General features: G+C 69.6%; 53 protein-coding genes and 8 tRNA genes (2 of these 61 cut by a window edge). 27 read left to right on the plus strand and 34 right to left on the minus strand.

The window, feature by feature from the left end:
* From ABZX12_RS19795 to ABZX12_RS19815, 5 genes are all read right to left on the minus strand, one after another.
* Positions 1-402: the beginning of a 2Fe-2S iron-sulfur cluster-binding protein gene (locus ABZX12_RS19795; RefSeq protein ID WP_355694970.1), read on the minus strand. The gene continues 1,437 nt to the left of window position 1, outside the view; 402 of the gene's 1,839 nt are visible here — the first part of the coding sequence; it begins with the start codon at positions 400-402; its stop codon lies beyond the left edge, outside the window.
* The gene (locus ABZX12_RS19800) at positions 399-554 is read right to left on the minus strand and encodes a hypothetical protein (RefSeq protein ID WP_355694972.1); all 156 of its coding nucleotides are present in this window, start codon (positions 552-554) and stop codon (positions 399-401) included. The genes ABZX12_RS19795 and ABZX12_RS19800 overlap by 4 nt, the downstream gene beginning before the upstream one ends.
* The gene (locus tag ABZX12_RS19805; protein ID WP_355694974.1) at positions 551-1,711 is read right to left on the minus strand and encodes an FAD-dependent oxidoreductase; all 1,161 of its coding nucleotides are present in this window, start codon (positions 1,709-1,711) and stop codon (positions 551-553) included. The genes ABZX12_RS19800 and ABZX12_RS19805 overlap by 4 nt, the downstream gene beginning before the upstream one ends.
* Positions 1,712-1,833: 122 nt before the next feature.
* Complete coding sequence (locus tag ABZX12_RS19810; RefSeq protein ID WP_355694975.1) at positions 1,834-2,439, minus strand: XRE family transcriptional regulator; 606 nt, start codon at positions 2,437-2,439, stop codon at positions 1,834-1,836.
* Positions 2,440-2,500: 61 nt separating this feature from the next.
* Positions 2,501-3,553: an SDR family oxidoreductase gene (locus tag ABZX12_RS19815; RefSeq protein ID WP_355694977.1), complete on the minus strand. Its 1,053-nt coding sequence runs from the start codon at positions 3,551-3,553 to the stop codon at positions 2,501-2,503.
* Positions 3,554-3,624: 71 nt separating this feature from the next.
* Between ABZX12_RS19815 and ABZX12_RS19820 the strand changes: the two genes are divergently transcribed.
* Together ABZX12_RS19820 and ABZX12_RS19825 are read left to right on the plus strand one after the other, a co-directional pair.
* Positions 3,625-4,518, plus strand: coding sequence for a LysR family transcriptional regulator (locus ABZX12_RS19820; protein WP_355694979.1), 894 nt, complete (start codon positions 3,625-3,627; stop codon positions 4,516-4,518).
* Positions 4,511-5,443 (plus strand): cation diffusion facilitator family transporter, encoded by a 933-nt coding sequence (locus ABZX12_RS19825; RefSeq protein ID WP_355694981.1) that lies wholly within the window; start codon positions 4,511-4,513, stop codon positions 5,441-5,443. The genes ABZX12_RS19820 and ABZX12_RS19825 overlap by 8 nt, the downstream gene beginning before the upstream one ends.
* On the opposite strand, the gene ABZX12_RS19830 is transcribed toward ABZX12_RS19825, so the two are convergent.
* Both ABZX12_RS19830 and ABZX12_RS19835 read right to left on the minus strand, forming a co-directional pair.
* Positions 5,428-5,616, minus strand: a complete 189-nt coding sequence (locus ABZX12_RS19830; RefSeq protein WP_355694982.1) for a DUF3099 domain-containing protein — start codon at positions 5,614-5,616, stop codon at positions 5,428-5,430. The genes ABZX12_RS19825 and ABZX12_RS19830 overlap by 16 nt on opposite strands.
* Before the next feature lies 1 nt (position 5,617).
* A complete protein-coding gene (locus ABZX12_RS19835; protein ID WP_355694984.1) occupies positions 5,618-6,067 on the minus strand; it encodes a MarR family transcriptional regulator in 450 nt (149 codons plus the stop codon).
* 125 nt (positions 6,068-6,192) lie between these two features.
* Here ABZX12_RS19835 and ABZX12_RS19840 point away from each other — a divergent pair, with 125 nt between their 5' ends.
* Positions 6,193-7,368 (plus strand): MFS transporter, encoded by a 1,176-nt coding sequence (locus ABZX12_RS19840; protein ID WP_355694986.1) that lies wholly within the window; start codon positions 6,193-6,195, stop codon positions 7,366-7,368.
* Positions 7,368-8,186 (plus strand): aldo/keto reductase, encoded by an 819-nt coding sequence (locus ABZX12_RS19845; RefSeq protein WP_355694988.1) that lies wholly within the window; start codon positions 7,368-7,370, stop codon positions 8,184-8,186. Before ABZX12_RS19840 ends, ABZX12_RS19845 begins: the two co-directional genes overlap by 1 nt.
* A gap of 12 nt (positions 8,187-8,198) precedes the next feature.
* On the opposite strand, the gene ABZX12_RS19850 is transcribed toward ABZX12_RS19845, so the two are convergent.
* On the minus strand, positions 8,199-8,609 hold the full coding sequence (locus ABZX12_RS19850; protein ID WP_355694989.1) for a class F sortase: 411 nt from the start codon (positions 8,607-8,609) through the stop codon (positions 8,199-8,201).
* A 37-nt stretch (positions 8,610-8,646) separates the two neighbouring features.
* On the opposite strand from ABZX12_RS19850, the gene ABZX12_RS19855 reads away from it, so the two are divergent.
* Positions 8,647-8,841 (plus strand): hypothetical protein, encoded by a 195-nt coding sequence (locus ABZX12_RS19855; RefSeq protein WP_355694991.1) that lies wholly within the window; start codon positions 8,647-8,649, stop codon positions 8,839-8,841.
* A gap of 96 nt (positions 8,842-8,937) precedes the next feature.
* Here the strand turns inward: ABZX12_RS19855 and ABZX12_RS19860 are convergent, their stop codons facing one another.
* Complete coding sequence (locus tag ABZX12_RS19860; RefSeq protein ID WP_355694993.1) at positions 8,938-9,930, minus strand: hypothetical protein; 993 nt, start codon at positions 9,928-9,930, stop codon at positions 8,938-8,940.
* A gap of 339 nt (positions 9,931-10,269) precedes the next feature.
* Here ABZX12_RS19860 and ABZX12_RS19865 point away from each other — a divergent pair, with 339 nt between their 5' ends.
* Entirely contained in the window at positions 10,270-10,977 is a 708-nt protein-coding gene (locus ABZX12_RS19865) for a TetR/AcrR family transcriptional regulator C-terminal domain-containing protein (protein WP_355694994.1), read from the plus strand.
* Here ABZX12_RS19865 and ABZX12_RS19870 read toward each other — a convergent pair.
* From ABZX12_RS19870 to ABZX12_RS19880, 3 genes are read right to left on the minus strand one after another with little or no spacing between them, the layout of a single operon-like run.
* Positions 10,974-12,269 (minus strand): dihydrolipoamide acetyltransferase family protein, encoded by a 1,296-nt coding sequence (locus ABZX12_RS19870; protein WP_355694996.1) that lies wholly within the window; start codon positions 12,267-12,269, stop codon positions 10,974-10,976. The two genes, ABZX12_RS19865 and ABZX12_RS19870, sit on opposite strands and share 4 nt — an antisense overlap.
* On the minus strand, positions 12,266-13,252 hold the full coding sequence (locus tag ABZX12_RS19875) for an alpha-ketoacid dehydrogenase subunit beta (protein ID WP_355694998.1): 987 nt from the start codon (positions 13,250-13,252) through the stop codon (positions 12,266-12,268). Before ABZX12_RS19875 ends, ABZX12_RS19870 begins: the two co-directional genes overlap by 4 nt.
* Positions 13,252-14,340: a thiamine pyrophosphate-dependent dehydrogenase E1 component subunit alpha gene (locus ABZX12_RS19880; protein ID WP_355695000.1), complete on the minus strand. Its 1,089-nt coding sequence runs from the start codon at positions 14,338-14,340 to the stop codon at positions 13,252-13,254. The genes ABZX12_RS19875 and ABZX12_RS19880 overlap by 1 nt, the downstream gene beginning before the upstream one ends.
* 118 nt (positions 14,341-14,458) lie before the next feature.
* On the opposite strand from ABZX12_RS19880, the gene ABZX12_RS19885 reads away from it, so the two are divergent.
* On the plus strand, positions 14,459-14,947 hold the full coding sequence (locus ABZX12_RS19885) for an Lrp/AsnC family transcriptional regulator (RefSeq protein WP_130387870.1): 489 nt from the start codon (positions 14,459-14,461) through the stop codon (positions 14,945-14,947).
* On the opposite strand, the gene ABZX12_RS19890 is transcribed toward ABZX12_RS19885, so the two are convergent.
* Positions 14,944-15,903 (minus strand): LacI family DNA-binding transcriptional regulator, encoded by a 960-nt coding sequence (locus ABZX12_RS19890; protein WP_355695002.1) that lies wholly within the window; start codon positions 15,901-15,903, stop codon positions 14,944-14,946. The two genes, ABZX12_RS19885 and ABZX12_RS19890, sit on opposite strands and share 4 nt — an antisense overlap.
* Before the next feature lie 78 nt (positions 15,904-15,981).
* On the opposite strand from ABZX12_RS19890, the gene ABZX12_RS19895 reads away from it, so the two are divergent.
* Complete coding sequence (locus ABZX12_RS19895; protein WP_355695004.1) at positions 15,982-17,298, plus strand: Gfo/Idh/MocA family oxidoreductase; 1,317 nt, start codon at positions 15,982-15,984, stop codon at positions 17,296-17,298.
* A gap of 28 nt (positions 17,299-17,326) precedes the next feature.
* Here the strand turns inward: ABZX12_RS19895 and ABZX12_RS19900 are convergent, their stop codons facing one another.
* Together ABZX12_RS19900 and ABZX12_RS19905 are read right to left on the minus strand one after the other, a co-directional pair.
* A complete protein-coding gene (locus ABZX12_RS19900) occupies positions 17,327-17,767 on the minus strand; it encodes a nuclear transport factor 2 family protein (RefSeq protein WP_355695005.1) in 441 nt (146 codons plus the stop codon).
* Positions 17,768-17,870: 103 nt separating this feature from the next.
* Entirely contained in the window at positions 17,871-18,875 is a 1,005-nt protein-coding gene (locus ABZX12_RS19905) for a magnesium and cobalt transport protein CorA (protein WP_355695007.1), read from the minus strand.
* Positions 18,876-19,005: 130 nt separating this feature from the next.
* On the opposite strand from ABZX12_RS19905, the gene ABZX12_RS19910 reads away from it, so the two are divergent.
* Both ABZX12_RS19910 and ABZX12_RS19915 read left to right on the plus strand, forming a co-directional pair.
* Positions 19,006-19,962, plus strand: coding sequence for a 2-hydroxyacid dehydrogenase (locus tag ABZX12_RS19910; RefSeq protein WP_355695009.1), 957 nt, complete (start codon positions 19,006-19,008; stop codon positions 19,960-19,962).
* 101 nt (positions 19,963-20,063) lie between these two features.
* A complete protein-coding gene (locus ABZX12_RS19915) occupies positions 20,064-21,488 on the plus strand; it encodes a serine hydrolase domain-containing protein (protein ID WP_355695010.1) in 1,425 nt (474 codons plus the stop codon).
* On the opposite strand, the gene ABZX12_RS19920 is transcribed toward ABZX12_RS19915, so the two are convergent.
* Positions 21,485-22,369, minus strand: coding sequence for an RNA polymerase sigma-70 factor (locus tag ABZX12_RS19920; protein WP_355695011.1), 885 nt, complete (start codon positions 22,367-22,369; stop codon positions 21,485-21,487). The two genes, ABZX12_RS19915 and ABZX12_RS19920, sit on opposite strands and share 4 nt — an antisense overlap.
* Positions 22,370-22,538: 169 nt before the next feature.
* Between ABZX12_RS19920 and ABZX12_RS19925 the strand changes: the two genes are divergently transcribed.
* Entirely contained in the window at positions 22,539-23,027 is a 489-nt protein-coding gene (locus ABZX12_RS19925; protein WP_355695013.1) for a carboxymuconolactone decarboxylase family protein, read from the plus strand.
* A gap of 3 nt (positions 23,028-23,030) precedes the next feature.
* On the opposite strand, the gene ABZX12_RS19930 is transcribed toward ABZX12_RS19925, so the two are convergent.
* Positions 23,031-23,546 carry a DinB family protein gene (locus ABZX12_RS19930; RefSeq protein WP_355695015.1) on the minus strand — a complete coding sequence of 172 codons (516 nt, stop codon included), beginning with the start codon at positions 23,544-23,546 and terminating at the stop codon, positions 23,031-23,033.
* A 63-nt stretch (positions 23,547-23,609) separates the two neighbouring features.
* Entirely contained in the window at positions 23,610-24,023 is a 414-nt protein-coding gene (locus ABZX12_RS19935) for a VOC family protein (RefSeq protein ID WP_355695016.1), read from the minus strand.
* 122 nt (positions 24,024-24,145) lie between these two features.
* Between ABZX12_RS19935 and ABZX12_RS19940 the strand changes: the two genes are divergently transcribed.
* Positions 24,146-24,520: a VOC family protein gene (locus ABZX12_RS19940; protein WP_355695018.1), complete on the plus strand. Its 375-nt coding sequence runs from the start codon at positions 24,146-24,148 to the stop codon at positions 24,518-24,520.
* Here ABZX12_RS19940 and ABZX12_RS19945 read toward each other — a convergent pair whose 3' ends face one another.
* Positions 24,521-24,952: a hypothetical protein gene (locus ABZX12_RS19945; RefSeq protein ID WP_355695020.1), complete on the minus strand. Its 432-nt coding sequence runs from the start codon at positions 24,950-24,952 to the stop codon at positions 24,521-24,523.
* Complete coding sequence (locus ABZX12_RS19950; protein ID WP_355695022.1) at positions 24,952-25,326, minus strand: nuclear transport factor 2 family protein; 375 nt, start codon at positions 25,324-25,326, stop codon at positions 24,952-24,954. The genes ABZX12_RS19945 and ABZX12_RS19950 overlap by 1 nt, the downstream gene beginning before the upstream one ends.
* Positions 25,327-25,485: 159 nt before the next feature.
* Here ABZX12_RS19950 and ABZX12_RS19955 point away from each other — a divergent pair, with 159 nt between their 5' ends.
* The 3 genes from ABZX12_RS19955 (at position 25,486) to ABZX12_RS19965 (ending at position 29,296) form a co-directional block, all read left to right on the plus strand.
* Positions 25,486-26,310, plus strand: a complete 825-nt coding sequence (locus tag ABZX12_RS19955) for a GDSL-type esterase/lipase family protein (protein ID WP_355695024.1) — start codon at positions 25,486-25,488, stop codon at positions 26,308-26,310.
* A gap of 44 nt (positions 26,311-26,354) precedes the next feature.
* Complete coding sequence (locus tag ABZX12_RS19960) at positions 26,355-27,110, plus strand: hypothetical protein (RefSeq protein ID WP_355695025.1); 756 nt, start codon at positions 26,355-26,357, stop codon at positions 27,108-27,110.
* 293 nt (positions 27,111-27,403) lie between these two features.
* On the plus strand, positions 27,404-29,296 hold the full coding sequence (locus tag ABZX12_RS19965) for a heparinase II/III family protein (RefSeq protein WP_355695026.1): 1,893 nt from the start codon (positions 27,404-27,406) through the stop codon (positions 29,294-29,296).
* Positions 29,297-29,394: 98 nt separating this feature from the next.
* On the opposite strand, the gene ABZX12_RS19970 is transcribed toward ABZX12_RS19965, so the two are convergent.
* The 3 genes from ABZX12_RS19970 to ABZX12_RS19980 are packed head-to-tail and all read right to left on the minus strand — an operon-like array spanning position 29,395 to position 31,146.
* Entirely contained in the window at positions 29,395-29,979 is a 585-nt protein-coding gene (locus tag ABZX12_RS19970) for a DUF664 domain-containing protein (RefSeq protein WP_355695028.1), read from the minus strand.
* A 58-nt stretch (positions 29,980-30,037) separates the two neighbouring features.
* Positions 30,038-30,589 (minus strand): GNAT family N-acetyltransferase, encoded by a 552-nt coding sequence (locus tag ABZX12_RS19975; RefSeq protein ID WP_355695030.1) that lies wholly within the window; start codon positions 30,587-30,589, stop codon positions 30,038-30,040.
* An 8-nt stretch (positions 30,590-30,597) separates the two neighbouring features.
* Positions 30,598-31,146, minus strand: coding sequence for a DinB family protein (locus ABZX12_RS19980; RefSeq protein WP_355695032.1), 549 nt, complete (start codon positions 31,144-31,146; stop codon positions 30,598-30,600).
* Between the two features lie 286 nt (positions 31,147-31,432).
* Here ABZX12_RS19980 and ABZX12_RS19985 point away from each other — a divergent pair, with 286 nt between their 5' ends.
* A complete protein-coding gene (locus ABZX12_RS19985; protein WP_355695034.1) occupies positions 31,433-34,276 on the plus strand; it encodes a glycosyltransferase in 2,844 nt (947 codons plus the stop codon).
* Here ABZX12_RS19985 and ABZX12_RS19990 read toward each other — a convergent pair.
* Together ABZX12_RS19990 and ABZX12_RS19995 are read right to left on the minus strand one after the other, a co-directional pair.
* Positions 34,273-34,680, minus strand: coding sequence for a hypothetical protein (locus tag ABZX12_RS19990; protein WP_355695036.1), 408 nt, complete (start codon positions 34,678-34,680; stop codon positions 34,273-34,275). The two genes, ABZX12_RS19985 and ABZX12_RS19990, sit on opposite strands and share 4 nt — an antisense overlap.
* Positions 34,681-34,777: 97 nt before the next feature.
* Positions 34,778-36,511: an alkyl sulfatase dimerization domain-containing protein gene (locus tag ABZX12_RS19995; protein WP_355695038.1), complete on the minus strand. Its 1,734-nt coding sequence runs from the start codon at positions 36,509-36,511 to the stop codon at positions 34,778-34,780.
* A gap of 671 nt (positions 36,512-37,182) precedes the next feature.
* Here ABZX12_RS19995 and ABZX12_RS20000 point away from each other — a divergent pair.
* Entirely contained in the window at positions 37,183-38,892 is a 1,710-nt protein-coding gene (locus ABZX12_RS20000; protein ID WP_355695040.1) for a SulP family inorganic anion transporter, read from the plus strand.
* 788 nt (positions 38,893-39,680) lie between these two features.
* Here ABZX12_RS20000 and ABZX12_RS20005 read toward each other — a convergent pair.
* Positions 39,681-39,756, minus strand: a tRNA-Thr gene (locus ABZX12_RS20005).
* Between the two features lie 1,030 nt (positions 39,757-40,786).
* On the opposite strand from ABZX12_RS20005, the gene ABZX12_RS20010 reads away from it, so the two are divergent.
* The 10 genes from ABZX12_RS20010 to ABZX12_RS20055 all read left to right on the plus strand — a co-directional run bounded on the left by ABZX12_RS20010 (position 40,787) and on the right by ABZX12_RS20055 (position 44,489).
* Positions 40,787-40,862: transfer RNA gene (locus ABZX12_RS20010), tRNA-Pro, on the plus strand.
* A 93-nt stretch (positions 40,863-40,955) separates the two neighbouring features.
* Positions 40,956-41,029: transfer RNA gene (locus ABZX12_RS20015), tRNA-Arg, on the plus strand.
* Positions 41,030-41,031: 2 nt separating this feature from the next.
* A tRNA-His gene (locus ABZX12_RS20020) sits at positions 41,032-41,105 on the plus strand.
* Positions 41,106-41,163: 58 nt separating this feature from the next.
* Positions 41,164-41,237 (plus strand) — tRNA-Leu (locus ABZX12_RS20025).
* A gap of 72 nt (positions 41,238-41,309) precedes the next feature.
* Positions 41,310-41,756 carry an HNH endonuclease gene (locus ABZX12_RS20030; protein WP_355695042.1) on the plus strand — a complete coding sequence of 149 codons (447 nt, stop codon included), beginning with the start codon at positions 41,310-41,312 and terminating at the stop codon, positions 41,754-41,756.
* Positions 41,757-41,887: 131 nt separating this feature from the next.
* A tRNA-Ser gene (locus ABZX12_RS20035) sits at positions 41,888-41,980 on the plus strand.
* Between the two features lie 79 nt (positions 41,981-42,059).
* Positions 42,060-43,205, plus strand: a complete 1,146-nt coding sequence (locus ABZX12_RS20040) for an RtcB family protein (RefSeq protein WP_355695451.1) — start codon at positions 42,060-42,062, stop codon at positions 43,203-43,205.
* A 137-nt stretch (positions 43,206-43,342) separates the two neighbouring features.
* Positions 43,343-43,433: transfer RNA gene (locus tag ABZX12_RS20045), tRNA-Ser, on the plus strand.
* A gap of 121 nt (positions 43,434-43,554) precedes the next feature.
* Entirely contained in the window at positions 43,555-44,382 is an 828-nt protein-coding gene (locus ABZX12_RS20050) for an alpha/beta hydrolase (protein ID WP_355695044.1), read from the plus strand.
* A 23-nt stretch (positions 44,383-44,405) separates the two neighbouring features.
* A tRNA-Tyr gene (locus ABZX12_RS20055) sits at positions 44,406-44,489 on the plus strand.
* Between the two features lie 396 nt (positions 44,490-44,885).
* Here ABZX12_RS20055 and ABZX12_RS20060 read toward each other — a convergent pair.
* The 8 genes in view from ABZX12_RS20060 to ABZX12_RS20095 are tightly spaced (at most 59 nt apart) and all read right to left on the minus strand, a layout consistent with a single transcriptional unit that may run on beyond the window.
* On the minus strand, positions 44,886-46,157 hold the full coding sequence (locus tag ABZX12_RS20060; RefSeq protein WP_355695046.1) for an alpha-L-fucosidase: 1,272 nt from the start codon (positions 46,155-46,157) through the stop codon (positions 44,886-44,888).
* On the minus strand, positions 46,154-47,521 hold the full coding sequence (locus tag ABZX12_RS20065; RefSeq protein WP_355695048.1) for an FAD-linked oxidase C-terminal domain-containing protein: 1,368 nt from the start codon (positions 47,519-47,521) through the stop codon (positions 46,154-46,156). Before ABZX12_RS20065 ends, ABZX12_RS20060 begins: the two co-directional genes overlap by 4 nt.
* Positions 47,511-48,377, minus strand: coding sequence for a U32 family peptidase (locus ABZX12_RS20070; protein WP_355695050.1), 867 nt, complete (start codon positions 48,375-48,377; stop codon positions 47,511-47,513). Before ABZX12_RS20070 ends, ABZX12_RS20065 begins: the two co-directional genes overlap by 11 nt.
* Positions 48,374-49,618 (minus strand): DUF2088 domain-containing protein, encoded by a 1,245-nt coding sequence (locus ABZX12_RS20075; protein WP_355695052.1) that lies wholly within the window; start codon positions 49,616-49,618, stop codon positions 48,374-48,376. The genes ABZX12_RS20070 and ABZX12_RS20075 overlap by 4 nt, the downstream gene beginning before the upstream one ends.
* 59 nt (positions 49,619-49,677) lie before the next feature.
* Complete coding sequence (locus ABZX12_RS20080; protein WP_355695054.1) at positions 49,678-51,498, minus strand: IlvD/Edd family dehydratase; 1,821 nt, start codon at positions 51,496-51,498, stop codon at positions 49,678-49,680.
* Complete coding sequence (locus ABZX12_RS20085) at positions 51,495-52,946, minus strand: aldehyde dehydrogenase (NADP(+)) (RefSeq protein ID WP_355695055.1); 1,452 nt, start codon at positions 52,944-52,946, stop codon at positions 51,495-51,497. Before ABZX12_RS20085 ends, ABZX12_RS20080 begins: the two co-directional genes overlap by 4 nt.
* Entirely contained in the window at positions 52,943-53,836 is an 894-nt protein-coding gene (locus tag ABZX12_RS20090; protein ID WP_355695056.1) for a fumarylacetoacetate hydrolase family protein, read from the minus strand. Before ABZX12_RS20090 ends, ABZX12_RS20085 begins: the two co-directional genes overlap by 4 nt.
* Before the next feature lie 27 nt (positions 53,837-53,863).
* On the minus strand, positions 53,864-55,351 hold the 3' portion of the coding sequence (locus ABZX12_RS20095; RefSeq protein ID WP_355695058.1) for a UxaA family hydrolase. 1,227 nt of this gene lie beyond the right edge of the window; only the last 1,488 of its 2,715 coding nucleotides appear in the window; the start codon falls outside the window, past its right edge; it ends in the stop codon at positions 53,864-53,866.

Here is a 55,351-nt window from a genome sequence, read left to right on the forward strand (position 1 = left end):
AACCTCAGCCAACCGGCCCCCGCCTCCACCAGAACCGACCACCCCCGAAGGCGCGGTGCCCGAAGGCGACGCACCCAAAGGTGTCGTGGCGGGAAGCGCTGCGCCTTGTTGGGTGGTGATGCTGTCGCCGGGGGCGACTGTGCGTTGGCAGGCCCGGATGTCGGGGAGGCCATTGATGGTGATCAAGCAGTCTTGGCAGGCACCGATTCCACAGAAGATTCCGCGGGGGCGGTCGTGGATGCGGGTGGTCCGCCAGGTGTCCTGGCCGTTGGCGAGGAGCACGGCGGCGACTGTCTGGCCGGCGCGCGCCTCGACCGGCTTGCCGTCGATGGTGACGTCCACCGTCGGCGGCGTGCCGACCTCGGCCGGGTCGCCGGATTGTGGGCACAGGTAGGCGGTCATGACGCACCGACGCGACGGAGTGAGGTGAGCTTGCGGTCGGCACCGGGCGGGATGCCGTGGAGCTGCGGTGGAGCGGATGAAGGCGTGACGGTGCCGCGCGCACCGTCGTACCGCGCACCGGCATACCGCGGGCTCGACGTGATCATGGTCATGCGGCGATCACCGCCGGACGGTCGACGCGGAACGGGGACGGGTCGAGGTGGGGGGCCAGGCCGAGGAACTGTTCGGTGAGGAGGCGGCCGGTGGCGGGGGCGAGGCCGATGCCGGCGCCCTCGTGGCCGGTCGCGTGCCACAGGCCGTGGAGGCGGGGGTCGGGGCCGATGACCGGCAGGTGATCCGGAGCATACGGCCGGAAGCCGCCGTACGTCCGCATCACCGGGACGTCGCCGAGGAACGGGAACAGGCCCACCGCCTTGCGGGCGAGCTCGCGCAGCACCAGCACCCGGATCGTGTCGTCGAATCCGATCCGCTCGCGGCTCGACCCGATCAGCACCGTGCCGGCTCGCGTCGACTCGACCACGGTGGAGGTCTGCAGCTCGGCGTCGCCGCTGCCGACCGCGCCGACGTAATCCGCGTCGTACACCTTGTGTCGCACGCACTCCGGGAGCGGTGCCGTCACGAGGATCATCCCGCGCCGCGGCAGCACCTCGATCGGCGCACCGGCCGCCGCGGCGAACGCACCGGCCCACGGACCGCACGCGTTGAGCACCGCACCGCAAGCGATGTCGCCGTCGGACGTGTCGACGCCGACGACCCGGCCCCGGGACTGCCGGATCCCGAGCGCGGCGACCCCCGATCTGACCTCGCCGCCGCGCTCGCGAACCGTTGCCAGCAACGCCGTCGCCGCCAGCACCGGCTGCACCTGGGCGTCGTCCGGATAGTGCACACCGACGGTGACCCGCGGCGTGATCAGCGGCTCGAGCTCGAAGACCTCCGCGGGCGTGATCACCTGCGCGGCGACCCCGGCCTCACGCTGCTTCGCCGCGAACGCGGTCAGCGGCTCCGGGTCCCCGGTCGCCACCACGACGCCGCCCTTCGCCTCCCACTCCACGTCGGCGACCCGCTCGGGCAGCCGTCCGCGGACCACGTCCCACTCGGCGCGTGACGCGACGGCGAGCTCCAGCTCCGGCCCCGGCTCCTTGTCCGACACCAGCACGTTGCCCTCACCGGAGGCCGTCGTCCCGGCCGCGGGGCCGTCGCGGTCGATGACCAGGACCCGCACCCCGGCCGCCGACAACGCCTCCGCGCACGCCGCCCCGACCATGCCCGCGCCGACCACCACCACATCGGGTGTCGCGGACCGGTGCATGACGGACCTCCTCGGCAGGCGTTCGCTAAAATGAACGATACCGAGACTACGCGCGCCTCCTCCGACCGGTCAATGCACCCAACCGGACCTCTCCCGGACCTTTCCCGGAACCCGGCCCGTGGCTAGGCCGGCAGATGCGGCCCGCCGGCCGCCGTCGGGTACACGTCCGGCGGGTATTCGAGCAGTAGTACCGACCGCACCGGCCCGTCCACCGCCTCGTACGAATGCGGCCGCGCGGCCCGGAAGGCCAGATAGTCGCCCGGCCCGAGTTCCTCGGTCTGCCCATGAGCGTTGATACGTAGGCACCCCGCCAGGACAATGTGATGCTCGGTCCCCGGATGCCCGTCGGAGTGCTGGACCGCGTCCGGCCGGATCTCCTGGTTGTAGATCTCGAACAGCCCGCCGGGGTGCTCCAGCCGCCGCAGCATCCGCAGGTCGATCGCGTCGCCGGACAGGACGTCGACGTCCGCCGACCGCACGAGCACGACGTCGGAGGCCGGCGAGTCGGCCAGCAGGGCCGAGACCGGCACACCCAGAGCGTTCGACAAACTGAACACTGTCTCGATCGTCGGGTTGCCCGCGCCGGACTCCAGTTGCGACAACGTACCTTTCGCGATCCCGGACCGCCGGGCGAGTTCGGACAGCGAGATGCCTTGCTCGTCGCGCCGCGCCCGCAGGTTCGTCCCGAGCAGCTTTCCCGCACCCATCGCCGTCACAGCCCGGAGCATGCCACATCCGGCGGCAACCGCGGCCCGGTCACCCGGCCGGGAGCCGCCACCCGGGGAACCGTCACGGAATGATCCGGCGCCGCCGCAGGTCCGCGAAGATGCCGTAGAACATCTGCTCGGTGTCCACGTACTCGTGGAATCCGGCCCGCCGCGACTTCGACGCGTCCGCGAAGAAGTCGTAGTCCCAGCCGAAGACGAAGTCGGCGAACGGCCAGGACGACACCTCGGCGAACGACGTGGCCTCCAGTCCGTGGGCGGCCTGCAGTTGTTTCCAGGCCGGCTCCTTGTCCGCCATCACGTCCTGCAGGGACAGTTGCAGGGGCGGCGCGACCTCGAGCCCGAACCACGCGCCGAGCTTGGGCCACAGCTCGCTCCAGCGGAACAGGTCGCCGTTCGTGATGTTGAACGCCTGATTCGCCGCGGCCGGGGCGGTCGCCGCCCAAACCGTTGCCTTGGCCAACAATCCGGCGTCGGTCAGCTCCAGCAGCGAGTGGTACGCGCCGGGCTTGCCCGGGAACCGCAGCGGTACGCCGAGTTCCTTGGACAGCGACGCGTACACGGCGATCGCGACCGCGAGGTTCATCGGATTGCCGAGCGCGGAACCGCCCACCACGGACGGGCGCAGCGCCGACCAGGTCCACGCCTTGCCCTGCTGACGTTCCTCGAGGAACCGCTGCTGGTCGACGTTGAACTCCGGCGGCAGGTGCGGCGGGTCGTCCTCCCGCGCCGGCGTCTTGAACGGCCCGAGATGCGCGCCGTACACCTTGTAGCCCTGCATCAGGCTGACGTGCCGCAACTGACGGGCGACCGGTTCGATCGCGTCGACGACGTTCACCAGCATCGCGAGGTTCGGCGCCACGAGCTCCGCCCAGGTCGGACGGTCCTGGTACGCGACGTAGAAGACGTGCGTCACGTCGGTCAGCCCGGACAGCTTGTCCCGGGTGTCGTCCGGGTCCAGCAGGTCGACGGCCACGTGCCGCACCCGGCCAGGTACGTCGGTGCCGCCGCGGCGCGACAGCCCGATCACCCGCCACTCGGGCAGCGACGCCAGATGCTCGACCAGATTCGTCCCGATGACTCCTCGGGCACCCACCACCAACGCGACGTTCTCCATACCGAACAGCCTTGCTGACCTGCGCGGATAAAACCAAGGCATAGTTTTCACCGATCCCATAAGCTGAAGACATGGCAACGCTCCGGCAGCTCGAATACCTCGTCACCGTGGTCGATCAGGGCTCGTTCACCAAGGCCGCCGAGCTGCTGCACGTCACCCAGCCAGCGCTCTCCCACCAGATCCGCACCCTCGAGCGCTCCGCCGGCGGACCGTTGCTGGAGCGGCTCCCCCGCAGCGTCCGCCTGACCCCGACCGGCCGCGCGATGCTTCCGCATGCCCGGGCGACCCTGGCCGACGCGGAGCGGGCGCGCTGCGCCGCGCGGCAGGCCGCCGGACTCGAGGTCGGCGAGCTGCAGATCGCGACGCTGTACTCGATCACGCTCGGCGTGCTGCCGGCCGCGCTCCGAGCCTGGCGGCAGACCCGTCCGAACGTCGGCATCCGCCTGTTCGAGCACCGCCACACCGACGAGCTCGTCGACGCCATGCACTCCGGCCAGGCCGACCTCGCCGTCGGCCCGGAACCGGCGGACTGGCCAGGTGTCATCCGCGTCCTCGGCACGGACGAACTCGTCGTCGTGGTGGCCGCCGACGATCCCGTCGCGACCAGCGACACCGTCAAGCTGCAGGACCTGGCCGACCGCGCCTGGGTCCACTACGCACCGGGTCACGGCCTCGCGGACGTGCTCGACACCGTCTGCGCACAAGCCGGTTTCGAGCCGCGCATCGCCGTACGCACCGAGCAGACCGCCGCCGCACCCGCACTGGCAGCAGCCGGTCTGGGTCCCGCGCTGGTGCCCGACAACATCCTCCCGAAGGACTTCGACGGTCGCGTGCTGCACACGGAGCCCGCCGTACGCCGGACGCTCACGGCGTACACCCGCGGCGAACCGGACCCGCTCGCGGCCGCGTTCGTCGACGTGCTGTTTCGATCGGCCGGGCTGCGGGCACGCGAAGGTGATGCCTGACGAAGAGTCGGACGCGACAGTCCTCCTGGCCGGTACGGCGAATCTCGCGATCGCGATCGCGAAGATCGTCGCCGGCCTGCTTTCGGGTTCCACCGCATTGCTCGCCGAGGCGGCGCACTCCGTCGCCGACACGCTGAACCAGGCCTTCCTGCTGACCGCGCTGCACCGCAGCCGCAAGCCCGCCGACGCGCGCCATCCCTTCGGCTACGGGATGGAGCGGTACTTCTGGGCGCTCCTCGCCGCCGTCGGCATCCTGGTGCTCGGCGCCGGCTTCTCGATCACCGAGGGGCTGCGGTCGATCCTCGCCCCCGAGCCGATCGCCGCGCTCGCGGTCATCTATCCGGTGCTCGGGATCTCGTTCGTGTTCGAGGGTGCGTCCTGGCTGCGCGCGATGCGCCAGCTCCGGCAGGAGGCGCGGGCGGCCGGCGTCCCGCTGCTGCATCAGCTCCGTGCTGCCGAGCCCGCGGTCAAGACCGTGGCGCTCGAGGACTCCGCCGCGCTGGTCGGCCTGCTGATCGCCGCGGTCGGTGTGACGCTGGCGGTCGTCACCGGCGAGCATCTCTGGGACGGCGCCGCGTCGATCGCGATCGGGCTGCTGCTGATCGTCGTCGCGTTCGTCCTCGGTCGCGACAACAAGGCGATGCTGATCGGGCGTGCGCTGCCGAGCGGCACCCAGCGCGAGATCCGCGCGATCATCGCGGGCGAGCCCGGGATCGACGAGGTGCCCGAGCTGCTCAGCCTGCGGCTGGCGCCGGAGCAGGTGCTGGTGGTCGCGACCGTCGACCTGGACAATTCCGAGACCACCGGGGCCGCCGTCGAGCAGCTCGCGGAACGGATCGACAAGAAGGTCCGCGCCGCGTTCCCGATGGTGCGGCACCTCTACCTCGACCCGACCCCGGCGGATACCCGTCAGCGTTTGTCGTGACCCCAGTTCGCCAGGATCGCGGCGGTCGGGGGCAGGACGGCGGCGACCGCGCTCATCCCGATCGCCACCGGGATCGAGAACAGCCGCACCACGAACCAGGCCAGGATGATCAGCGTCAGGCAGCTGCCCATCAGCAGGACGTAGAGCTTGCGGTTGTCGTAGCGGCGAGCCATGTCACACCGTCAGCGGGAGTTTCCCCAGCGCCTCGACCAGCGGGGAGAGCTCGGGCAGCTCGGAGGCCTGCTGCAGCGCGGACGTCAGGACGGCGTCATGGGTGGGCTGGGCCTGGTCCAGCAGGTCGCGGCCGGCCTCGGTGACCTCGGTGTAGATGCCACGGCGGTCGGTCGGGCACAGGTAGCGCTGCAGGAGCTTGCGGTCCTCCAACCGGTTCACCAGCCGGGTTGTGGCGGACTGACTCAGGACCACGGCGTTCGACAGCTGGTTCATGCGCAGGTGGTAGTCGTCCTGCCGCGCCAGCACGTCCAGCACGCTGTACTCACTCACGGACAGCCCGTGCTGCTTCTGCAGCGCGCGCTCCAGCTCGTCCTCGATCCGGGCGTGCAGCGCCGCCAGGGTCCGCCACCCCTGCGCCCGCGCCTCCGCGGCGTCATCCGGTAGTCCCATGACAACCTCCACTTGAACTTCGTTCTTGCATGCGCAATCATAGCGCTTGTGCAATAGCCCGCGTGTGCAACTATCGCGCACGCCGGTAACAGTCATAAGACTACATTCGAGGGAGAGAACAACCCATGCCCGCGGCCTTGCTCGCGCTCGCCATCGGCGCCTTCGGGATCGGGACGACCGAGTTCGTCATCATGGGGCTGCTGCCCGAGGTCGCCACCGACTTCGGCGTCAGCATCCCGTCCGCCGGACTGCTCATCTCCGGCTACGCGCTGGGCGTCGTGGTCGGCGCCCCGCTGCTCACCGCGATCGGCTCCAAGGTCTCCCGCAAGACCGTGCTGATCGCGCTGATGGGCGTCTTCATCGCCGGAAACCTGTTGTCCGCGCTCGCCCCGTCGTACGGCGTCCTGATGACTGGCCGGATCGTGGCGGCGCTTTCGCACGGCGCGTTCTTCGGCGTCGGCTCCGTGGTCGCGGCGTCTTTGGTCCCGAAGGCGAAGCAGGCCAGCGCGATCGCCCTGATGTTCACCGGGCTGACAGTGGCCAACGTGCTCGGCGTGCCGGGCGGGACCGCGCTGGGTCAGCAGTTCGGGTGGCGGTCGACGTTCTGGGCCGTGACCGCGCTCGGGGTGATCGGGCTGCTGGGCATCGTGTTCCTGGTGCCGCGGCAGGACACAGCAGAAGGTCCCGGGCTGCGTAGCGAGCTGGCCGTGTTCAAGAGCTTGCAGGTGTGGCTCGCACTGGCCATGACCGCACTGGGCTTCGCCGGGGTGTTCGCGTCGTTCACCTACATCGCACCGATGATGACCGAGGTCGCGGGCTTCTCTGCTGGTGCTGTGACCTGGCTGCTGGTGCTGTTCGGCGGAGGGCTCGTCGTCGGCAACCTGCTGGGAGGTAAGGCCGCGGACCGGTCGCTGATGCCGAGTCTGTACCTCATCCTGACGCTACTGGCCGCCGTACTGGTCGTCTTCGTCTTCACCGCGCACGCCAAGCTCCCGTCTGCCGTGACCATCGCGCTCTTCGGCGCTGCGGGCTTCGCCACGGTCGCACCACTGCAGAAGCGCGTGATGGACAAGGCGACAGGTGCTCCGGCGCTGGCATCCGCGGCCAACATCGCTGCGTTCAACCTCGGCAACGCCGCCGGCGCTTACCTCGGCGGCCTCACCATCGAGCACGGCCTCGGCTACACGGCGCCCAACTGGGTCGGCGCCGCGCTGGCCGTCACCGGTCTGCTCGTCGCACTCATCTCAGGCCTGCTCGACCGCACCCGGGTCTCCGCGCTAGCCCTTGAAGGAAGCCACTGATGATCCCCACCGTGAAGCTCAACAACGGCGTCGAGATGCCCCAGCTCGGGTACGGCGTCTTCCAGGTCCCGAACGACGAAACGGCAACCGCCGTGACGAACGCGCTCGAGGCCGGGTACCGCAGCATCGACACCGCGGCGGCGTACCAGAACGAGGCGGGCGTCGGTCAGGCGGTCGCGGCATCCGGGATCGACCGCGGCGACCTGTTCATCACCACCAAGCTGTGGAACGCGGACCAGGGCTACGACTCGACGCTGAAGGCGTTCGACCAGAGCCTGTCGCTCCTCGGCCTGGAGTACCTGGACCTGTACCTCATCCACTGGCCCACGCCGGCCCGGGACCTGTACGCCGACACCTGGCGCGCACTGGAGAAGCTGTACGCCGACGGCCGCGTCCGCGCGATCGGCGTCTCCAACTTCCAGCCTGACCACCTGGACCGGCTGTCCGGCATCACCCCGGCAGTGAACCAGGTCGAGTTGCACCCGTACCTGCAGCAGACCGACGTACGCGCCTACGGCCGGGACTTCGGCATCCGCACCGAGGCCTGGAGTCCGCTGGCCAAGGGCGGCAGGCTGCTGTCGGAGCCACTGATCGAAACGCTGGCCGAGCAGTACGAGCGCACACCCGCGCAGATCGTCCTTCGCTGGCACCTGCAGCTCGGCAACATCGTCATCCCGAAGTCGGTCACCCCGTCCCGCATCCGCGAGAACCTGAACGTCTTCGACTTCGCGCTCGCCGACGAGGATCTGGCCGTCATCGGCACGCTGGACCGTAGCGAACGCACGGGGCCCGACCCCGACACCTTCAACGTGGCCTGACGACAGTCCGGGTCAGGTCTTGGGGACGGCGACCACCACAGCGTTGCTGAGGTACGACGTACCGTCCCAGTCCTCGCAGGTGACCAGGACGAGGCGGCCGGGGACCGATTGGTCGAAGACCCTGGATGCCGCCTTCGCAAGCGCTCGCTTGCGATAGACCGTGACCGTCGTGACCACATAGCTGATCGCTCCGCGTCGGGTCGTCACCGAGACCGTGTCACCGGCCGTCAGCCGGTCGAGGTCGTCGAACGCGCCACCGCCGGTGTGCACGGTGTGCCCGGTGATGATCGCCGAGCCCCTGGTGGCGCCCGGTCTGGCTCCGTCGGACCACCATCCGACGAGCAGCGGATTCGACGGCGGTACGAGCGTGCCGCCGCGGGCCCGGATGCTCAGCACCCGGGCCGAGACTCCCAGCCGTGGCACGGAGACCCTGATCGGGTCGCCGGGCTGAGGACGCGCCGTGCTGCGGACCTCCGGGGGCGGCGCACTCTGCCGCGGAGCCTTCGACGGCGCGCCCGTCGGCAAGGATCCGGTGCTCTGCGTAGGCGCGGTCGCGCTTCCGCTCGACGACGTGCCGCCCGGGCCGCTGACCGCGGACGTGCCGGTGCCGGCCTGTGGACGGCTCGTGTCGTCCTTCGGCCTGAACTGGAGGTAAGCGCCGGTCACGAGAAGTGCGACGCCGGCCGTCCAGGCCGCGATCGCCCACCATGATGGGCGTGCGCGGCCTGGACGGCGACGTTTCGGCATGGCGTCAGGCAGAGTGCTGACCCCGGCGCTGCAGCGTCTTCGCCGCACCGGCGATCAGGAGCACACCGCCGAGGCACAGCAGGGCGATACCCCAGGTGCCCTGGGTGCTCGAGAGCGCCGACGTGTTCTTCGCGCCACCCGACAGACCGGCGTCGATCGCGGTCGGCACACCGGCCGGCGTGCTCGAGCTGCTGGTCGCCGACGGGATCTCCGACGGAGATGTGCTCGGCGTGCCCGAAGGAGTCTCGCTCGGGGTCTCCGACGGAGTTTCGCTCGGGGTTTCTGACGGCGTCTCGGAAGGTGTCTCGCTCGGCGTTTCCGACGGAGTTTCGCTCGGGGTTTCCGACGGCGTCTCGGACGGAGTCTCGCTCGGGGTCTCCGACGGCGTCTCGGACGGAGTCTCGCTGGGCGTCTCCGACGGAGTTTCGCTCGGGGTCTCCGACGGCGTCTCGGACGGGGTCTCGGACGGCGTCTCGGACGGGGTCGTGGTCGGGGTGTCCGTCGGGGTCGGCGTCGGCGTGGTGCCCTGTCCGACGCAGAAGCTCAGGTGGCTGAGCCCGTAGTACTTGCCGTTCTTGTCGTTAACCGGCGTGTGCAGACCGGTATCCGCGGTGGTCCCACCGGGACGGTAGTCGTAGAAGGTCGCGTTCGGCCCGCCCTTGACGATGGCGCCGAGCACGGTGCCGCCGGTGGCGGTGAAGTCGATCAGGTCGCCGGTCTGGGTCCAGGTCACTGTGACGCCGGCGCCCTCCTTCGACCCGGGCACGGGCGGGTTGCCCTTGTCATCTCCGTCGAACTTGATCTCCGTCGAGCCCGGAATCAGGGTCTTGCACTTCGGGTTGCCAGGGATCGTGGTCACCGTCTCCGCGGACGCCGACGGCGCCGTTGCGAGGGTGACACCTCCCACGGCGAGTGCCAGCGCGCCCGCGCTGCCGAGTAGCGCGATGACGCGTGAGTTCTTGAAGCGCCCCCGCGCATTCACCGATGTGTCGTTCACAGTCTTCCCTAGGTCTGGGCCGGTCTCTCGACCGGCAGATCGTCGGTGGCCCCGACGGCTTGCGCCGGAATCGGCCAGGCGGTGAAAGCCATCTACCCAGAGCTACGAGCCCCCGGTAGGTCGAACTCCGCTCCGGTGGACACCGGCCCGCCCCCACGGGAGGTCGACCTTCGCGATTGTGGCGACACCGCTCGCACGGCGCAAGTTTCCGCGGCGCGACTCGCCGCGCTCCTTACGTTTCGGAACACAGTGTCCCCGGCCCGGACCGAGAGTAGTTGCTGTTTGCTACTAATACGCTGTTTTAGGTCCTGAGACGCTGTATTGGCTATGCTCCGGCGGGTGGCGCGCGAAGCGGATCGGAAGACGGTGCTCGGATCGGTCTGGCTGCGGGAGGAGCCATCGCCGACCAAGGCGCCGCTGAGCCGGGAGGACATCGTCCTGACCGCGATCAAGCTGCTCGACCGCGAAGGCCTGGACGCGTTCTCGATGCGGATGATGGCGGCCGAGCTCGGCACCGCCGCGACCTCGGCGTTGTACTGGCGGATCGCCACCAAGAACGACCTGCTCGAGCTTGTGGTCGACGAGGTCTTCGCGCCCGCGCTCGAAGCGCGGGACGAGGGCGACTGGCGGGACCAGGTGACGAGCGTGGTCCGAGCGGCTTATCAGGCATTGTCGGAACACCCTTGGGCGTGCGAGTTGCTGGCCTCGCACGCCGGGCTCGGGCCGAACTATCAAGGGCTGACCGAGCGCCTGCACACGATCCTCAGGTCGGCGGGCTTCCGCGGCCCGCACCTGGTCGCGGCGGTCTCGGCCGTCTTCCAGTACCTGATCGGCTCGGCCGTCACCGACGCCGCCTGGCTCTCGGTGGTACGGCGCAGCGGGCTGAACGGATCGCGCTGGGCGTCCGAATCGGCCGGCCGGATGGGGGTCGACACGGAACACCTGACGGCGTACCTGGACCGCGAGAGCCACGCCGGCCCGGAGGCGCGGTTCGCCTCCGGGCTGCGGGTGATCCTGGTCGGACTGCGGCCGCGGCAGATTTCCTAAAGATCGGCGAAGGCCGAAGCGGGGTTCTCGAAGGCGTCGGCGACGAAGCGCAGGAACGCGGCCGCCGTCCCGCCGTCGCAGACGCGATGGTCGAACACGAGCGACAACTGCGTGAGCTTGCGGATCGCGAGCTCGCCGTCGACCACCCACGGCCGGTCGATGATCCGGCCGACGCCGAGGATCGCGACCTGCGGGTGGTTGATGATCGCGGCGCTGCCGTCGACCCCGAAGCTGCCGTAGTTGTTCAGCGTGAACGTCCCGCAGGTCAGCTCCTGCTGGGTCAGCCGCCCGTCCCGCGCCGACTCGGTCAGGCGGCGGATCTCCGCATCCAGACCGCGCGTCGTCAGTGCGTGCGCGCCCGCGACGGCCGGGACGACGAGCCCGCGGTCCGTCTGTGCGGCGAGGCCGAGGTTCACCCCGTCGTACTGCACGAGTTCCTCGCGCTCGGTGTCGACGAACCCGTTCAGCTCCGGGTACTTCAGCAGGCCGGCTACCACGAAGCGGGCCATCAGCGCGAGCAGCCCGGGTCCGGGGTCCGTTGCCGACCGCAACGACTCGCGGAGCTCGACCAGCGCGGTCGCGTCCACGTCGACCCAGGTGGTCGCCTCGGGAATCTCCGCCCGGCTCCGGCTCAGCGTCGCGACGACCGCCTTGCGGAAACCGCTCATCGGAACCCGCCGCAGCTCCGGCAGCCCGGTCCGCGCGACCACCGGCTCCGACACGCGGGGCCGCGGTACGGCGACCGGCTCCTGGGTTGCCGCGAGCCGCGTGGCGATCGCCTGCTCGACATCGCGCCGGACGATCAGACCGCCCTCGCCGGACCCGGTCAGCTCGCGAAGATCCACCTCCGCGTCCCGCGCCAACCGGCGTACGAGCGGGGAAATGACCAACGGAACCTTGTTTTCCGGAACGTTTTCCGCAACCGGCGACGGTTTCTTTCCGGAAACCACCGAACGCGGCTTCCGCCGCCGGACCGAGGACGTGCCGGCGTCCGTGCCGTAGCCGACCAGGACGTTGCCGGATCCGGCGCGCTCCTCCTGCCGGTACGCCGCGCCGTCCGGATCGCCCACCGTGATGAGCGGCTTCCCGACCGGGACCGTGGTGCCGGGTTCGCCGTGCAGCTCCTCGATCACCCCGGCGTACGGCGACGGCAGCTCGACGATCGACTTGGCCGTCTCGACCTCCGCGATCGGGGTGTCGACGGCGACCACGTCACCGACCTTCACCAGCCAGCGCACGATCTCCGCCTCGGTCAGGCCCTCGCCGAGGTCGGGGAGCAGGAACGTGTTCACGCATCCTCCCACTGCAGGTCGTCGACCGCGTCGAGGATCCGGTCCACGCTGGGGAGCTGGTGCTTCTCCAGCTTCGGTGGCGGGAACGGGATGTCGAACGCGGTCACCCGCCGCACCGGCGCGGCCAGCGAGTGGAAGCACTTCTCGGTGACCCGGGCAACGATCTCCGACGACATACTCGCGAAGCCGCTCGCCTCGGCCACCACGACCGCCCGTCCGGTACGCCGGACCGCCGCGCACACCGTCTCGTCGTCGAACGGCGCGAGCGACCGCACATCGACCACGGTCAGCTGCCGCCCCTCGGTCGCGGCGACCTCGGCGGCCTCCAGCGCGACCGGCACCGCAGGACCGTACGCGATCAGCGTCGCGTCCGCGCCCTCCCGCCGGACGACGGCCTTGCCGATCCCCGGCTGTGACTCGGTGAGGTCAACCTCCTCCTTGGCCCAGTAGAGCTTCTTCGGCTCCATGAACACGACCGGGTCCGGGAACTCGATTGCCTTACGCAACAGCGCGTACGCGTCCGCGACCGTCGCCGGGGTCACGACGGTCAGCCCGGGGGTGTGCGCGAAGTAGCTCTCCGACGAGTCGCTGTGGTGCTCGACCCCGCCGATGCCGCCGCCGTACGGGATCCGGATCACCATCGGCAGCGTGACCCGCCCGCGGGTCCGGTTCCGCATCTTGGCGACGTGCGACACGATCTGCTCGAAGGCCGGGTACCCGAACGCGTCGAACTGCATCTCGACGACCGGGCGCAGGCCGTTCATCGCCATCCCGACCGCCATCCCGACGATGCCGGCCTCGGCCAGCGGGGTGTCGAAGCACCGCTGCTCGCCGAACTCCGCGGTCAGCCCGTCGGTGATCCGGAAGACACCGCCGAGCGCGCCGACGTCCTCACCGAACATCACCACGGTCTCGTCGGCGGTCATCGCGTCGCGCAGGGCCTGGTTGAGCGCCTGCGCCATCGAGATCTTCGTGTGCGTCATCAGGCCTCCTCACGGGCGAGTTCGTCACGGAGGAACGCCGCCTGCTCGCGCAACTGCTGCGTCTCCTCGGCGTACAGGTGGGCGAACAGATCGGCGGGATCGACCGACGGCTCCGGCATCAATCCGTCGCGCAACTGCGCGGCCACCTCGACCGCACCGGCCTCGGCACGCTGCAACACGTCGTCGTCCAGCCAGCCCTGCTGCTCGAGGTACGTCGTCAGCCGCTCGATCGGGTCGCGCTGCAGCCACGGGGCGACCTCCGCGTCCTCGCGGTAGCGGGTCGCGTCATCGGCGTTGGTGTGCGCCTGTACCCGGTAGGTGTGCGCCTCGATGAGCTGCGGCCCCTCGCCGGCGCGGGCCTTCTCCACGGCCTGCCCGAGGACGGCCAGCAGCCCGGCGAGATCGTTGCCGTCGGCCCGTTCGCCCGGGATGCCGTACCCGATGCCCTTGTGCGCGAGCGACGGTGCGGCGCTCTGCCGTGCGAGCGGGACGGAGATCGCGTACTCGTTGTTCTGGATGAAGAACACCACCGGCGCCCGGAACACCGCCGCGAAGTTCAGCGCCTCGTGGAAGTCGCCCTCACTCGTGCCGCCGTCGCCGACGAGCGCCATCACGACCGTGTCCTCGCCCTTCAGCCGGGCCGCGTGCGCGACCCCGACCGCGTGCGGGAGCTGGGTCGCGAGCGGCGTCGCCTGCGGCGCGACCTTGTGCTCGTACGGGTCGTAGCCCGAGTGCCAGTCGCCGCGGAGCAGCGTCAGCGTCTCGATCGGGTCGACACCGCGGCTCATGATCGACACCGAATCGCGGTACGTCGGGAACAGCCAGTCGCCCTCGCGCAGCACCATCGTGGCGGCGAGCTGACAAGCCTCCTGGCCGAACGACGACGGGTAGACCGCGAGCCGGCCCTGACGGACGAGCGCACTGGCCTGGTCGTTGAACCGGCGGCCCTTGATCAACTGTGTGTAGCCGTCCAGCAGCGCCTCTTTGGAGGGCAGCCGGTACGACGGGTGGTCGTGCGGTACGCCGTGCTGATCGATCAGACAGACGGGTTCCGCGGAGGGGAGCAACTGCTCCTCGACGGTAGTCATGGACCCTCCAGCGCAGGAGACGGACGGTAGCCACATCGTCGTCCCTCCTGGCCAAGTTGAGCCATAGCTGGGAGAATCGCGAGACGTTTGGTGCGCGAAAGCAGATTGGGGCCACAGAATGTCCGACGAGGTGATGGTCCACCGGGCCGGTCCTGGACAGATTGTCGTCGCCCCGGCGCTCGACGAGATCGACCGGCAGATCATCGAGGCCCTCGGCCGCGACGGACGGCTCTCGATCCGGGCTCTCGCCGACGAGGTGCACATCTCCCGCGCGAACGCGTACGCCCGCGTCGAGCGGCTCACGAACACCGGCGTGATCACCGGTTTCACGGTCACCGTCGACCCGCTCAGACTCGGCCTCGCCACGTCGGCGTACGTCACGCTGAGTCTCCGTCAGAGCTCCTGGCGGACGCTGCGCAAACAGCTCCAGGCGATCCCGGAGATCAAGCACATGGCCCTGGTCGGCGGCGACTTCGACGCGATCCTGCTGGTCCGCGCGGCCGACAACGAAGGCCTCCGCCGCCTGGTCCTCGAGAAACTCCAGGCGATCCCCGAGGTCCTCGCCACCCGCACGGCACTGATCTTCGAGGATGTCGGAACGCTCTAGCAGCCGCAGGATCTCCGGAGGATCAGCTCTGTCGGGACGGTGAGGGCGTCCACCGATTCCTCGCCCTCGATCAGCCGGCGGACGGCCTCGCGGGCGAGTTGTTCGACGGGCTGGCGGACGACGGTGAGCGGCGGCCAGGCGTACTCGGTCTCGGGGGTCCCGTCGAACGCCGCCACCGCAACGTCGCCAGGCACGTCGACGCCTGCCTCGTGGAGCGCCCGCAGTACGCCGATGGCCTGCAGGTCGGAGCTGGCGAAGATCGCCGTGGGCTGCGATTCCAGCAGCGTCTGCGCGGCCCGGTAACCACCCTCGCGGGAGAACGTGGCGCGGGCGATCGGTCCCTCGGCGAGCCCGGCGGCTTCGAGCGCGTCGCGCCAGCCCAGCTCGCGCTCGGGGTGGCCGGCGCCGCCGATCACCAGGCCGATCCTGCGATGACCGTGGGAGATCAGGTGCTCGACACCGAGCCGCGCGCCCTCGCGGTAGGCCGGGCGCACCGAACTGACCGTCGGCAGCACCCGGTTGATCGCGATCACCGGGACCTCGACGCCGGCCAGCGACGGATCCGCGGTCGGCGCGACCAGCAGCAACCCGCTGACCTGGCGGGTCAGCAGTTCCGCGATCTTCGCCCGCTCGGTCAGGGGATCGCCGTCGGCGCTGGTCTGCAGGACGACGTACCCGCGCGCCGCCGCCTCCCGGTCGATGGCCTTCGCGAGCTCGGCGAACAACGGATTGCCGCCGTCCGGCGTGATCAGGCCGAACGTCCGCGTCGTCCCCATCCGCAGCGCCCGGGCGGTCGCGTTCGGCCGGTACCCGAGCGCGCGGATCGCGTCGAGCACCCGCTCACGGGTCTGCGGCGCGACCTTCCGCGGGCCCTCGTTCACGACGTAGCTGACGACGGCTGTGCTGACCCCGGCGTACTCCGCCACGTCGTTGCGAGTCACCGGGTCCTTGGGCATGAAGCGATGGTACGACGGTTGACCGCCGTGGAAAGCGGTTGCTAGCGTCGGTGTCTACACGAGTAGAAGGAGTCCACCGTGGCCAGACGGTATGCAGTCGCCGGGACCGGTTCGCGCGCGCAGTCGTACATCCGCGCGATCCTGCAGGACCACCCCGAGGAGGCGGAGCTGGTCGCCCTGCTCGACCCGAACCCGGGCCGGCTGGCATTCCACCAGCGTTTCGTCGCGGAACTCGGCGGCCGCGAGCTCCCGCAGTACGGCGCCGACGACCTCGAGCAGATGGTCAAGGAGCAGTCCGTCGACCGCGTGGTGGTGACGAGTCCCGACTACACGCACGCCGCGGTCGTGTCGCGGCTGCTGCGCGCCGGCGCCGACGTCATCGTGGAGAAGCCGCTGACCATCGACGCCGACGGCACCCGGCAGATCGTCGACGCGATGAACGAGTCCGGCAAGTCCGTGGTCGTCACGTTCAACTACCGGTACTCGCCGCGGAACAGCGCGCTGCGGCAGCTGATCCAGGACGGCGAGATCGGCGAGGTGACGAGCGTCGAGTTCCAGTGGGTGCTCGACACCCGGCACGGCGCGGACTACTTCCGGCGCTGGCACCGCGAGAAGAAGAACTCCGGCGGCCTGCTGATCCACAAGGCGTCCCACCACTTCGACCTGGTGAACTGGTGGATCGCCTCGTCGCCGAAGCGCGTGTTCGCATCGGGAGGGCTGGCCTTCTACGGCTCCGACAACGCGGCGGCCCGCGGCCTCGGCGAGCGTCCGGAGCGCGGCACGATCGATGGCTCGACCAACGACCCGTGGCTGCTCGACCTGCGCACCGACGACACCAACCGGCAGTTGTACTACGAGGCCGAGAAGTACGACGGGTATCTGCGCGACCAGGACGTGTTCGGTCCGGGGATCACGATCGAGGACAACATGTCGGTGATCGCGGAGTACGCGAACGGCGCGCGGCTGAGCTACTCGCTGAACGCGCACTCGCCGTGGGAGGGGTATCGGGTGTCGGTCAACGGCACGCTCGGGCGCGCGGAGCTGGAGGTCGTCGAGCGGGCCGCGGTCGTCGACGACCAGATCGACCCGAGCTACCCGTCCGGTCGCGTGATCGCCGGTGACGTGCGGACGAACGGTGAGCGGCTGGTGCTGCAGAAGCACTGGGCCACCGCGGTCGAGGTCGAGATCCCGCGAGGTGAAGGCGGCCACGGCGGCGGCGACAAGCTGATCTACAACGACCTCTTCGTTGGCCCCGGCAACGATCCGCTGGGGCGCGCGGCCGACGTCCACGACGGCGTCCGCGCGGTCGCGGTCGGGATCGCCGCCAACCAGTCGCTGACCTCCGGCCAGCCGATCGTCGTCGCCGACCTGAACCTCGGCGGCTGGTCCTCCTAGCCCGGTGTCTTCGAGGATCTGCCAGAGGTCACGGGCGTAGGTGTTTGCTGACGTCGCCGACGAGGCGGATGTTCACCTTGCGTTCGGTCCAGTGCCAACGGTCGTCGCGATGCTCGAAGTGGTCGTGGTAGCGCCCGGCGGCGATGATGTGGGGTACGTCGCCGGGCAGCGCCTGCAGCACCGTCACGTACGAGCGGGCAAAGGCCTCGTTGTCGTCGCGCTCGACCGCGAGGTTGGTCGTGACGTGCTGCGTGCGCGGCGTACCGTCCGGATAGACGATCAGGGTGTCGCGGAACCACTGCTCGATCTCCGCGCGGCCCTGGAGCGGTTCGCCACTCCCTTGGTACGTCGTGTCCGCCAGCAGCTCGCCGACCCCGGCGAAGTCACCGTCGTCGACCAGCTCGGCGTACCGCGCGATCAGGTTCTCGATCTCCCGGCCGCCGGCGGGGTCAATAGGTACACGCGCCATGCCCCGCGACTGTACTACCGGCCGGGACGGTGTTGCCGGGCCCGAGCACCTGCCGGCCCTTGGCCGCCGGTGTCTGCAACGTGTGCAGCGGCATGCCGACCGGTCAGGCAGCTTGCCGTCGGGCTGCCCGTTGACGGCGGAACCAGATCGCCAGCGCGACGCACGGGACGAGCAGCCCGCCGATCCCCAGCACCAGGAAGTCCCACTCGGCGCCGATGCGGTCGACCAGCCAGCCGAAGTTCTGGCCGAAGAAGCCGGTGACGAAGGTCAGCGGCAGGAACACCGTGGCCAGGATGGTCAGCTGCTCGATCGTCGCGTTCTGCCGGACGCTGACCTTGGTCTGCTCGACGCCGATCACCGCCATGTTCGCCTCCAGGACCGTCGCCAGCAGGTCACGCTGGGCGGCGACCTCCTCGTTCACCAGCACCAGGTGGTCGTGCACGTCCCGGAAATACGGCAGGAGCGGGGTGGAACGGGCGTCGCGCTCCAGCGTGGCGAGCACCGCGATCAGCGGATGCACGGCGCGGTAGAAGTCGGTCACCTCGCGGCGCAGGAAGTAGATCCGCTCCGTCGGCGCGACCGAACCCGCGAACACCGTCCGCTCGACCTCCTCGATGTCGCGCTCCAGCTCCGCGACCACCGGACCGTACCCGTCGACGACCTGGTCGAGGATCGCCCAGAGCACCGAACTGGTGCCGCACTCCAGCAGTTCGGGACGTTGCTCGAGCCGGATCCGCGCGCCGTGCAGGTCGCTGGCCACGCCCTGTCGGACCGTGATCACGAACGACGGCCCGACGAACACGCTGACCTCGCCGAAGTCGACCTCCTCACGCTCGTCGTCGTACCGGGCGGTGCGCAGGATGACGAGCCGGATGTCGCCCTCGTACGGCTCGACCTTGGGGCGGAGATGGAACGTTTGCGCATCCTCGACGGCCAGCTCGTGCAGGCCGAAACTGTCCCGGACCTCGGTCAGTTCCTCGGTGGTGGGCTCGTGCATGCCCAGCCAGACGAAGCCGCCGGCCCGGCAGGCCGCGGCGGCGTCCGCGACCGACATCGCCTCGACGTGCTGGCGGCGTCCGTCCCGGTAGTAAGCGCAGTCGATGATCATGATGACCTCCTGTCCCGATGGTCGCCGCTCGGGACGCCGGGGCAACAGAGTCCGGGCCCGAACTTCGGGTTCGGTTCAGATGCTGGTCGGGTTCCTGGCACCGGTCGCGGCCGTCGACAAGGATGAGGCCATGGGACTACCAGTCGTGCTGATGCCAGGACCGATGAACGACGCCGTCGCCGCCGGCTTGGAGGGTCACTGCGAGCTGATCCGGCTGTGGGAGGAGAGCGACCCGGACGCCGTCCTCGCGGCCCGCCGGGACGAGATCGTCGCCGTCGCCACCGGCGGTACGGCGATCGACGGGCCGTGGCTCGACCGGCTGCCCGCCGTACGCCTGGTGGCGAGCTTCGGCGTCGGGTACGACCGGATCGACGCCGTGGCGGCTGCCGAGCGCGGCGTCGTCGTCACGAACACGCCGGGCGTCCTGGACGACGAGGTCGCCGACACCGCCCTCGGGCTGCTGCTGATGACGGTGCGCGAGCTCGGGCAGGCCGAGCGGTACCTGCGCGACGGCCGGTGGGCCGACGGCCGCCCGTACCCGTTGACCCGCGCAACGATGCACGGCCGCCGGATGGGCATCCTCGGCCTCGGCCGGATCGGGCAGGCGATCGCCGACCGCGTCCAGCCGTTCGGCATCACCGTTGCCTACCACAACCGCAACGCCAAGGACGTCCCGTACGAGTACTACCCGTCGCTCGTCGACATGGCCGCCGCCGTCGACATCTTGATGATCGTCATCCCCGGCGGCGACAGCACCCGCCACCTGGTGAATGCCGACGTACTCGAGGCGCTGGGGCCCGAAGGCATCGTGATCAACGTCGCCCGCGGCACCGTGGTCGACGAGCAGGCTCTCGTCGACGCCCTCCGCACCAACACCATCCACGCCGCCGGCCTGGACGTCTTCGAACACGAACCCAAGGTCCACCCCGACCTCCTCACGCTCCCGAACGCTGTCCTCCTCCCCCACGTAGGCTCCGCGACCGTCCCCACGCGAAACGCGATGGCCGACCTGGTCGTGCAAAACCTCCTCACCTACTTCTCCAAGGGCACCCCGCTGACCCCCGTCCCCGAATCCGCCCACCTGTGAATCGGGATCGGGACCGTCCTCATCACCCTGCTCCGCAACAGTTGTAGGGGCAGCAAGAAAGTCACGCGCCAACCGTGGCCCGTCCGGCTTAGGGTGCCTGGGTGTCTGCTCAGGGTCAGCTGTTGCCGCGCTCGTCGCCGCGCGATGCGGGGATGTCGGCTCGCGCGGTCGGTCTGCTGCTGGATCGGCTCGAGGAGCGCGCCGTCGAGTGCCACTCGATCATGGTCGTGCACCGCGGGCACGTCGTCGCCGAGGGCTGGTGGGCGCCGTACTCCGCCGAGCGCCCGCATCTGCTCTACTCGCTGACCAAGTCGTTCACGTCCATCGCCGTGGGACTCGCGATCAGCGACGGACTGCTGTCGCTGGACGATCGGGTGGTCGACGTACTGCCCGACCGTGTTCCGGACGGTATCTCGGAGCGGGCACGCCGCCTCACGGTCCACCATCTGCTGTCGATGACGGTCGGGAACCGTGAGGACAGCCTGACCGAGGCGTGGCAGCTGGAGCCGGACGACCTGGTGAAGGGGTTCCTCCGGACGCCGTTCCCGGACCCCGAGGGCACCCGGCACGTGTACGACAACTCGACCACGTATGTCCTCGCCCGAATGGTGGAGAAGGTCACGGGCCGCGACCTCCGGGGGTTGCTCGACGAGCGGCTGTTCACGCCGATGGGGATCGACCACGCCGAGTGGGACCGGGTGGCGAGCGGCGCCGCGTTCGGGTTCCACGGCCTGCACCTCACGACCGAGGCGGTCGCGGCGTTCGGCGAACTGCTGTTACGCGGCGGCCGTTGGGGCGACCGGCAACTCGTCCCGCGTGAGTGGGTGGAACTCGCGACGAGCCGGCACGTCGACACCCTTCCGCTCCCGAACTGGTCGCGGAACCCAGATTTCGAGTCCGGATACGGCTACCAGTTCTGGATCTCGCGGCACGGGTACCACGGTCACGGTTCGTTCGGCCAGTCCTGCGTGGTTGTCCCGGAGCACGAGCTCGTGATCGTCGTGACGGGCTGCGTCGATCCGACGGACGCGCTGCCGGGTCTGTTCTGGGACTGTCTGTTTCCCGGTCTGGACGACCCGGGCAGTGCCGAGGACGACGAGGTTCTCGCCGAGCGGCTACGCCGGTTGTCACTGACGCAGGTGTTGGGCTCGGCCGGTCCTGAGCGATCCGTGGAGGCGAAGGCCGACGGCTCCGCCACGGAGTCCCCTGTGCCCGACGGAACCCGGGTGGTCCTCACTCCAGCGGACGGCGGTTGGCTACTGAGACTCGGATCGGACCTGGAGATCGAGGTCGGGTACGGCGAGTGGCGCGAGTGCTCACCGCTCGGTCGCCCGATCGTGGCGGCCGGCGCCTGGCAGGGCGAAACGTTCGTCGCCGATCTCTACGTCGTCACCACCCCGCACCGGGTTCGCCTGGCGATCGACGGCGGAACGGCCACCGCGAAGTGGAACGCCGTACCACTGACCACGCCCGACCTGAAGCTGCATCTGCGGGCACCGCTGATGACCCGCCCCGACGTCAGTTAGCGGGTCAAGAACGTCTCGTCGGTGAGGTGGGACAGCTTGGCCGGGTTGCGGACGGCGTAGAGGCCGGCGATCTTGCCGTCCTCTACGTGCAGGACGGTGACGGTGTCGACCTCGTCGGTGAAGCGCAGGATGAGGGCCGGCTGCCCGTTGATCTGGGTCGTCTCCAGCGAGCCTTCGGCCAGGCGTTCCACGGCCAGGGCCAGCAGGCGGGCCACCTTCTCGGCGCCGACGACCGGGCGCGGGAGCGCCTGGACGACGCCGCCGCCGTCGCCGAGGAAGACGACGTCGGGCGCCAGGATGTCGACCAGCCCCTGCAGGTCGCCGGTGTTCACGGCGCGCTGGAACGCGTCGATGGCATCGCGGGTCTGGTCGGCGGACACGACGCCGCGCGGGCGGCGGGCGGCGACATGCGAGCGAGCCCGGTGCGCGATCTGGCGGACGGCGTCAGGGGTCTTGTCGACGGCTTTCGCGATCTCGTCGTAGTCGAGGCCGAACACCTCACGGAGGACGAAGACCGCCCGCTCGGTCGGTTTGAGGGTCTCCAGAACCAGCATCATCGCCATCGAGACGCTGTCGGCGAGCTCGACGTCCTCGGCGACGTCGGGCGCGGTGAGCAGCGGCTCCGGCAGCCACGGTCCGACGTACGACTCCTTGCGGCGGCCGAGCGTGCGCAGGCGTTGCAGGGCCTGGCGGCTGGCGATCCGGACCAGGTACGCGCGCTGGTCCAGCACCGTGTCGAGGTCCACACCGACCCACCGCAGCCACGTCTCCTGCAGCACGTCCTCGGCGTCCGCGGCAGAACCGAGGAGCTCGTAGGCGACGGTGAACAGCAGGTTGCGATGAGCAACGAAGGCCTCGGTGGCCCGGTCGGTACCGGTCATGGGCTGGACTCCCTCGTACGCACGGATGACACCCACCAGATGCCGCCCGGCCGGATCCTGTGACAGCTGCGTCCGTATGGCGCTCGTCACGTCGGCGGACCGTCACGGGGGCCGCGCCCGCGGCATCTCGTGGTCATCCAGTAGATCCCATGAGTGAGGACGACGAACGATGGAACCCCGTATCGACCTGATGCAGAACGAACTCGGCGGCAAACTGGCGAAGCGGCTGTTCGCCGTCCACACCCTGCTGCAGCAGGCCGGCCTGTCGCACACCACCCAGAATCTGGTGATGCTCCGGGCCAGTCAGATCAACGGCTGTGGAAACTGCATCGACATCCACGCCAAGGAGGCCGCGGCCGAAGGCGAGACCGCGACCCGGCTGAACCTCGTCGCGGGCTGGCGGCACTCGACCGTCTTCACCGAGGAGGAGCAGGCCGCTTTGGCGCTCACCGAGGAGGCGACGCGACTGTCCGAACTCCCCGGAGGCGTCTCGGACGAGACGTGGGCCCGGGCGGGCAAGTACTACGACGAGGACCAGCTGATCGCGCTCGTCACGCTGATCGCGATGATCAACGCGACCAACCGGCTCGCCGTGACGCTCAACCAGCTCGGCGGCTCCTACGAGCCGGGCCTGATGTCGGCGGTCGCGGCCGGCTAGGGCCTAGACCGGCGTCTCGTCCAGGTCCCAGATCCGCCGGCTGGTCCAGGCGTACTCCCAGGCCTGGATGTCCGGCGGCTCGATGCCGAGCCCGGTGAGGATGGCGCAGACCTGCTCGCGGTGGTGGTTGGCGTGGTTGATCGCCTGTGCGACGAAGATGCCGGCCCGTGTGCCGCGGGTGTTGTCGTCGACGATGATCACGCGTTCGACGTCGAACGGCTGGGTCAGGAAGTACTCCCAGAGATCGCCGGCCTCGGCGTTCCAGCGGGCGAGCGTCTCCAGGTCGGCCGCCGGTTCGCTGTCGACGAAGTCTAGCGGCCGGTCCGCGATCCGGCGCACGTAGCTGCCGTCGCAGCGCACGATGTGGTCGAGCGTCGCGAGAATGCCGCCGTACGTGCCGACGCCGGTGATCTGGAGCTGATCGGCGGTCAGGTTCTGCGCACGGCAGAAGTCGATCAGACTGGCGGTCGCCCAGTTGTTGTGCCGGATGGGGTCGTAGAGCACGTCATTGAGTCCCATACCGGATCAAGGTAGCCGCGAGGTCTCCCCGGGGACACCGGATTTCCCCGGGGAGGCCGAGCCTCAGCCCGCCGCGGCGATGTTCACCATCCAGTTGATGCCGAACCGGTCGGTGACCATGCCGAACTCGTCGCCCCACATCTGCTTCTCGAGCGGAACCGTCACCTTGGCGTCACCGGCGGAGAGCTTCTCCCAGTACCCACGCAGCTCGTCGCCCTCGCCGCTGAGGCTGATCGCGATGTTCTGGCCGGGGTTGTACGGCATGCCTTGCGGCGTGTCGGACGCCATCAGCGTGAATCCGCTCGGGGTCTCGAGCTGGCTGTGCATCAGCTTCTCGTCGTCCTGCGGACCGTGACCGGTGCCGAACTCCTTGAAGGTGTTCGCGGACAGGTCACCGCCGAAGACGCTCTGGTAGAACTCCATCGCGGCGCGTGCGTCGCCGTCGAACTGGATGTACGGATTGAGCCGGGATGCCATCGGTTTGTCCTTCCCCCATCTCGGCCGGCCCTTCTGGCCCGGCCCCCATGCTCCGCACAGTAGACCCGGCCGCGGACAGTTCGCGACCCCTTCGAAACCCGCAGTGCGGTTAAGGTCTGGCCATGATGTTGCGACATGTCACGATCGATGCCGGGAACCCGTACGAGCTCGCGAAGTTCTGGAGTGCCGTGACCGGCTGGCCGGTGGCGGACGGGGACGAGCCGGGCGACACCGAGGTGCTGCTGCAGGCGCCGGCACCGGTGCCCGGGCTGCTGTTCATCGCGGTCCCGGAGGGGAAGACGGTGAAGAACCGGGTGCACTTCGACTGGGCCCCGACCGAGCGGACGCGGGACGAGGAGGTCGAGCGGATCCTGTCCCTCGGCGGCACCGTCCACGAGGACCACCGGGTCCCTGACGGCCGCGGCTGGGTCACGATGAAGGACCTCGAAGGCAACGAGTTCTGCGTCGAGCGCAGCGAGGCGGAGCGAGCCGGCTGATCAGCCCGGCGGGCGAGACGGGAAGCGGTCCAGGTACGCGCGGGCCCGGGGCCGGGGATCCTCGTGGTACAGCTCCGGCGGCCGGTGGTAGTTCTGCGCACAGAAGGTGGCGAGATCGGACGTGACCGGGACGAGGTCCCAGGCCGCGTCCGGCTCGTACGCCGCGGTCGCCGCGAGCAGCTCGTCCAGCAACGTCCACCCGTCGTGATCGAACGCCCACGTCCCGTCGGTCGCGATCACGTGGGACGGGTTCTCCTCCCCCGCCTTCCAGACCGCGCACACGCCGTACGACGGGTTCCGCGCGACGAACTCCCACGCGAGGACGTGACACGCGCCCGCGGCGAAGAACGCCTGGTCCGTCCGCCGCCAGGACAGCTCCTGGTCGGCCCGCTCCTCCGGCGTCCGCCGGAACATTCCCGCCGGCCGGTACATCAGGTCAGCGCCGTCGCCTGGGACCAGCGGATCTGCCAGCCGTCCGTCGTACGCCGGTAGCAGTCGAGGTGCCAGGCGTTGAGCGGACCGGGTTCCCGGCCGTTGACGCCGATCTCGATCGCCGACCGGTAGCGCAGGACCGCGACCGCGCCGTCGACCATCACGTCGATGTCGGTGATCGGCTCGAACCGGCGATAAAGGATCTCGCCGGTCTCGATACCGCCCAGGTACTCCGCCTTGGTCCAGGCGTGGCCGCTCGGCGTGACGATGACGAAGTCCGGCGCGTGGATCGCGTCGGCCTCCGGGATCCGGCGGGCGACCAGGTGTGCCAGGCGGGTGCGTTCGAGATCGCGGAGGAGATCGGCTTCCGGCATGACCGAGAACCTACCCACGATCCGGCTCGTCGGGGATGCTGGTCTGGGGAACCGGGGGGTTCGCTCCGAACACATGGGGGTAGGAGCATGCAGCGAATGTGGGGTTCGCCGCGTCATGTCAGTGTGCGGAGACGACGGAGGCTGGGGGGCGTCGCGGTGGTGCACGACCTACGACAGCAGCCGCGGCACGAGCGGGTGTCCGTGCTGCGGAAGTTCCTGGGATCGGTCGCCGCGATCGGTGTGACGCTGCTGGTGCTGGCCCTGCTCGGCGCGGTGTTCGTCGTCCTCGAGCCGCCCTCGATGACCGCCGGCAGTACGGTCGGCGGTTCGTACAGCGCGCCGTCCAAGGGCCCCGGGCGCTGGGGGTCGGGGACGCTCGGTCCGTGGGACGGCCTGGCCCGCCGGATCTCCCCCGAGGACGAGATCCGCGACGTGCTCGCGTTCGACGGGATCGTCATGTTCGGCGACAGCATCGCCGTCCAGGACAGCGCCGCGCTCGAGCGGCTGCTGACGGATCGCACCGGCGAGTCGATCGCGATCCACGACTGGTCCGGGCAGCCGGCGTCGGCGGCCGTCGACGCGCTCGAGGAGTGGTCGCGCGACTACGGTCTGCCGCGGCGGATCGTGATGGCGGTCGGGACGAACGACATCTTCGACCCGCCCGCGTTCGCCGCCCAGGTCGAGCGCGCGCTCCGGATCGCCGGGCCGGACCGGACCGTGTACTGGGTGGACGTGTACGTGGCCCGCACCAAGCAGCCCGACGCCATCCGCGATGCCGACCTCGCCAACAGCACGTGGATCAACCAGCAGCTGCAGGACGCGGCGCTCCGGCACCCGAACCTGCGGATCATCGACTGGTCGGGCTTCCTGATGTCCCAGCCGGACCGCCCGGCCGAGTACCTGCGCGACGGCGTGCACACCAGCCAGCCGGCTGGCGGCGCGGCTCGCAACGAACTGATCGCGGACGCGCTGCACAGCCGGTAAACCTCGCGGCCCGGCTCCGCGTGAAGGATTGCGAGGAGGTGGGCATGTCCGTCAAGCGCTGGTCGGTCTCGGCCTTTCTGATCGTGGTCCTGACCGCGTTCCTCCTGACCCTGCTGCATCTCGAGGCGCCGGCCGCACACGCGAAGGCGGCGGCACCGGCCGTCGACCCCGGAAACTACGGATCCGGCACGCTCGGGCCCTGGCAGGCAGACAACCGCGTCATCTCGGGCAGTGCGGCGGTCCGCGAGACGGTCAAGAACAACGGCGTGGTGCTCTTCGGCGACAGCATCGCCGTCCAGGACGGCGAGGCTCTCGGCCGGCTCCTCGGACAGCAGCTGCACACGTCGTTCGCGGAGTACAGCTGGGCCGGCCAGCCGACCTCCGCCGCCGTCGACGCGATGGCGGTCTGGGCCCGTGAGTACGGTCTGCCGCGGCGGATCGTGATGGCGGTCGGGTCCAACGACATCTTCGACCCGCCGGCCTTCGCGGCCCAGGTCGAGCGCGCACTCCGGATCGCCGGGCCGGACCGGACGGTGTACTGGGTCGACGTCCAGGTCTCCCGGACCGACGTGCCCGCCGCGGTCCAGGTCGCCGACCAGCGCAACAGCGGTTGGATCGACCTGCAACTCGAACAGGCGGCACTGCGGCACCCGAATCTGCGGATCGTGCACTGGGCCGAATTCCTCGCGGCACATCCCGAGCGGCTGCACGCGGATCTGCGCGACGGCCGGCACACCACCGTCCCGGCCGGGCAGAACGCGCGGAACGCCCTGATCCTGCAGGCGATCCGGAACAGCTGACGCTGCCCGTGCGGGCAACCGGAACCGAAGTCGGCGATCCGAAGCAACTTTTCCGGGCGCTCGCGACATCTATGAGGTAGAGGAACCATTCCGACCTCGGGGGGAACCGATGGCGACGTACCTGACAGGAGCCGGCCGGCCGCATTGTTGATGCCGGGCGCAACCTTCGACGAGCTGCCGCACGTTTCCGAGGTACCACGCACACCACCTGACCTTGTCCCGGGGATCGCCCCACCCGAATTCAGGTCTATGCCAGAATAGGCATGCCTTCGGGCATGCGGGGAGGACCCACGATGCCCGCGAGACATCTGCGCACGAACGGTGCGACCCTGCGACTCACGATCACGCTGCTCGTGAGCGCTGCCGTGCTGGGCGCCGTCCTGGTGATCCCGTGGGGCGGTTCCGAGCCCGAGGCAGCGCCCGACCCGACCGTGAGCCACACCCCGGAGCCGCCGACACCGCCGCCGGCGCCGGCGCGGCAGAACATCTACACCTGCCCGGCGTACAGCGGGATCGACTCCGCGAACCCGGTCGCCAACCTCGCCAAGGACACCTTCACCTGGGGTACGACGCCGCCCACCAAGGTCGGCGACGGCAAGGGGAACGTCGACTGGCGGATGAACCCGGACAAGAACCCCAGCTGGTACATGTGGCTGCACTCGCTGCGGTGGCTCGGGCAAGGGATCAACGCGGCCGCGAAGGGCGACAAGGCCGCGCTGCAGCGGGTCAGCGCGATCGCGCGCGACTGGGTCGACGACAACCCGTACTCGTGGAAGTCGGACGTCGGTGCGTACGAGTCGACGATGCACCGCACCAACGTGCTGATCTGCCTGCGGCAGGCGGTGCTGTCGGGCCTGCGCGTGAGCAAGCTGCCGGCGACGTACGCCTGGCTGGACAAGGCGCTGCTGCAGCACGCGTGGTTCCTGCAGAAGAACTACAGCGGCGACTGGAACCACGGCACCGACGAGAGCCTGGCGCTGTTCGGCGTCGGCTGCACACTGAAGCGGGACGATCTGAAGAAGGTCGCGACGGACCGGCTGACCAGCGCGATCAAGACCTCGATCGACACGCAGGGGTCGACGAACGAGCAGTCGACGGCGTATGCGCAGTTCAACTACGCGCTCTGGGGACGGGCCATCGACGTACTGCGCAAGTGCGGGGCCGACCCCGGTACGACGATCACGGCGCGTCGGCGGGAGCTCGCGAAGTGGCTCGCGCTCGCGACCAACTCGCTCGGGAACCTGCCGCAGATCGGCGACTCCGAGGTGGTCCGCACGGTGCCCGTCACCGGGACGGTCCTGGAGTACGCCGGGACGCTCGGCGCGCGCGGGATCAGGCCGACGCAGCGGATCGGGATCTTCGACGCCGGGTACATCTTCGGGCGGACCGGCTGGGGCGAGAAGCGGCCGTTCACGCAGGAGTCGACGTACAGCATCCGATTCGGGCCGGCACGGAAGCTGCACGGGCACGAGGACCACACGTCGATCACCTACACGTCGCGCGGGCGGGACATCCTGATCGACGGCGGACACTCCGGGTACAAGTGGGACGACTGGCGGAGCTGGGCGAAGAGCCAGTTCGCGCACAACGAGCTGACCGTCGCGTCGACGGCCGCCGACCACCCGGACACCAAGCTGGTGCGCTCGTCGATCAAGGACACGTCGGAGTTCTACGAGCTGAAGGACAAGCTCGGAGCGGTTGACCGGACGCGGGGCGTGCTGGTGCTGAAGGACCCCGATCTGATGGTGGTGCTGGACCGCGGGACATCGGGTTCGGACCAGCAGTACTCGACGCTGTGGCACCTGCCCTCGGACCAGAAGGTGGTTGTCAGCGGCAATGATCGGGCGGTGGCGGCGCGGCCGGGCGACCGGGTGAAGACCACGCTGCTGCAGATCCCGTTCCAGCAGGAGACCACGCCGATCGAGGTCACGACCGGGCAGCAGACTCCCGTCCAGGGGTGGCACTACCTGACGATCGACAAGCGGGTGCCGGCGCCGGTGGTGAAGTTCAACAGGTCCGGGCAGAACGCGAACATCCTGTCCGTGATCGCGCCGAGCCGCGCCAACGCGACGGTGTCGTACACGACGTCGTGGCAGGGGTCGCAGATGATCCTGAACCTGACCGTCGACGGCGTCAAAACGGTGGTCGGGGTGTCCGAGGACGGGACGCTGCAGCGGATCAAGTAGCGGTGGCGGATCTCCAGCACTCATCAATCGCCGGTTTCGGTCCGCGCTGAGCGTGGACAGCGCCGAAGAAGGCGAGTTGTGTAGTGCTGGAGATCCGCTCAGGCCTTCTTGGCGCCGACCGGTTGCCAGTCGCGCGGCGGGTCCTCGCCGACACGGCCGTCGACGGCCTCGCGGATCAGGTCGGCGTGGCCGGTGTGGCGGCCGTACTCCTCGATCAGGTCGCAGACGAGCCGGCGCAGACTGGGGTGCCGGCCGTCCGGCCAGCTGATGTGCGCCGGCTGGCCGAGCCCGCCGTCCGCGATCGCCGCCGTCAACGTCTCCCGCGAGCGCGCGACCGCGCCGTCCCAGAGCGCGTACAACTCCTCCGGCGTGTTGTCGACGGCGGAGTTGAACTCCCAGTCGTTGTCGTCCCGCCAGCCGTTGTCCAGCCACGGCCCGCCCATCGGCTTGCCACGGAACTTCACGTCGAACATGTAGTCCTCGTTCGCCGCGAGATGCTTCAGCAACCCGCCGAGCGTGATCGACGACGCCCCGATCCGCGTGTTCAGCCCATCCGCGTCGAGCGCGTCCACCTTGTACCGAAACGTCGTCCGCAACCGGTCCAGCGCCCCGACCAGATGCTCCGCCTCACTCCCCGCCAGCGGCGGCTCCCACCACGGCGAAACCCACTCATCCTCAGCCATACCTGCACCGTAAACCCCATTCCGGACGGTCCCCTTCCGGAAAGTTCGTGGTCGGCGTTCATAGCGTGCGGCGGACGACGATGTTGCGCCTGGCTGTGGTGCGGTTCTCGGCGTACGGCGTGAAGCCGGCGCCGAGGAAGGTGCTGAGTACGCCGCGGCCCGGGTCGCCGGGCATCGCCTTCACCGGGTAGGCCTCGACGATCCGGGCGTCCGAGGTTCGCGCGTACTCGACGGCCGCGTCGATCATCGGTGCGGTCAGGCCGCGTCCGCGGTAGCCGCGCTTCACGAACAGGCAGTTGATCGCCCAGATCGTCTCGTCGCCGGGGTCGTCGATCGGCAGCGTGCGCGAGTGCATGATCGCGTAGTACGCCGTCCGCGGCGCGACCGCGCACCAGACCGCGGGCCGCGCGTCGACGTACCCGATCAGCCCGACCGGACTGCCCGCCTCGACGAAGCTCTGCAGCGCGGCGCGGTTCTCGGCGTTTCCGTTCGCGGCAACTTGTGCGGACGGCAACCGACGCGCCATGCACCAGCAGCCGCGCGTCCCGCCGCTCGGCCCGAACAACTCGAGCAGGTCGCCCCACCGCTCCTGATCAACTACCCGAGCCACCAACTCCATCACGCACGCCGCAGGTAGAGGTCGCGGAGCAGGCAGATCTCGGCGCCGTGGTGGATGAGTTCGACGTTCGAGTAGAGGATGACGCGCGCGATCGGCTTGTCGGCGAACGCGGGCGGGGCGGTGGGACCCTGCGGCAGGGCGAGGCCGTCGTCACCGAGGCGCCGTACGCCGTCCAGCCACCGCGCGTACACGTCGTCGAGTTGCCGCAGCGCTCCATCGGCGGTCCCCGCGAACTCGAATGTCGCGAGATCGGCCGGCGGACCGCCGAACCGCTTCGCGTTCGACTCCGCGAATCCCTCGATCAGATGCCCGAGCCGCCAGGCGATCGTGGTGACCGGCTCGGGCTCCACGGTCTCGCCGTAGTCCCAGGTGAACTCCCCCGCGCCGAATGACAGCTGCGCACGGCTCGCGCCCCGACGGCTGAGCGTCCAGCAGCCGTCGACCGGCTCCCAGAAGTACTCGTCGTCGGTCAGCCCGTCGAGCCTCGGCCGCAGCCGGGCCTGCCAGTGCGCGTCGATCTGGTCAATGACCTCGGCATTCCAGTCCACACCGGATGGTATTCGCGGCTAGTGTCCGGCTAGTGTCCGCAGCCATGAAAACCGAGCTCGGCTTCACCGAGGTGGAGCGCTACGAGGCCTGGGGCGCCGGCCAATGGCTGGGCGCTGGTCTCCTCCTGCTTGAGCCAGGCGCCTGAACCACCGGCGATCAATGTCAAAAGCTGCAATTTGCCGCGGATTTGCAACCATCTCCCGCCTTCACGACATCTAATCAGGTGTAAGAGGTCTAGTCCTGATCTCCTGCAGGGGAGCAGGAGCGCGTGGGGGGAATACCGCAGTGGATCGCAACACGAACAAGGGTCGGGCTGAGCAGGCGGCGCCGCCGGGCGGGGCGGCGTCGCCACGGGACGGGATCCCGGCGCTGGACGGGATGCCGGCGCGGCTCGACGCGCCTGTCCGGCTGCTCGTCGGGCCGGCCAACTTCGCGGGGCAGGGCACCCGCTGGGCTCGCGCGCTCGAAAACCGGGCGGCCAACACGAAAGCGACGTCGTTCGCCTTCTTCAAAGGCGTCCTCGACTACCCGGTCGACTACGGCGTACCGGCCCGTACGTACCGGCGTAATCCCAGGTGGCGGCTGAACTTCTACAACCACGTCGTACGCAACTACACGCACGTGCTGCTCGAAGCCGCCCGCCCGGTCTTCGGCCCGTTGCACGGCCCGGACGGGTCCTTCGAGATCCCGCACCTGCTCACCAAGGGCCTGCACGTGGCGCTCATCGCGCACGGTTCCGACGTCCGGATTCCCAGCCGGCACGTCGAGACCGAGCCCTGGTCGCCGTTCCCGGACCTCGAGGACGAGACCGTCGAACTGCTCGAGCGCAACGCCACCCGCGCCGCGGAGCTGTTCACGTCGTACCCGGGCCAGGTGTACGTCTCCACGCCCGACCTCCTCGACTACGTCCCCGACGCGGCGTGGTGCCCGGTGATCGTCGACGTCGACGCCTGGCGCAGCGACGCCCCGGTGCTCGAACACGAGAAGCCGGTCGTGGCGCACGCGCCGAGCAAGTCGGCCATGAAGGGCTCGGAGCTGATCGACCCGATCATGGAGCGCCTGGCCGAGCGCGGCCTCATCACGTACCGGCGAGTCGAGGGGATCGACCCGGCGGACATGCCGGCCGTCTACCGGGACGCCGACATCGTGCTCGACCAGTTCCGCATCGGCAGCTACGGCGTCGCCGCCTGCGAGGCGATGGCCGCGGGCCGGGTCGTGGTCGGCCACATCGCGCAGCACGTACGCGACCGCGTAGCCGCCGACACGGGGCTCGACCTCCCGATCGTCGACGCGACACCCGACACCATCGAGCAGGTCGTCCTCGACCTCATCGCAGACCCGGGGCGCGCCCGCGCGGTCGCCGCGCGCGGCCCGGCGTTCGTCGAGAAGGTGCACGACGGCCGCTGGTCGGCCGAGGCGCTGGCGTCGTTCGTCGAGCAGCCGGCTGCGGTGCCCGTCGACTGGAAGCCGTCGTGGATCCGGCCCAAGGTCGTCATGATGGCCGGCAACGACATCGTGTCCGACGCCCGCGTGCTCAAGTACGCGCAGACGGTGGCCAACTGGGACCTCGACGTCACCTGCATCGGCATCCCGGGGCGGCGGCTGCGGGGCGTGCGCCAGTTCGGCAAGGTGCAGGTGATGTGTCCGCCGATCCCCTCGAAGGTGCTGCTGACGGGGTGGCGCAGGCGGCTGACGATCGTCAAGGCCAACCTCCGGCCGTGGTTCAGCACCGAGGCGGAGTACCTGCTGGCCTACAGCCGCTGGCAGTACGCGAGTCGCGAGCTCCGTGCCGAGCGCGGCCGCGACCGCCGCGATCACGAGCGTAACGGGTCCGGACGGCTACGGCGTTCCCTGCTCGGGCGGCTGCAGCGTGCGGCGCGTTGGCGCACACTCCGGCTGCACCGCGCCGTACTGCAGGCCCGGGCGTACTTCGTCCGCCGCCCGCAACGCGACGTCGACCTCACGGACCTCGGTATCGGCAAGCGCCGCGCGCGGCTGCTCGCCCTGCACCGCCGCCTGCCGACGGGCCGCTGGCGACGGGTGATGCCTGAGGTGATGGACCAGGAGCTGACGCTGGGCCCGCTGCTCGACCGCCTCCTGATCGAGGTGATCCACGTGCACGACGTGTTCATGCTCGGCATCGCGGCACGCGCGGCACACCGGGCGGCGCTGGACGGGCGGACGGTCAAGATCATCTACGACGCCCACGAGTACATTCCCGGCGTACCGGTGGTGGCTCCGCGCAGGGTCGCGGCGTACAGCGATCTCGAGCGCGAGTTCATCCGCGACGCCGATCGTGTCATCACGGTGTCGGAGCCGCTGGCCCGCTGGCTGCAGCGCGACCACAAGCTCGCCGCGCTGCCCGACGTCGTACTCAACGCACCGGTCGAACCGCCCGTGGACGCCGAGGTCACTGGGGTACGCGAGCTGCTCGGGTTGTCGGAGGACGTGCCGCTGCTCGTGTACGGCGGGGGCGTCAACCGGGCCCGCGGCGTCGGAACAGTCGTCGAGGCCTTGCCGCAGCTCCCCGACGTACACCTCGCGATCGTCGCGCGGGCCAACTCCGTCACCGCGGAATTGCTGGCGCGCGCCGTGGAGCTGGGCGTGAGCGACCGCGTCCACCTGGCGCCGTTCGTTGCCGCCGAGGTCGTGCCGCTGTACCTGCGCTCGGCGAGCATCGGCCTCAGCCCGCTGCTGCACGCGCCGAACCACGACATCGCGGTGACGAACAAGTTCTGCGAGTACATCGCAGCCGGCCTGCCGATCATCACCAGCGACACCCCCGCGCAGGCCGATCTCGTGAATGAGCTCGACCTCGGTGCCGTCTACACCGCGGGCGACGTGGAAGGCCTCGCCCGGGCGATCAGCGCCGTACTCGCCGACCGCGACCGCATCGCCAAACGCATCGCTGACGACCCCGACCTCCTGCACCGCTTCTCCTGGTCCGCCCAGGCCGAGGTCATCCGCTCCGTCTACACCGAGGTCCTGGGCCAACTCCCCGCCGCCGCCTGGTCCCCAGAAGCCACCGTCGTACGCAAGCTTCTCCCCGGCCCACCCGAGCCCACCGAGACCAGATGGCACGCCTTCCGCAAAGCCCGAGCCGAGAAGCTCGCCTCAGACGGCGCCTAGCAGTATTCCTCGACGACGACCAATGACCGTTGGTCGTCAGCTTTGAACTCGGCGGCCACGAACTCGGTGTGGTCGCCGGGCGCGCGTCCATCGCCCGAGGTCCTCAGGTAGGGCCGGACAGTCGCCACGAGGTTCTCCCGCTCCGCGGTCGGTACCTCCTTGACCTCGTCGAGGTAGACATGCAGCACAGGCACAGCCGGGTCCCGCACCAAGTGCTCCAAGCGGCTCCACCGCAACTCGCCGCCTCGCATCCGCCAAAGCACGCCGCTCTCGTCGACCAACCGGAGGTCCCGGATCGGCGACCAGATCTCCAGGGGCTCGCCGCCGACCTCTGCGGAAGCGCGGACCTCCTCGACCACATCAGCAAAAGCCTGATGCTGCTCGGTCTTCCGCTTGTGCCCCATGCACCCACACTCGGTCTTCGTATCCGTCCAACGCAACGCTGTGTCGCACAAAGTGTGAGGCGATCTGCCGCCGAATCGCAGACCGCTGACAGGTGCCCTAGTCAGGTGTGACGATGCTGAAGTTCGGATCGCCGGGGTCGAGAAGCCGGAAGAGTCGGTCGAGGATCTGCGCGTCGCCGGTGACCTTGATGCCGGCCGCGGCCAGTGCGGCAGAGTCGGTCGTCGCGCCGGCGAGGGCCGGTAACGAGGCGCGAGGCAGGGTCAGGGTCAGGTCGGCGTCTCCGCGCTGTGACGCCGAGCTGTAGGTCAGAGCGCCGTTGGACAGTCGGAGCCGGTAGCGCTCGCCGTCGTCCTCGAGGACGACGTCGACGGACAGGGTCTGGTCCCATGCCCGGGGTCCGTCGATCTGGATCGCGAACGCGTCGAACAGCATCTCCGGGCTGAGGTTGGAGATCACGTCCGTGGATGCGGCCACGGTCGGAGTACCGAAGCCGCCCTCGCGGAGCTCGGTGGCACCGGACAGATAGAAGTTCCGCCAGGTGCCGTTCTCGGAGCCGTAACCGAGCTGCTCGTACGTGTCGGCGAGCAGTTCGCGGGCCGCGGCGTGATCAGGGTCGGCGAACACCACGTGGTTGAGGACCTCCGCGACCCAGCGGAAGTCTCCGTCGTCGAAGTACCGCCGGGCCTTCGCCACGACCGCGTCGGCGCCGCCCATGAACTCGACGTACCGTGTGGCGGCCTCGACAGGCGGATGCTGCCACAGGTGGGCAGGGTTGCCGTCGAACCAGCCCATGTATCGCTGGTAGATGGCCTTGACGTTGTGACTCACCGAGCCGTAGTAGCCGTGGGTGTGCCACGCGTTCTCCAGGGCGGGCGGCAGTTGGATCAGCTCGGCGATCTCCGGCCCGGTCAGGCCCTTGTTCAGCATCCGCAGCGTCTGGTCGTGCAGGTAGGCGTACAGATCTCGCTGGAGGGTGAGGTAGTGGACGGCCTGCTCGTTGCCCCAGGTGGGCCAGTGGTGCGAGGCGAAGACAACCTCGACCTCGGCGCCGAACAGGTCGAGAGTCTCGGTCAGATAGCGGGCCCAACCACGCGGGTCGCGGACCAGCGCGCCTCGCAGGGTAAGCAGATTGTGGAGGTTGTGGGTGGCGTCCTCGGCCGCGCACAGGGCCTTGTGGTCGGGGAAGTAGATCAGCATCTCCGAAGGCGCCTCGGTGTCGGGCGCCATCTGGAACACCATCCGCACCCCGTCGACGGTCTCCTCGTGCCCGGTGGTGGAGATGAAGTCGGTCGGTGCGATGAGCGTGATCGTTCCGGTCGAGGTCGTCTGCCCGAGCCCGGCACCGACCTGGCCGCGCGGCCCTCGGGCCAACGCCGCGCCGTACATGTACCCGGCTCGTCGGCCCATCGCGGTGCCGGCGTAGACATTCTCCGAGACCGCGTGCTCGGTGAATCCCTCCGGGGCGAGGATCCGCACTCGTCCGGCGTCCACGTCCTCCTGGGAGACCACGCCCTTCACGCCGCCGAAGTGGTCGGCGTGAGAGTGGGTGTAGATGACCGTGTGGACGGGTCGATCGCCCCGGTGTTTGCGGTACAGATCGAGCGCGGCGGCAGCGGTCTGTTCCGACAGCAGCGGGTCGATCACCACCAGCCCGGTCTCACCCTCGACGAACGTGACGTTCGACAGGTCGAGGCCGCGCGCCTGGTAGATGCCGTCGACCACCTCGAAGAGCCCTTGTCGCGCGACCAGTTGCGACTGCCGCCACAGGCTCGGGTGCACCGTGTCCGGCGCATCTCCGTCCAGGAACGCGTACGAATCGTTGTCCCACACCACCTCTCCGCCCGTGGCCCGCACCACGCCTGGGCTGAGCTCAGTGATCCGTCCCCGGGAGGTCGCATCGAAATCGGCAGTATCCGAGAGCGGCAAGGACTCGAGCGCCGCTCGGTGCTGCTCGCGGACGGGGGCACTGGCATCACGTGGAGTCGGCATGGCCCTGAGCCTGACCGCCCGGACAATCTCAGGCTTCACCCCTGCAGGATGACTGCGCCGCTGTCGGTGTCGGTCAGGCTTAGGTAGTGCGGATGGCCTCATCCTCATCGTCATCCGACGAGGATGAATGCCCGAACTCGTCCGCTCGGGGTGAGGCGGCTCCCCCGGGTGAGTTGCCAGGATCGTGCGGGTCGCGTCCCGGGTGGCTATCGGCGACGGAAAGCTCCACGCTGCCGAAGGCGGCGGCGCGAACAACCCTCGGCTCCGGCGGGCTGTCCACGGGCGGCGGGGTCCTCGCGGTGACCGTGTACAGGTCATCGCCGCGAGCACCGTGGCTGTGCCGGCGTTGGCCTACGCCGTTGCCCGCGATCGGCTCCGCAAACCGCTCGACGAACTGAAGCAGTGGCCGCAGTTCCACAACGCAGCGGTGATGAGCGTGCTTCTACTCGTCATCGGCTTCGACCTGCTCGGCAACAGGAATCAGCAGTCCGTAGTCCGACGAGGGAGACCGCATGACGCGCAGAGTCCCGTTACTGCTCGGGTCGTTCGTCGCGTACAGACCGCGTTGGGTGCGGCCGGATCTGGTCGCAGGTCTGACAGTTTGGGCGGTGTTGGTGCCCGAGTCGCTGGCGTACGCCACGATCGCCGGTGTCCCGCCGGTGGTGGGGCTGTACGCCGCGGTGCCCGCGCTGGTCCTGTACGCGCTGGTCGGAAGCTCCCGGCATCTGGTCGTCGGGCCGATGTCTGCGACCGCGGCGCTGTCGGCCGGAATCGTCGGCACCTTCGCCGCGGGCGGCAGCGAGCGGTACGTCGCCCTGACCACCGCGCTCGCACTGATCACTGGGATTGTCGGCGTGGCCGCCGGTCTCGCGCGGCTCGGTTTTCTGGCCTCGCTCATCTCCGAGCCGGTGCTGAAGGGATTCATCGTCGGTCTGGCGCTGACGATCGTGGTCGGGCAGCTCCCGAAGCTCTTCGGGATCGACGGCGGTGAGGGCGACTTCTTCACCAAGGTCTGGCACCTGCTCACGTCCTTGGACCAGACCAGCTGGGCAACACTGGCGGTCGGTCTGCTCAGTCTGGTGCTTGTGCTCGCGCTGCGCCGGTGGCTGCCGCTCCTACCGGGGTCGCTGGTGGCGGTCCTGCTCGGCATCGTCGCCGTCGCGGTACTCGACCTCGACCAGCACGGCGTGGCGATCGTCGGGCCGATCCAGTCCGGCCTACCAGCACTCGGCCTGCCCTCCGGGTTGGGGACAGATGACTACCTCGCGTTGGTGGGGCCGGCGGCGGGCGTTCTGCTGATCGGCTTCGCAGAGGGACTGGCGGCGGCCAAGACGTACGCCGCTCAAGCGGGTTACGACATTGACGCCAACCGGGAGCTCGCCGGCCTCGGTGTGGCCAACATCGGCTCCGGCCTCGCCTCGGGGATGGTCGTCAACGGCAGTCTGTCCAAGACCGCCGTGAACGGCGGAGCCGGAGCCCGCTCTCAGCTCAGCGGCCTGACCGTCGCCGCCCTCACAGTGGTGACGCTGCTGCTCCTGACCGGCCTGTTCGAGCAATTGCCGGAGGCGACCTTGGCCGCCGTCGTCATCGCCGCGGTCGTCGAGTTGATCGACATTCCCGCGCTGCGCCGGCTCTACCGCGTCTGGACCGAACGGCTCGCCGGCATCTACGGCCCGGCCGCGCGCGCGGACTTCCTCGCCGCCATCACGGCGATGCTCGGCGTCCTGGTCTTCGACACCCTGCCGGGCCTGGTCATCGGCATCGCCGTTTCGATCACGCTGCTGCTGTTCCGGGCCAGTCGGCCGCATCTGACGCGCCTGGTCCGGATCCCCGACGGGAACGGACTGTGGGTGGACGCTGATCGGCACCCGGATCTGCACCCGGAGCCGGGAATCGTGGTGGTCCGCGTGGAGTCCGGGCTCTTCTTCGCCAACGCTGACCATATCCGCGATCACGTCCGCGCCCTCGCCGTGGCCGGGGTCAGCGCCGTGGTGCTCGACGGCGAGACCATCCCGTTCATCGACGTCACCGCCGCAGGCATGCTCGACCAACTCAGCCATGATCTCGCCTCACATGGCGTCCGGCTCTACTTCGCTCACGACATCGGCCAGGTCCGCGACGTCCTGCACCACACCCAGTACGATTCCGGGCTCGTGATCTACCGAGACATCGACGCCGCGGTCACCGCCGCCCGTGATCACGTGCCGCGACCGCGCCAGTGATGCCCATGCACGGTCGACCCCGACACCCGCTCGTCGACCAGGCCTCTGGTCGCGCAACAAAGTTGCCGATAAGACTGCCTGCCGTCGGCGGACCGAACGGTGCCCAGAGCAACAAGCGCCTCCGGAGGCCTCCGGACGAGACAGTCCTTGGATGCCTCGGTAGGTGCCCAGTCGCCCTATCTGATGATCGTGTGGGGGCGCGACAACGGTTCAGTGCGCACCAATCGGGGTCCTTCCAGGCTTCTTTGACGATCGCGGCGGCGTCTCCTCGGACGTGGGTCGCGGCCGCGGCTTCGGCGGCTCGGCGAAGTCAGTCGGGTCGATCGTGACCCACTTCAGGCGGACCGCTCGCCGGAAGGCCCCGCTGAGGATCTGGTGAATGTAGAGGATGCTCGACTCGCCGAGCGACTCGCACGTATGCGGCTTACAGCGCTAGTCGCACTCGTGCGCGCGGATCGGTTCGATGATCGACCCGGGGTTTCTTGTCGCAGTGGTCGCGGCACCGCCGCACTTAGCTGTAGAACGAGTCCATCACGCCCGCATCGACTGCGCGGACCTCGACCCGACCGACTGGTGGGACGATCTGCTTGTCGACTTGACTACGGTTCTTCGTGGCCGTCTTGAACCCGAGCTTGGCTCGATCCCCGCCGAGCTGACACTTCGGCTTTCCCCTCTCCTTGCCCACGGACGAGAGCGCACGGCCGACTCGCACCACGACCGGCACCACGAAGGGGGACAAAGCAGAAACCCCCAGAGTCAGAAAATGGCCTCTGACCTGGAGGTTCTGGTGGAGCCGCCTGTCGGAATCGAACCGACGACCTTCTCATTACGAGTGAGACGCTCTGCCGACTGAGCTAAGGCGGCGTGTACCGAGGCAAGAGTGTAGCGGGAGGAGGGCGTGGATTCCGAATCGGATCCTTGGGGAGGTTACGCCGGGGCGTGACCGTGTGGTCGGGGTCACTCTGCAGACGGACGGCCCGGCGTGCCGCAGCGCCGTACGGCAAGCCGGCCGTTGGCGGATGGCGGGAGCAAGCCACCGCGTACGACGTGGCGCACACCGTCCCGTACGGCGGGGGGCATGCCGTCCCGTACGGCGGAGTGCACCGTCCCTCGGCGTGCGGCGGAAGCGCGCCGTACGACCGGGCGCACGTGGCCCTCACTAGGCGGCCCGTGACGCCGACAACATTCCGTACGGCGGGGCACGCCGGTGAGCGTCGTCTCTTGGCGTACGGCGGAAGCCCCGGCTCGTGGGTTCCGCTGTCCCGTGCGGCGGGGGTATCTCGCGACGTACGGCGGGCAGTGCGTACTGGTCCCGTCGGCGCTGGCGCGTGCGCCGTCCTGTGTGGTGAGAACACTCGCCGATTCCGGACCCGGCCGACGGAACTGGGTGGCGGGAGTATGCGTCGGAGGGGTGCGGGAATGACGGGGAAGAATTGCTCTGAGAAATGCGTTGACTTCACCACGAGTGTTGGGTGAGACTATTTCCCGCAAGCGACAGAACCTGAGGAGACAGATCGTGTACGGAACGCGAATCGCGAACGAAGCCTGGCGGCCCGGCCGCATGGCTTTGTCGGCGTGCCTGCGATCTGTGGGCGATGAGGCCTTCTACCACCAGCTCAGCCTGTGTTCGGGCGGTCCGCCTGGGTGATCTTCCGCTGGGGAGATCTCCACGCGAGCCGTCTGAGCCGGGTCCCGGCAGCAGGCGGCTCTTTTCTTTGCCCGGCAACGGGTCACGTCGGTGCGCAATGGTTGCGGACCGGATTCCAAACCCGCGTCACGAGGGTTCGACTCCTTCCACCGATGCTTTTTCCGGTATTCACGGATATCGGCACGAACAATTGACAACTGGACATTCATCGCAATTTCCCCGGGGACCGCGACGCCCCGGGGAGGACCAGCTGTAGGCCAGCGGCCAGGCCACCTCATTTGGGTTGAGGAGATCGGAGGTTCGAGTCCTCCCAGCTGGACCAGGCGCCCGCAGGATGCTTGCTACCGGCCGAGCGGGCGCCACAAGCGTGCCCTGCGCCGGAAATCCGCAGTACATCCGGCGCAGGGCGCCACGAACGCCCGTGGCTCAACCGGACAGAGCGCCTGCCTACGAAGCAGGAGGGTGCAGGTTCGAATCCTGCCGGGCGTGCTGTGTCCGAGGCAGAAGCGGGCGATGCGCCGGGATGTGGACCCGGAGGAAGCGGGTTCGAGCCCCGCCGGACACCCTGAGTGACACGGTTGCCACGCACGACGGTCGCCGTACGCAACAGAACGCAGTATTTCGCGGCTCTGGCCCAACTGGGAGAGGCGCCTGGCTTAGGGCCAGGAGGTTCAGGGTTCGAATCCCTGGGGCCGCACACACTGACCGACACCGTTTTCCCCGACCTGCTGACCGCGGGTCGGGCACACTGGAGGGGAGGAGGAACCACATGAGCGGTGTGATCGTCCTGAACGCCTCGTACGAGCAGCTGCACGTCGTGTCGATCCCGCACGCCATCCGGATGCTCGTCCGCGAGGTCGCGGTCGTCGAAGAGGCCCACGACGGCGCCAGCATCGGACCGTTCCCTCTCCCGCGCGTGCTCCGGCTCGTCCGGTACGTCGTGACGAAATGGCGCTACGCCTCCGGCCGCCTGCAGTACACGCGGGCCGGTGTACTGAAGCGCGACAAGTACACATGCGCGTACTGCGGCAAGCTCGGCGCCACCACGATGGACCACGTGGTGCCACGATCACGGGGCGGACGTGGCGAGTGGCTGAACGCCGTCGCCGCGCACTCGACGTGCAACGAGAAGAAGGGCTCGCGCACACCGGAAGAGGCCGGCATGCCGCTGCTGTGGCAGCCGTGGATCCCTTCCCGTGCCGAGTTGGCGCTCTGACGCGACACCCACCGGTGCCGCCGACGAGCGCGATGCCAGGTGGGCGACGGTGACCCATCCTCGGTTCTGACCCGAGGCCCCGCAGGTTCGAGCCCTGCCCTGGCAGCTGTACGCCGTCACGCTGACGGCCTGGCAGAGTAAGCCGAGTTTCGGCCTAACGGCAACCGTCTCGAAAACGGTCTGTCCCTCAACGGGGCGTCAGGGTTCAAGTCCCTGCTCTGCCGCATGTACACCATCGAGGAGGGTTGGGAGATGAACGTGGAGCTTCCGGTTGAGCTGAGTGGGGCGAAGAGCTCCACGCTGATGTGGGCTCAGGAGTACGACGTCGACGCGAAGGCGCTGCAGCAGCTGCGCAACATCGCGGCGCTGCCGTGGGTGCACGGTGTGCGGGTGATGCCGGACGTGCATCTCGGCAAGGGCGCGACCGTCGGGTCGGTGATCGCGATGTACCAGGCCGTGTCGCCGGCGGCGGTCGGGGTCGACATCGGGTGCGGGATGGAAGGTGTGCTGACCTCGCTGACGGCCGCTGACCTGCCCGACGACCTTTCGGCGATCCGGTCGCGGATCGAGGCCGCCGTGCCTGTCGGCTTCCGCGCACACGAGGACCCCGTCGGCGTACGCCGGCTCGGGCTCGACCCGCGGCCGTGGGATCGGCTGTGGGGCGGGTTCACGAGTCTGCACGACGGTGTGCAGGACCGCGAGCGGAAGGCCAAGCAGCAGATGGGTTCGCTGGGCGGCGGCAACCACTTCATCGAGGTGTGCCTCGACGACGAGGACCGCGTGTGGCTGATGCTGCACTCCGGCAGCCGGAACATCGGCAAGGAGCTCGCAGAGCGGCACATGCGGATCGCCCGCGAGCTGCCGCACAATGCGGATCTCCCGGACCGCGACCTGGCGGTGTTCCTGTCCGGTACGCCGCAGATGGACGCGTACCGCCGGGACCTCACGTGGGCGCAGGAATACGCCGCGCGGAACCGGGCCGTCATGCTCGCGCTGGTGATGCAGGCGGTGCGGGAGTCGTTCGAGGTCGACGTACGATTCGAGCAGCCGATCTCGTGCCACCACAACTACGTGGCCGAGGAGCACTTCGACGGGCTCGACCTGCTGGTCACCCGCAAGGGCGCGATCCGGGCGGGGCGCGGGGACCTCGGGCTGATCCCGGGGTCGATGGGCACCAGCTCGTACGTCGTCCGCGGGCTCGGCTCGGAGCGCTCGTTCTACTCGGCCTCGCACGGGGCAGGCCGGCGGATGAGCCGCAACGAGGCGAAGCGCCGGTACACCGTCGACGACCTGGTCGCCCAGACCGCCGGCGTCGAGTCCCGCAAGGACGCCGGCGTGGTCGACGAGATCCCCGCCGCCTACAAGGACATCGACTCGGTCATCGCCGCCCAGTCCGACCTGGTCGAAGTCGTCGCCCACCTGAAGCAGGTCATCTGCGTCAAGGGTTGAGCCGGTGGGCGGGTGCCCTGCGCGCCTGCCCGCCGTGCGCCTTCTTCCTTTGCACTAAGCGTACAAGCGCGAGGCCTGGCCACGACGAAGTTATCCACAGCCGCCCGCCGTCAACAGGGGAGACGGCGGGCGGGGTTGGTGAGATCCGCCTGTCGGTAGGGGCAGCGGTTTGCTAAACCGCCGGTCGGCTGGCATGCCGGCCCGCGAGTTCGAATCTCACTCTCACCGCTGGGTGGCCGGGAGCGACCGGCCACCCTGCCAGGCTACGTGGTTGTTCGCAGGGCGGCCCGCAGCGGCCTGGGTAGTTCTTCGGAAGCGGAGGTACAGGGCCGAGATCTACGTTGAGGGCATGATGGCACGCGAGCGGCTGCTCCAAGGCCTGCCTGTCGACGAACGGCGGATCGACGTCAACGACGTGGCGACAGTCGTTCTCGCGGGCGGGGACGGACCGCCGCTCGTCCTCCTGCACGGCGGTATCGAATGCGGCGGGGCTTACTGGGCGCCGGTGATCCCGCAGCTGGCGGAGCGCTACCAACTCGTCGTGCCTGATGTGCCGGGGCTCGGCGAGTCCGCGGCAGTCGCTCGGTTGGACCAACAGGCGTTCGACGGCTGGCTGCTGGCACTGCTCGAGCAGAGCTGTGATCGGCCGCCGACCTTGATCGCGCATTCACTCGTCGGGACGCTGGCGGCACGGTTCGCCGCGAGTCACGGCGACCAACTCCACCGGCTGGTGCTGTACGGCGTACCCGGGGTCGGCCCGTACCGGCTGCCGGTCGGACTGCGCGTGACAGCGATCCGATTCGCGGTGCATCCCTCCGAGGCGAACATGGAGCGCTTCGAACGCCGCGCGTTCGCCGACCTCGATTCCGTACGGCGCCGCGACCCGGACTGGATGCACGCGTTCAGCACGTACACACGGAGCCGCGCACGAGTACCGCACGTCGGGCGGACCATGCGCCACCTGGTCGCCACCTGTACCAAACAGGTCCATGACCGGATCGACGTCCCGACGACACTGCTCTGGGGCGCAGAGGACCGATTCGTACCGCTGTCACTCGCGGCGGAGGCAGCCGGCAGGCTCGGCCGGCCATTACGAGTGATCGAAGAGGCCGGACATGTCCCGCACATCGAGCGACCGGCCGCTTTCATCGAGGAAGTCGCTCGAACGCAAGGCTGACCGATCCCAGAAGTGTCGCCTGAGCAGGAGCGCCGTCGTGGGAGGGGCGGGGCGGGCTGTAAACCCGTTGCCTTGGGGCCTAGCAGGTTCGAATCCTGCCTTCTGCACGTAGGACCAACGAACTAGAGAGGAGGACCGGCCGTGGCCGACCTCAGGAACAGGAAGCGAGTGCCTGGCGGCAGGACCGGTGCTCCGGTGCAGCAGGGTCACTCGATGCGACGCGTGCTGCTTGCCTGCGGGCATGTGCAGCGCGATCGGATCGCCCACCGTGGGGATCACGTGTGGTGTGAGGCCGAATGCTCCGACTGGATCCGTGTCGTCTCTGTCCAGGAGTAGCACTCACGACAGGTAGTGTCCGGCGATGGCCTAGTGCACCTGAGCGTGAAGCGCTCCGCGCGTACAGTGTCTCGCCGGTGCACTACCTGTCGAGCGTGCCCTCTGGTGACGGAATCTCGCCGGGCTCTCCGAAGGCTCGGTTCCTGGTTCGACTCCAGGCAGGGGGACTACACGATCGTCGGGTCGAAGTGGACGGACAGGTCTGCCTCGGCTGCGGCGCGGGCGGAGAGGATGCGGACGCGGACGTCGCTGGGCACGACAGGAGGAACCACCAGCAGGCGGCGGTGACCGATGGTTGTGCCAGTCGCGATCTCCCGCCACGAGCCGTCGGCGAAGGCGTCCACTGCGAAGCATTCGACCTGCTGACCTTGTTCGATGTTCTCCCGGAGGTCGAGCACATTCACTGTGCCGGGCAGCGTCACCGGCGTGTCGTAGTACGAGCGAACGGCCGCACCGAAGGCCGTCAGCGCGGCGACGTCCGGATCGGCGAACAAGCCGCGACGGTCGGGCGGGATGTTCAGCAGCAGTACGGCGTTCCGCCCGACCGACTTGCGATAGATGTCCAGGAGTTCCGGCACCGACTTCACCGCGGCGTCCTCGGACGCGTGGTAGAACCACCCGGGCCGGATCGACACGTCGACCTCGGCCGGATACCAGCGCAGCTCGTCGGCCCGGGCCAACTCGTCCGGCCCGGCCACGGAGGGCGCCGTCTGCTCGGCCACCATCGCCCCGTTCAGGAACGGTACGACGCTCCACTCGGTCTCCCGCGCGAATCCGTCCTCGTTGCCGACCCACCGCACGTCCGGCCCGCCGATCGCGATCGTCGCGTCCGGGGCGAGCCGGCGGATCAGGTCGAACCACGCGTCGTACGCATAGGTCTGCGCGCTGCTCGTCGGATTCGCCCCGTCCAGCCAGACTTCGGCGATCGATCCGTACGACGTCAGCAATTCGTGCAACTGCCGCAGGTAGAACCGGTTGTAGTCGTCGACCACATACGAGAACTCCCCGACCTGCGACGCGACGGCCGGGCTCCCGTTGCCGTAGTACCCGCCGGGCGACTTCTCCTGATAGAGGTCCGCCGGCGACAGATAGATCCCGAACCCGAGCCCGGCGGCCTGACAAGCGATGGACAGCTCACCGACGACGTCCCGACCGTACGACGCGGCAACGGTGTGCGGCAGGTATTTGCTCGGCCACAGGCAGAACCCGTCGTGGTGCTTGGCCGTCAGGATCACGCTCTTGAACCCGGCGGCGACCAGCGCGGAGATCCACTGCGAGCAGTCCAGCGCCGTCGGTTCGAACGCGGCCGGGTCGTCCAGACCGGTCCCCCATTCGAGATCGGTGAACGTGTTCGGCCCGAAGTGCACGAACGCGGTCAGCTCCTGCCGCTGCCAGGCCACCTGCCGCGCCGAGGGACGGACGGCGGACGGATCGATCACCGCAGCACCTTCCCGGGATTCAGCAGGTTCAGGGGGTCGAAGGCGGCCTTGATCCGCCGATGCAGCTCGAGCCCGACCGGCCCGAGCTCAGTCTCCAGCCAGCGGGCCTTCAGCGTGCCGATCCCGTGCTCGCCGGTGATCGTGCCGCCGAGCCGCAGGCCCAGCTCCATCACCGCCCCGAACGCCTCCAGCGCCCGCGCCTCGGCGTCCGCGTCGTCGCGGTCGAAGACCACGGTCGGGTGCATGTTCCCGTCACCTACATGCCCTGGGCAACAGATGAGTACGTCGTACTTCGCGCTGATCTCGGCGATCCCGCGCAACAGGGTGACCAGCTGTGACCGCGGCACGGAGACATCGTCGATCAACGTGACGCCGAGCGGTTCCAGTGCCGAGTTGACCAGCCGGCGGGCTTCGAGCAGCATCCGGGACTCCTCGGCGTCCGAGGCCTCGGCGACGTCGACGGCACCGTGCTCGGCGCAGATCGCGGCGATCCGCGCGACGTCGTCGGCGGCTCTTGTTCCCCGGTCGGACTGTGCGAGGAGCATCGAGCCGACGTTCTCCGGCAGCCCCATGTCCCGGTAAGCCTGGATCGCGCGCAGCGTCGGCTGATCGAGGAACTCGAGCAAGGACGGGCGCAGGCCGGCGGCCATGACAGCGGCTGCGGCGGCGATGCCGTCCTCGATCGTCAGGAAGGTGGCGGCCGCGGTCAGTGCGGCCTCGGGGGCAGGCTGCAACGCGAGCGTCGCCTCGGTCACCACCCCCAGCGTGCCTTCGGAGCCGACGATCAGCCTGGTCAGGTCGTACCCGGCGACGCCCTTCGCCGCGCGGCGGCCGGTGCGCACGACCTCGCCCGACGCCAGGACGACTTCCAGGCCGCGCACGAAGTCCGACGTCACGCCGTACTTCACACAGCACAATCCACCGGCGTTCGTCGCGATGTTTCCGCCGATCGTCGACATCTCCCACGACGACGGGTCCGGAGGGTAGAACAGGCCCTTGTCCAGCACCGCGCGGGACAGCGAGGCGTTCACCACACCCGGCTGGACGACGGCCACCTGGTCCTCGACGGACACCTCGAGGATGCGCGCCATCCGGGACGTCGACAGCAACAGGCAGCCGTCGATCGCGTTCGCGGCGCCGGACAACCCGGTCCGCGCGCCCTGGGTGACCACCGGCACTCGGAACTCGGACGCGATCCGCAGCACCTCCTGCACGTCGGCGGTGCTCCCCGGCCGGACGAGCGCCCGCGGCGCCCCCGCCGTACAGAAGGTCGCGTGATCGTTGCGATGACTGTCCAGGACGTCCGGATCGTCGACGACGTCCTCGAGGACCGACCGGAGCCGGCCGACGAACTCATCCCTCATCTTGCTCCGCGAGCAACCGCAGGATCAGCTCCGCGCGCCGCACGCGCTCCCGCCCGAGCGCCTCGGCCGTCCCGGCGAGGTGCGCGCCGACCGGGTAGATGTTCGGCGCGTTCCGCAGCCCCATCTTGAGGTACACCGGCGCCGCGGCCCGGACGACATCCGGTACGTCGTAGAAGCGGACGTGGCCGCCCTGGTCGTCGGGGACCTCGATGTACATGTCGATCGGCACGGTCGTCACCGAGCGGATCTCCGCGAGTACCGGCACCGGCAGGTCGGTCGACACGTTCAGGCTGGTCGCGCCGAGCCGCTCGTACAAGCGCGCGGTCGGGGCGTTCGGCAGCGGCATCAGCACCGATGTCTTCAGCACCAGGTCCGACGGCAGCTCGCCCTCGATCTTGAGCTGACCGAGGATCTCCAGCACGCCGATGTCGCCGACGAGCAGGCTGCGGACGCCGAGCTCGACCGCGCGGTACGCGTCACACAGCGACGCGGCCACCTGGTCGTTGCCTCGCGCAACACCGCCGACCGCGGCCGACACCTTCGCCTGACCGCCGATGTCCCACGCGCCGCGCGGCCCGAGGAACAGGCACACCTCGACACCCGCGGAGGCGCCGAGCGACAGCATCTCCTCGATCTCGCCGTCGGTCAGCATCATCACGCCGCTGCCCTGTGACACCCGGTCGATCGTGACGCCGCGCTCCTTGGCCTCCTCCAGGACCGCCGTCATCACCCGCGGTCCCTCGCAGGACGGGATCTCCACCTTGTACGGCGACCCGTCGGGGAAGGTCTTCGTGGATGCCTCCCCGGGCCGGAAGCCGCGGTCGGCGAGCAGGGCACGTGCTTCGCGAAGGTTCATGTCTCGCTCCAAGGTCCGAGTCGTCCGGCCGGCGCCAGGTCCCGCGCCGTACCGGTGATCTCCAGGTCGAATCGTTCGGCCGCCTCGGTCAGCAGGGCCGGTGTCACCATCAGCTCGTTCGGCGACAGGGTGTCCTTGATCCGGGCCAGCCGGAGCTCCGACCAGTGCCGCCGTCCGCACATCGTCACGGCCGCGAGAACGGCGGCCTCGTCGTCCTCCATCACCATCGGCAGCCGCGATCGCCGCGCCCCGCCGGCGCCCGAGGTCAGCGCGTTCACGTAGCTGGCCCGCAGGTCGATCTGCTCCAGCAGCCGGGCCGGGATCACGTCGGCCAGGCCGAGGCCGGACGCGTTGCCGTGCGACGCCGGCGACAGCGAGTGCACGCTGATCGCGGCGATCGACGGCGACTCGAACTCGGGGATGCCGTGTACCCAGCAGCGGCCGATCACGTTCGTGTCCATGCCCGCGCCGGACTTGTCCTTGCCGAGCTCGTCGACCACGAGGACGTCGAGCTCGTCGAACGGCAGCCGGCCCAGCAGGCTCGAGGCCCTTTGCAGCAGGGCATTTTCGGCCGCTTCGGCAATCCCGTCGGCGGCCAGCAGCTCGACCGCGGCGGTCTGTTCGTGGGCGTTCTCCAGGATCGCCAACCCGCCGAGGATCTTGCCCTGCGCAATCACCATCCGGGCCGCGGCCTCGATGTTGGCGCCGAGCGACGGGATGCCGCCGGCATGCAGGGAGGCCGCGCCGCGGTGGTTGCCGAGCCCGATCGCGAGGATCTTCGCGATCCCGCTCTCGATCGGTCCGCGGAAGTCGGTGTGCGGCTTGATCCGGTTCACCAGCAGGACGCCGTCGGCCTTGGCGGCGATCGCGTCGTGGTGCACCTCGGTGCCGTCGGCCAGAGTGCCGACGACGACCGTCTCCATGGTCGCTTCGACGGGGCAGCCCACGGTCTCGGGGGTGATGCCGAGACCGGCGAGCATCTCGCGCTGCCCGTCGGCGGTCGCGCCGCCGTGCGAGCCCATCGCCGGGATCACGAACGGCGCGGCGCCGGCGTCCCGCAGCCAGTCCACAGCCGCCTTCACCACCGGCACCAGGTCGTGAATCCCGCGGCTGCCCGCCGTCACCGCGATCCGGGCGCCGGGCAGGACCCGCTCCCGGAGCGGTTCGAGCGCCGCGCGCGCGTCGGCGTACGGGTCGGCCGACACCGGCAGATCCGTGAGGATCCGCCGGATCGGCGTCACCTGCGGGAGCGTCCCCGCGGGCCGCAGCCCCCGAACCGCTTCAAATGGTCCCCAGGACATCAGTGGCTCTGGCGGGCTACGGCGGAGCCGGTGCGGCCGATGAGGAAGTCGAGGTCGCAGCCCTGGTTGGCCTGGGTCACGTGGTCGACGTAGAGGCGGGCCCAGCCGCGGTCCGACGGCGGCGCCGGCGGCTGCCAGTCCGCCCGGCGCTTCTCCAGCTCCTCGTCCGGTACGTCGAGGTGCAGCCGCCGCGCCGGTACGTCGAGCTCGATCCAGTCCCCGGTCCGCACGAGCGCCAGCGGCCCGCCCACCGCGGCCTCGGGCGTGACGTGCAGGACGACGGTCCCGTACGCCGTACCGCTCATCCGCGCGTCCGAGATCCGCACCATGTCGTCGACGCCGATCTCGGCGAGCTTGCGCGGGATCGTCATGTTGCCGACCTCGGGCATCCCCGGGTACCCGCGCGGCCCGGCGTTCTGCAACACCAGCACGGTGTCCTCGTCGACGTCGAGCTCCGGGTCCTCGACCGCCTTGTCGTACTCCTCGATGCTGCTGAACACCAGCGCCTTGCCGCGGTGCCGCGACAGCCGCTCGGACGCGGCCGACTGCTTGATGACCGCGCCGTCGGGGGCCAGATTCCCCTTCAGTACGGCGGTTCCCGCGCCGCTGCCGAGGGGGTCGCCGACCGGGCGGATGACGGCGTACGTCTCGCTGCCGGGCGCCGCGCCCGGGTACACCGCCTCGATCCGCTCGGCGTTCGCGACGTTCTCGCCGATCGTCTTGCCGGTGACCGTGATCGCGTCCGGCTTGAGCAGCGGCAGGATCTCCTTCAGCACCGCGGGCAGGCCCCCGGCGTAGTAGAAGTCCTCCATCAGGTACTTGCCCGAGGGCTGCAGGTCGACCAGCCACGGGACGCCGCGCGCCCACTCGTCGATGTCGTCCAGCGTCACGTCGACGCCGACCCGGCCGGCGATCGCGAGCAGGTGGATGACGAAGTTCGTCGAACCGCCGATCGCCGCGTTCGCGCGGACCGCGTTGGCGAACGCGTCCCGGGTGAGGATGTCGCTGATCTTCAGGTCTTCCTTGACCATCTCGACGATCCGCTGCCCGGACTTCTGCGCGATTACGTAGCGCCGCGAGTCGACCGCGGGGATCGCCGCCGATCCGGTCAGCTGCAGGCCGAGCGCCTCGGCCATGCAGGCCATCGTGGACGCCGTGCCCATCGTCATGCAGTGGCCGTTGCTGCGGGACTGGCCCGCCTCGGCCGCCGCGAAGTCCTCGGCCGACATCCGGCCGGCGTTGAGGTCCTGCGTGAACCGCCAGACCGCCGTACCGGAGCCGATGTCGCAGCCGCGGAATTTACCGTTCAACATGGGGCCGCCGGTGACGACGATCGTCGGCAGGTCGACACTCGCGGCGCCCATGATCGAGCCGGGCGTCGTCTTGTCGCAGCCGGTCAGCAGCACCACGCCGTCGAGCGGGTTCCCGCGCAGCGACTCCTCGACGTCCATGCTCAGCAGATTGCGGAACAGCATCGCGGTCGGCCGCAGCAGCGTCTCGCCGAGCGACATCACCGGGAACTCCAGCGGGAACCCGCCGGCCTGCCAGACCCCGCGCTTCACCGAGTCGGCGAGCCGGCGCAGGTGCGCGTTGCACGGCGTCAGCTCGGACCAGGTGTTGCAGATCCCGATCACCGGGCGCCCGTCGAAGGCTTCCTCGGAGAAGCCCTGCGACTTCATCCAGGACCGGTGGATGAAGCCGTTGCGGCCGTGCTCACCGAACCAGTGGTCGAAACTCCGCCGGCCGGTCGAGGCCGGGGCCGATTCGCCGGCCAGGACGTCGCCCTCGGCCGGGTCGTTCGTCGGGGGCACATCAGTCATCGCGACACCTCACCTGTGGTCACGGTTCCGTTCACCCGCCGGCTGATCCCGGCCGGGTTCGAGTCCTTCAGTACGTCGGGCAGCACCGCGTCCGGAGTGTCCTGGTACGCGACCGGGCGCTGGAACCGCCGGGCCGCCGTCACGCCGACGCTGGTGTGGATCGAGCCGACGCTCGACGGGAACGGGCCGCCGTGGTGCTGGGCCCACGACACGGCGACGCCGGTCGGCCAGCCGTTCCACAGCACGCGCCCCGCGCGGGCGGTCAGCAGCGGCAGGAGTTCCCGGGCCAGGTCGGCGTCGGAGTCCTCCGCGTGCAGCGTCGCGGTCAGGTTGCCTTCGAACGCCTCGAGCGCCTGGACGAGTTCGTCGCGGTCGCCGTACTCCACCACGATCGAGACCGGGCCGAAGCACTCCTCGAGGATCTCGTCGCGGCGGGCCAGGAGCTCGGCGACGGTGGTCTGCAGGAGCGTCGCACCGCCGGACGCCAGCACGCGGACGCCGTCCACCTTCTCCAGCCGGTCGAGGCCGGAGGTGAAGCCGTCCCTGATGCGGTCGTTCAGCATCGGGGCCTGGGCGACGCCGCCGACGGCCTCGACGAGCTGATCCTGCAGGCCGTGGCCGGCCGGGAGGAACAGCAGCCCCGGCTTGGTGCAGAACTGGCCGACGCCGAGCGTGAACGAACCGACGTACCCGGTCGCGATGTCCTTGCCCCGGGCATCGATCGCGGCCTGGGTGACGAACACCGGGTTCAGGCTGCCGAGCTCGCCGTAGAACGGGATCGGCTCCGGCCGGGTCACGGCGATCTCGTGCAGGGCCTTGCCGGCCGGGACCGAGCCGGTGAACCCGGCGGCGGTGATCCGCGGGTCCTTCAGCGCCGTGACGCCGACGTCGAAGCCGGAGATCAGGCCGAGCGTTCCCTCCGGCGCACCGGCCGCCGTCAGCGCCTCGATCATCACCTCGGCGGTGCGGACGGACAGCTCGGGGTGACCCGGGTGCGCCTTGACGACCACCGGGCAGCCCGCGGCGAGCGCCGACGCGGTGTCGCCGCCGCAGACGCTGAACGCGAACGGGAAGTTGCTGGCGGCGAAGACCAGCACGGGACCGAGCGGCACCAGCACGCGGCGCAGATCCGGCCGCGGTACCGGCTTCGCCTGCGGGTCCACCGTGTCGATGACGACCTCGAGCAGCGAGCCCTCTTCGAGGACGTCGGCGAACATCCGCAGCTGGCCGGTGCTGCGGGCGACCTCGCCGGTCAGCCGCGCCTCGGGCAGTGACGACTCCCGCATCGCGATCGGCACCAGCTCACCGGCCGCCGCGTCCAGCGCGTCCGCGACGGCGCGGATCCAGCCGGCCCGGACCGCCGGCGCGGCCGCGCCGAAAGCGGGTGCGGCGGCGGTGGCCGCCGCGAGCGCCTGCTCGAGCTCGGCAGGCGTGGTGTCCTGGGTCATCGCGTTCCTTCCAGGTTGTCGGTGGCCAGGAACCCGAACGGTTCCTTGCCGGTGGCGACGGTGTTGGTCAGCGTGCCGACCTCGTCGATGGTGATCGTGATGACGTCGCCCGCGGCCAGCGCGAAGTCCAGCTCCGGCACGATCCCGGTGCCGGTCGCGAGGATCACGCCGTCCGGGAAGTCGTTCGGCAGGAACAGGGCGTCGATCAGGTCCTGCAGGTCGCGCACCAGCTTCTCGGTGGACGTCGTACCGCGGAACACCTGCTCGTCGCCGCGACGGATCACCAGGTCGACGGTGAGCGCCTTCGGGTTCGCGACCTCCCACGCCGGGCGGATCCCGGACGCCAGCGCACAGCCGCCCGCGAAGAGCTTGGCCTGCGGCACGTACAGCGGGTTGACGCCTTCGATGGACCGTGAGCTCATGTCGTTGCAGACCGTGAAGCCGACGATCTCGCCGTGGCTGTTCGCGACGACGGCCAGCTCCGGCTCAGGGACGTCGTGGCCGGAGTCGGACCGGATCCCGACCGGCTCACCGTCCACGACCACGCGCCAGGCCGGCGCCTTCTGGAACAGCTCGGGCCGGTCGGCGGTGTAGACCTTGTCGTAGACCGACTGCTCGGTGCTCTCCTCCATCCGGGCCCCGCGCGACCGCTCGTACGTGACGCCGGCGCACCACACCTCACCGCGGCCGTCGAGCGGCGGCAGGAACGTCAGGCCGTCGGCGGGAAGCGTCTCGCCGACCTTGTCCACCTCCGCCTGCAGGTCGGCGAGCGGGAGCCGGAGCAGTTCGGCGACCGTGTTGACGCCCTGCAGCGACGCCACCGTGTCCCCGGTGCGCACGCCGGGGATCGGGCGGCCGTCGACCGGGGAGAGAAAACGGACCAGGTGCATGGAAGGGCCTCTCATTCAAAAGCACAGCTACATCGACGTACCGAGCAGACCGCGGGTGATCTGGAAACCTACGTTGCCGGAGGCAACTGCCTTGGGGACGAGCCGGCGGGCGGCGACGGCGGCGATCGTGTCGAGCGCGGTCCGCGCCTGCTCGGCCGCGTCGCCGGTGGCCACCGCGTCCAGGTCGTCGCCGTACGTCGCGACCGTTTCCGGGTCGTTGCTGAACTCGACGACCGGCACGAATCGCTGCGCGGACAGCGTGCCGCCGGCGACGTGCGCGAGGATCTGCTGGACACCCGTCGCGCCGAACCCGGTCGCGGTCTCCATCCAGTCCGTGCCGGGCATCCGCATCACGTGCCACCCCGGCTCGGCGAGCCGCTGCCCGTGCGCGATCGTCGGGCCGACGGGGTCCGTCGACCCGAACGCCGCCGTACGGAAGCCGTCGTCGGCCAGCAACGCGCCACGCGACGACAGTACGACGGAACCGCCGGAACCCACGATCTCTCGGCCGGTGAGCGCGAGCGCCTCGGCGGTCGCGTCCGAGAGCGGGCCGCGCGCCTCCAGCCCGATCGTGAGCGCGCCGAGGTCGCCGTCCCGCGCGACCGGTGCGGGGATCCGGAACCCGCTGAACCAGTCCTTGACCCTGCCGCCGACCGCGTCGAGACCGCCGTCGGCCTGGATGCTCGCCCAGCCGAAGCGGGACGGATCCGCGCCGGCCTCGACCAGCCGGGAGCGGAAATAGTCGTTGTGGGTCTTCTCGCAGCCGTGCTCGAGGAGCAGCGCCATCCGGGTGTTCGGGTGCAGGAGGTAGCCGAGCATGATCCGCGCGAACGTCTCCTCGGACGCGCCGCCGCTGCTGCCGCACCCCTCGGTGTGCGGGAGTGCGACCATCCGGGTGACGGCGTCGCCGGCCCATTTCTCCAGCTCCGCCTGGCCCGCGATGCGCAGCGCGATCTGGCCGGAGCAGAGGCTGGTCGGCAGGATCAGGCCGACGGCCTCGGGGACCAGCCGGTCGTCGACCGCGAGGAGCTCGGTCCGCGTGCGGCCGTCGGAGGTCAGGCCGCGGTGCGGCAGGCCGTCGAGCGGAGCGTCGCGGTCCTCGCTCGGCAGGTCGGCGAGCGTGCGGCTCATCCGGCCGTCCGTGGTGATCGAGATACCTTCGCGCGGGCCGGTCTGCTTCCAGTTCCGCCAGATCGACACCTGGCTGTGGCCGGCGCGCTCGCCCGCGCTCTTCTCCCCCGACGCGACACGGACGACGAGGTCGAAGGTCTGCGCCGTCAGGTCCGCCATCGACGTACCGGTCAGGTACTTGCCGGCGTCGACGTCCATCTCGGCCCGCAACCGCTCGTAGCGGGCGCTGGTGGTGACGAACTTCAGCGTCGGCACGAACGGGAAGTTCGTGATCGACCCGTTGCCGGTGGTGAAGAAGATCAGGTTGCAGCCGCTGCCGACCTGGCCGGCCACCGACTCGAGGTCGTTGCCGGGGCTGTCCATGAAGATGTAGCCGTCGCCGGG

Origin of the sequence: Kribbella sp. NPDC003505, assembly GCF_040610875.1 — a bacterium.
Classification (GTDB): domain Bacteria; phylum Actinomycetota; class Actinomycetes; order Propionibacteriales; family Kribbellaceae; genus Kribbella.

What these genes read in the sequence shown, in the direction of transcription:
- ABZX12_RS19925 (WP_355695013.1), top strand. Translation starts at nt 22,539, where the DNA reads ATGGAACCCCGTATCGACCTGATGCAGAACGAACTCGGCGGCAAACTG.
- ABZX12_RS19905 (WP_355695007.1), bottom strand. Translation starts at nt 18,875, where the DNA reads ATGATCATCGACTGCGCTTACTACCGGGACGGACGCCGCCAGCACGTC.
- ABZX12_RS19960 (WP_355695025.1), top strand. Translation starts at nt 26,355, where the DNA reads ATGTCCGTCAAGCGCTGGTCGGTCTCGGCCTTTCTGATCGTGGTCCTG.
- ABZX12_RS19835 (WP_355694984.1), bottom strand. Translation starts at nt 6,067, where the DNA reads ATGGGACTACCGGATGACGCCGCGGAGGCGCGGGCGCAGGGGTGGCGG.
- ABZX12_RS19815 (WP_355694977.1), bottom strand. Translation starts at nt 3,553, where the DNA reads ATGGAGAACGTCGCGTTGGTGGTGGGTGCCCGAGGAGTCATCGGGACG.
- ABZX12_RS20065 (WP_355695048.1), bottom strand. Translation starts at nt 47,521, where the DNA reads ATGAGGGATGAGTTCGTCGGCCGGCTCCGGTCGGTCCTCGAGGACGTC.
- ABZX12_RS19900 (WP_355695005.1), bottom strand. Translation starts at nt 17,767, where the DNA reads ATGGCGCGTGTACCTATTGACCCCGCCGGCGGCCGGGAGATCGAGAAC.
- ABZX12_RS19825 (WP_355694981.1), top strand. Translation starts at nt 4,511, where the DNA reads ATGCCTGACGAAGAGTCGGACGCGACAGTCCTCCTGGCCGGTACGGCG.
- ABZX12_RS19890 (WP_355695002.1), bottom strand. Translation starts at nt 15,903, where the DNA reads ATGCCCAAGGACCCGGTGACTCGCAACGACGTGGCGGAGTACGCCGGG.
- ABZX12_RS19930 (WP_355695015.1), bottom strand. Translation starts at nt 23,546, where the DNA reads ATGGGACTCAATGACGTGCTCTACGACCCCATCCGGCACAACAACTGG.
- ABZX12_RS20050 (WP_355695044.1), top strand. Translation starts at nt 43,555, where the DNA reads ATGATGGCACGCGAGCGGCTGCTCCAAGGCCTGCCTGTCGACGAACGG.
- ABZX12_RS19800 (WP_355694972.1), bottom strand. Translation starts at nt 554, where the DNA reads ATGACCATGATCACGTCGAGCCCGCGGTATGCCGGTGCGCGGTACGAC.
- ABZX12_RS20090 (WP_355695056.1), bottom strand. Translation starts at nt 53,836, where the DNA reads ATGCACCTGGTCCGTTTTCTCTCCCCGGTCGACGGCCGCCCGATCCCC.
- ABZX12_RS19910 (WP_355695009.1), top strand. Translation starts at nt 19,006, where the DNA reads ATGGGACTACCAGTCGTGCTGATGCCAGGACCGATGAACGACGCCGTC.
- ABZX12_RS19805 (WP_355694974.1), bottom strand. Translation starts at nt 1,711, where the DNA reads ATGCACCGGTCCGCGACACCCGATGTGGTGGTGGTCGGCGCGGGCATG.
- ABZX12_RS20030 (WP_355695042.1), top strand. Translation starts at nt 41,310, where the DNA reads ATGAGCGGTGTGATCGTCCTGAACGCCTCGTACGAGCAGCTGCACGTC.
- ABZX12_RS19840 (WP_355694986.1), top strand. Translation starts at nt 6,193, where the DNA reads ATGCCCGCGGCCTTGCTCGCGCTCGCCATCGGCGCCTTCGGGATCGGG.
- ABZX12_RS19845 (WP_355694988.1), top strand. Translation starts at nt 7,368, where the DNA reads ATGATCCCCACCGTGAAGCTCAACAACGGCGTCGAGATGCCCCAGCTC.
- ABZX12_RS19820 (WP_355694979.1), top strand. Translation starts at nt 3,625, where the DNA reads ATGGCAACGCTCCGGCAGCTCGAATACCTCGTCACCGTGGTCGATCAG.
- ABZX12_RS19940 (WP_355695018.1), top strand. Translation starts at nt 24,146, where the DNA reads ATGATGTTGCGACATGTCACGATCGATGCCGGGAACCCGTACGAGCTC.
- ABZX12_RS19885 (WP_130387870.1), top strand. Translation starts at nt 14,459, where the DNA reads ATGTCCGACGAGGTGATGGTCCACCGGGCCGGTCCTGGACAGATTGTC.
- ABZX12_RS19880 (WP_355695000.1), bottom strand. Translation starts at nt 14,340, where the DNA reads ATGACTACCGTCGAGGAGCAGTTGCTCCCCTCCGCGGAACCCGTCTGT.
- ABZX12_RS19970 (WP_355695028.1), bottom strand. Translation starts at nt 29,979, where the DNA reads ATGGCTGAGGATGAGTGGGTTTCGCCGTGGTGGGAGCCGCCGCTGGCG.
- ABZX12_RS20040 (WP_355695451.1), top strand. Translation starts at nt 42,060, where the DNA reads ATGTGGGCTCAGGAGTACGACGTCGACGCGAAGGCGCTGCAGCAGCTG.
- ABZX12_RS20070 (WP_355695050.1), bottom strand. Translation starts at nt 48,377, where the DNA reads ATGAACCTTCGCGAAGCACGTGCCCTGCTCGCCGACCGCGGCTTCCGG.
- ABZX12_RS19875 (WP_355694998.1), bottom strand. Translation starts at nt 13,252, where the DNA reads ATGACGCACACGAAGATCTCGATGGCGCAGGCGCTCAACCAGGCCCTG.
- ABZX12_RS19810 (WP_355694975.1), bottom strand. Translation starts at nt 2,439, where the DNA reads ATGCTCCGGGCTGTGACGGCGATGGGTGCGGGAAAGCTGCTCGGGACG.
- ABZX12_RS19990 (WP_355695036.1), bottom strand. Translation starts at nt 34,680, where the DNA reads ATGGGGCACAAGCGGAAGACCGAGCAGCATCAGGCTTTTGCTGATGTG.
- ABZX12_RS20085 (WP_355695055.1), bottom strand. Translation starts at nt 52,946, where the DNA reads ATGACCCAGGACACCACGCCTGCCGAGCTCGAGCAGGCGCTCGCGGCG.
- ABZX12_RS19945 (WP_355695020.1), bottom strand. Translation starts at nt 24,952, where the DNA reads ATGTACCGGCCGGCGGGAATGTTCCGGCGGACGCCGGAGGAGCGGGCC.
- ABZX12_RS19935 (WP_355695016.1), bottom strand. Translation starts at nt 24,023, where the DNA reads ATGGCATCCCGGCTCAATCCGTACATCCAGTTCGACGGCGACGCACGC.
- ABZX12_RS20000 (WP_355695040.1), top strand. Translation starts at nt 37,183, where the DNA reads ATGACGCGCAGAGTCCCGTTACTGCTCGGGTCGTTCGTCGCGTACAGA.
- ABZX12_RS20080 (WP_355695054.1), bottom strand. Translation starts at nt 51,498, where the DNA reads ATGACTGATGTGCCCCCGACGAACGACCCGGCCGAGGGCGACGTCCTG.
- ABZX12_RS19830 (WP_355694982.1), bottom strand. Translation starts at nt 5,616, where the DNA reads ATGGCTCGCCGCTACGACAACCGCAAGCTCTACGTCCTGCTGATGGGC.
- ABZX12_RS19950 (WP_355695022.1), bottom strand. Translation starts at nt 25,326, where the DNA reads ATGCCGGAAGCCGATCTCCTCCGCGATCTCGAACGCACCCGCCTGGCA.
- ABZX12_RS19920 (WP_355695011.1), bottom strand. Translation starts at nt 22,369, where the DNA reads ATGACCGGTACCGACCGGGCCACCGAGGCCTTCGTTGCTCATCGCAAC.
- ABZX12_RS19965 (WP_355695026.1), top strand. Translation starts at nt 27,404, where the DNA reads ATGCCCGCGAGACATCTGCGCACGAACGGTGCGACCCTGCGACTCACG.